We start from the raw sequence: 53584 nt of genomic DNA, 5'->3' as shown, positions 1-53584 counted from the left end.
TGGATGATCTGCGAGTGCGCGTTTATGCGCATCTGCAATCCCTGTCGCTGGGGTTCTTTGCCAGCACGCGCACCGGCGAGATCCAGTCGCGTATCGCCAGCGATATCGGCGGTCTGCAGGCACTTGTCACCAATACGGCCAATGAGCTGGCGCGCAGCCTCAGCACCGTTGTCATGACCGGTGCCGCCATGATGTTCCTGGACTGGAGACTGGGGCTCTTTTCCTTGGCAGCGGTGCCTCTGACAGTACTGATCAGCAACCGGGTCGCCAAGTTGCGCGAAACCATCACCTTCGAGCAGCAGCGGCGCATTGCCGACATGTCCTCGGCCATCCAGGAATCGCTCTCCGTTTCCGGTATCATCCTTGCCCGAACCATGGGCCGCAGCGAACATTTGATCCGTCTGTTCAAACGCACCTCCAGCGACGTTGCTGCATTGGAGGTACGCTCCCATACGGCAGGCGAATGGCAATGGTCATTGATCTATCTGACATTGTCGATCCTGCCGGCGCTCACGCTGCTTCTGGGCGGCTGGTTGATGAGCACGGGCGCCGCGGTCACCATCGGCACGCTCGTTGCCATGATCGCTTTGCAGGAACAGCTTCTCTGGCCGTTTGAGCAATTGCTTCAGACAGGGCGCGAGCTGCGAACGACAAGGGCCCTGTTTACGCGCATATTCGAGTATCTCGACAAACCTGTCGAAATCACCGAAGACCTTGATGCGGTTACCCTCGCCCGCGACCGCGTTCAAGGCACGGTGCGGTTGGAGAATGTCTCCTTCTCTTACGATAAGAGCAGGCCCACCGTTCAAGCCATCTCCATCGACATTCCGGCGGGAAGCCATGTGGCCATCGTCGGCGCTACCGGTTCGGGCAAGACCACACTCGGCTATCTCCTGGCCCGGCTTTACGATGTGGATTCGGGTTCCATTCGCTATGATGGCGTTGATGTCCGGCGTCTCAGCTTTCAGTCACTGACCGACATACTGGGCGTCGTCACGCAAGAACCTTATCTGCTGCATGCCTCCGTTGCCGAGAACCTGCGCTTTGCCAAGCCGGAAGCGAGCGATGAGGAATTGATCACGGCAGCAAAGGTCGCACAGATCCATGACATGATCTCGGCACTCCCCGATGGCTATGCCACACTGGTCGGCGAAAGGGGCTATCGGTTCTCCGGCGGCGAGAAGCAGCGTCTGGCGCTTGCCCGCACCATCCTGCGCGATCCGCCGGTTCTGCTCCTCGATGAGGCGACAAGTGCCCTGGACAACCGGACGGAGCGGGCCATGGCCAGAGCCCTTGCTACGCTTGCCAGAGACCGCACAACCATCACAATCGCGCACCGGCTTTCCACCGTGCGCCAGGCCGATCAGATCATCGTTCTGGACAAGGGCTGCATTGCCGAGCGCGGAACCCATGATGAACTGATGGCGTTGAACGGCGTCTATGCCAGGCTTATTCAGTCCGCCGGTTAGTGGGCCATGCCCGAAAAGGACAGCCATCGGCGACGGCCCCGCCAGGTCACGGGCTATGTCTGATCAACTCTTCCACTGGTTTCTCAGAAGCTTTCACCGTTCTTTGATCGCCGACAAGATCAATGAGCCTCTAGTTGAACGAAACTGGCCAGATATACTACGGATTGCTGCTACAATGACCGCCGGCATTATGCCACCAAGCCAAATCCTGAGAAAACTTGCCTCGTATCGCAGACAGAACGAGCTGGCCGTTGCTCTGCGGGAGGTCGGCCTAATCGAACGAACACTCTTCATGATCGACTGGATTATGGACACGAGCATGCAGCGCCGAGCGCGCGTCGGTTTGAACAAAGGGGAATCCCATCACGCCTTGAAACAAGCCATCAACTTTTACCGACGAGGTGAAATCCGTGATCGCACTACCGAAGACCAGCACTATACGATCGCGGGCCTGAATCTGCTTGTTGCTGTCATTATTTTTTGGAACATCTTGAAACTTGGCGAGGCTGTCAAAGATCGAAGCCAAGCCGGATTGCCAATTCCGCCGGAACTTCTCGCTCATGTGTCACCGCTTGGATGGGAACACATCAATCTATCGGTGAATACAAATGGCCAATCGCTTTGGGTGTCATTTCGCCCCCTCCCGCAAACAACCCCTATATCCTAGCTGCTTCCTTCTGAATAACGAATAGCACGCCGCCAACTACGTTACATCAATAATTTGTAACGGAACCTCTCGCCGCCGCCCAACAACGTGACAACGCCCGTGCATCTCATCAGTGGTTTGATTGACAGGCTCGATTGGTCGCCAAAAGCGTCGTCTGGAGATCACCTCTCATAGACCAACATCGAGACACAAGTATTTAACTTCAACGTAATCCTCGATCCCGTATTTGGAGCCCTCACGGCCTTGACCGGATTGTTTAATGCCGCCGAATGGCGCAACCTCCGTGGAAATCAGACCGGTATTGATACCCACCATGCCATATTCCAGCGCCTCAGCCACCCGGAACACGCGCGATAGGTCCTTGGCGTAGAAATAAGAAGCAAGCCCAAACTCGGTATCGTTGGCCATCTCGACGACATCATCTTCCGTTTCGAATCTGAAGAGCGGCGCGACGGGGCCGAACGTCTCTTCGCGAGCAATTTTCATGGCGGATGTCATACCGGTTAGGATAGTTGGCTGGAAAAACAGCCCGCCCCTCGCATCACGTTTACCGCCGATGGCAATAGCGGCGCCTTTTTCAAGCGCATCGGTGATATGCTCTTCAACCTTCGCAATTGCATTTTCGGTAATCAGCGGCCCGGCCACAACGCCGTCCTCAAACCCGTCGCCCACCTTCATCATTGATACTTTTGCCGCCAGCATCTCGGCAAACGCATCATAGACCCCGGCCTGCACATACAACCGGTTCGCGCAGACGCATGTCTGGCCGTTGTTGCGATATTTTGAGATCATCGCGCCTTCGACGGCAGCATCGAGATCGGCATCGTCGAACACGATGAAGGGCGCGTTGCCGCCGAGTTCGAGGCCGAGCTTCATGATCTGCTCTGCGCCCTGGCGCATAAGAATCTTGCCGACGCCGGTAGAGCCGGTGAAGGTGAGCTTGCGAACCTTGTCATTCTCCGTGAATTCAAGGCCGATATCGGCGGATTTTTTCGAGGTAACGACATTGAAGACGCCGGCTGGCAGCCCCGCACGTTCGGCCAGAACAGCAAAAGCCAGCGCCGATAGCGGCGTTTCGGCGGCCGGCTTGGACACCATGGTGCAGCCGGCTGCAACGGCTGGCGCAAACTTTCGTGCCAGCATGGCATTGGGGAAATTCCACGGTGTGATCGAGGCAACGACACCGATCGGCTGCTTCAGCACGATGATGCGCTTGTCCTGCTGGTGACCGGGTATGGTATCGCCATAAACGCGCTTGGCCTCTTCGCCGAACCATTCAACATAGGACGCACCATAGAGGATCTCACCCTTGGCTTCGGCCAACGGCTTGCCCATTTCCAGGGTGAGGATAGCCGCCAGATCATCGGCATTGGCAATCACCAAATCATAAAGCTTGCGGAGCACAGCAGCGCGGTCCTTACCGGTCTTTTTCGCCCAGAGCTTTTGTGCCGTGTGGGCGGCGTCGATGGCGCGCGCGGCGTCGGCACGCGCCATGTCTGGCAGGGTGGCAATCACCTCGCCAGTCGATGGATTCGTGACATCGAATGTCGCGCCGCCCTCACCTTGTCCCTGCCATTCGCCGGCGATCAAAGTCTTGTCGGTGGCAAGCGATGGGTCTTTCAGTTTGGCGAGGATTGTGTTGGACAGGGCCATGGCGCAGGCCTCCTTCGATAGGTTGATTGCTGCGGCAATGACCGACGCAAAACGTCATCGGCCACTGTAGGGTCAGACGAATGCGTGCGTCGATTTCGGTTCGAAGCTCAGCCAAGCCTGATCGCCGCGGCTGATGCCGGAAATCGCCTCGTGTCCGAACGGCAGGCGCACAGAGAGGATTTCACCATTACCGGTTTGGGTGCTGACCTCGATATTATTGCCGAGGAACGTAATGTCCTTGATCGTCACGGCAAGGCCGTTGTCGATCCGTGTGCTCGACAATGAAAGTCGTTCCGGCCGTAGCAGCAGCGAGGCAGAGGTCCCGCTCGCCTTGCCGGCATGCATCGGCACGCCATCGACGACCGTACCGCCAGGCAGCAACAGTCGCGCATTGCCATCGGTATTTGAAAGAACCTCGGCATTGATGAAATTGCTGTCGCCAATGAAACCCGCCACAAAATGTGTGGCTGGATCGGCATAGAGTTCCCGTCCGGTTCCGATCTGATCGATTTCGCCCTGACTGAAGACCGCGATACGGTCGGAAAGACGTAGGGCCTCTTCTTGATCATGGGTGACATAGAGAATGGTCACTCCGGTTTCTTGATGGATGCGTCGGATTTCGAACTGGATTTCCTCACGCAGCTTCTTGTCCAGCGCCGAAAGCGGCTCATCCATCAGAAGCACGGGTGGATTGTAGACCAGTGCGCGAGCAAGCGCGACGCGCTGCTGCTGGCCACCGGACATCAAGGCTGGCTTGCGCTCCTCAAGACCTTCGAGCCGGACGAGCTTCAGCGCCTTCTTCACCCGATCGGTTATTTCCGCCTGACCAACGCGGCGAACGCGCAGCGGGAAGGCTACGTTCTCGCCAACGGTCAGATGCGGGAACAGTGTGTAGCGCTGAAACACCATGCCGATATTGCGCTTGTGTGACGGGGTCGAAAGCAGGCTCTGACCTTTCAGCAGGATATCACCGTCTGTCGGGTCCTGAAATCCGGCAAGGATGTAGAGCGTCGTGGACTTGCCCGAACCGGATGGCCCAAGAAAGGTCATGAACTCACCCTCGGCAACATCCATGGTCACATTCTTAACGGCAGTGACCTGACCATATGTCTTGCGGATGCCACGAATGGAGAGAAATGACTGGGTCATACTTTGCGTCCCTTGCGGAAGAATGCCGCCAGAACCATCAGCAGGATGGTGAAGGCAATGAGAATGGTGGAGGCGGCGGCGATGACAGGCGTCAGATCCTGTCTGAGTGTCGCCCAGATCTTGACCGGTAGCGTCTGCAGCGTCGGGCTGGCCATGAAGATGGCAAGAACCACTTCATCCCACGACGCGAGGAAAGAGAAGATCGCGGCGGCAAAGATGCCATGGCTGACGGCGGGCACCGTTACCCGGATACGGGCTTCCCACGGGGTTGCGCCGCACAGGATCGCCGCATCCTCGATCGACTTGTCGAAACCGTCCAATGCATTTCCGATCGAGATGATTGAGAATGGCAGCGCGATCAGAAGATGCGCGATGATGAAAGCGATCGTGGTGCCCGCCAGTCCGAACTGCAGAAAAAGCGCATAGAGGGCGACGGCGAGCACTACGACGGGGAGGATCATCGGAGTGAGAAACAAGGCTCGCAGGGCTTCACGTCCAGTGAAGGAGCCCCGGTTCAAGCCGAGGGCAGCGAGAAAGCCAAGCACGACGGAAAAAACCGTGACAATGGCGGCGATCTTCAGACTGCTCAAGGCGGAATAAAGCCAGCGCGGATCGGTGAACAGTGCCTGATACCACTTGAACGTCCATGACGGCGGCGGAAAGATCAGCCATTGCGACGAGCCAAAGGACAAGGCGGCAATGAACAGGATCGGTAGGATCAGAAACAGACAGACCAGAACTGTCAGGCCGATCAGGAACGGTTTCAAACCACCAAGTTTCTCGAAATCGAGCAGCATAATTGTTACCTCGCCCGATTTGGGTTCACGAATTTGAGCTGGATGGTGTAGAGCACCAATGTCACCAGCAGGAGCACAAGTGCGGCAGCGCCGCCCATGCCCCAGTTGACCAGCGACTGCACGAATTGCGCTACGAGCTCGGCCAGCATCATGTTCGACGTGCCACCGAGCAGGGCCGGCGTAACGTAGTAACCAAGCGACATGACGAAGACCATCAGCGCACCTGAAGCGATGCCCGGCAACGACAGCGGTAGAAGAACGCGGGTAAAACACTGGCGCTTGTTGGCACCACAGAGGGCAGCGGCACGCAGGATCGCGGGATCGATCGACTTCAGAACGCCGATCAGCGGCAGGATGATGAAGGGCAGCATGATATAGGTCATGCCGATACTGACGCCGACGAGATTGTTGACCAGCGCCAGCGGCTTATCGATGATACCAAGACTCAGCAGAACCTTATTGACGACGCCAGTGCGCTGCAGAAGCACCATCCAGGCATAGGTTCGAGCAAGCAAATTGGTCCACATCGACAGGACAATGATTGCCAGCACCAGCCGCGACCAGCGCTCGGGCATGATAGCGAGCAGCCACGCGATCGGAAAGCCGATCAGTACGGAGACAATGGTCACAAGACCGGCAACGGTAAATGTATTGAGGAATACCCGCAGATAGGTCGTCGAACCTAAAAGCTCCCGATAATTCTGGAGACCGGGTGTGGGCTCAAGCACGCTGCGCATCAGCAGCATAATTACTGGGACGATGAAAAAGAAGGCGATCAGGAGCAGAGCCGGCACGACATAGCCGAAACTGCCATCTCGCCAAGGCGTTTTCCGTCCACCATCAGCCGTTACCGACAAACCCATTACCAACCTCCCGGCTACCTACGGAAATCACGGGCTGGCACCACCCGCCTATGGTCATTTGTTGCCTCAGATACCGGTTATTTCGCCTGCCAGGCGTACCAGCGTTTACCAATCTCGTCGCGATGGGTCGCCCAATAGGTCATATCAGCGTTGACCTGGGTCTCGGCCTGCATGTCCGGCAGCGTCTTGCGAAGGCCAGCATCCATCAGGCTGGGAGAATCGATACTGATTGGCGCGTATCCGGTGAGCGTTGCGAAGTCCGCCTGCGCCTTGCCGCTCGTGGCGTTGGCGATGAACTTCATCGCCGTTTCCTTGTTCTTCGTTCCCTTCGGAACGACCAGAGCGTCAGCGGCCGTGATATTGTTGGTCCAGGACATCTCGACCGGGATACCGGTCTGGGCAAGCGCCGTCAGACGGCCATTCCAGAAGGAACCGAACGGTGCTTCGGCCGATGCCAGCAACTGCTGCGACTGCGCACCACTATCCCACCAGACGATTTCGGACTTGATGGTGTCGAGTTTCTTGAAGGCGCGATCGAGATCAAGCGGATAGAGCTTGTCGGCCGGCACGCCATCGGCGAGCAAAGCCGCTTCGATCACGCCCGGAGCCGACCACTTGTAGAAGGTGCGCTTGCCGGGGAATTTTGCAGTATCGAACAGATCAGCCCAGCTCTTCGGGCAGGCATCAACAGCATCCTTGTTGCAGCCGATGACGAAGGAATAATAGAAACTGCCGACCGAATAATCGGTGACGAAGCGCGGATCTAGCTTGCTTTTATCGATAAGGGAGAAGTCGAGCTTTTCGAGAAGGCCGGCGTTGCCGGCCTGAACGGCGTAATCACCTTCGACGTCGACGACATCCCAAGCGACGTTCTTGGAGTCCACCATGGCCTTCAGCTTACCGTAGTCGGTTGGGCCATCCTGAGCGACGTTGACGCCGGCAGCGGCGCTGAACGTATCGGCCCAATGCTGCTTCTGCGCGTCCTGCGTAGTGCCGCCCCAGCTGGTAAACACCATGTCCGCTGCGTTCGCTTGGTCAGCAAATGTAACGGTGGCGGCCAGAAGAGTGATAATTACATGCTTTTTCATGTTTTCTCCTCCCTGAGAAAAACCGTGATCTGTGAATACGTTGGTTTGCCCTAGATCGGCACCATGCCGCCCAGAGGCGAGAATGCTGCGGGCGACATGATCTTGTTTTCGGCGGTCACGATCAGGTCGCGTATCTTCGGCAGGAAAGCCTGCCATTCCGGATCAACCGCCAGCTGGGCGCGCCGCGCCTGGCGGTCATCGAGGCTTTCGAAAGCCCAGATATGGACAATCTCGTTGATCGGCCCGATCTCCGAGGAGAAGTAGCCGATGAGATTGCCAAGATGCTTTTTCTGAATGGTGATGCCGATCTCGCCGACCACCTTCAGGTATTCGGGGATAGCGCCGTTCTTCAGCCGATAAGTTCTAATCTCGTAGAGCATGGTTCACCGCATCACGAAGGGATCAGGAAACGGATCGTCCGTTGTTCTCAACCAGACTGTCTTGGTACGGGTGAAATCGAGCGCAGCGGCAATTCCGCCTTCGCGGCCATGTCCCGACTGGCCGTAGCCGCCGAACGGCGCGATCGGCGAAACGGCGCGATAGGTATTGATCCAGACAATGCCGGCGCGGATGCGCTTCACCATGCGATGCGCCCGCGTCAAGTTCTGGGTGAACACGCCCGATGCGAGGCCGTACCGGGTGTCGTTGGCCAATGTGACCGCTTCATCCTCGCTGGTAAAGGACACGACAGACAACACCGGGCCAAAAAGTTCGGTTTCAGCCGACGGCGAATTGATACCGTCGCAATCGAGAATAGTCGGCAGGTAATAGAAACCGTCGCTCTCGCCTGCCCGGGCGCCGGTCACGACCGTGGCACCTGCATTAACGGAGGCAGACACGATCCGCTCGACATGATCGCGCTGGCGCTTGGTGCAGAGCGGGCCGAATTCGGTCGCCATGTCGAGCGGTGTGCCGATACGGATAGCCTCCGCCTTGGCTTTGACGAGTGCGACAAACCTGTCCTTCACCGAGCGCTCGACGATCAGACGCGAGCCGGCAACGCAGCTCTGGCCGGTCGCGGCAAAGATGCCGGCAACCTGTGCATTAGCAGCACTTTCCAGATCAGCGTCGGCAAACACGATGAAAGGCGATTTTCCACCGAGTTCGAGCGAGGTGCTGGCGAGGTTTTCCGCCGAATTGCGCACCACATGCGCCGCCGTTACTGCCCCACCGGTGAAGGCAATGTGGGCGACACCCGGATGGCGGGTGAGCGCATTGCCGCACGAAGGGCCAAAACCGGTGATAACGTTCAGCACACCTTTCGGAAAACCGGCTTCATGTACCAGGCGGGCAAATTCCAGCATCGGCGCCGGGCCATCTTCCGAAGCTTTGACCACCAGCGTGCAGCCGGCGGCCAGTGCCGGGCCGATCTTGACGGCCGAGAGAAAAAGTTGGCTGTTCCACGGCACGATGGCGGCCACGACACCGACCGGCTCGCGCCGGGTCCAGACATCCATTTCGGCCTTGTCGATCGCCAGCGTCGAGCCCTCGATCTTGTCGGCCAGCCCCGCGTAATACCGATAGTAGTCAGCGACATAAGTGATCTGCGCGGAGGTCTCGCGGATGATTTTGCCGGTGTCGCGGGTTTCGAGCTCGGCAAGGTGCTGCGCATTGGCCTGAACCAGATCCGCCAGCTTGTAGAGGAGTTTACCGCGTGCGGTGGCCGTCATCGCCGGCCACGCACCATTCCACAATGCCCGTTCGGCCGCGTTGACTGCGCGATCGACATCGGTTTCGCGCGCTTCCGGCATGGAAGCCCAGACCTTGGCCGTCGCCGGATCGATACTGTCGAATCGCGCGGAGCCGTTTTCAAAAACGCCATCTATATACTGTTGGAAGCTTTGCATTTCAGCCTCACCGGAATGCTGGCATCACGTCGGCGATAAAGCGCTCGAGCGACGCCTTCTTGCGCTCGAAGCTCATGCCGGTGTCTATCCAGAATGAATATTCGTCCCAACCCTGCTGCTCGTAAATCTTCAGGCGATCGATAACCGCCGCTGCGCTTCCAATCGGCATGTTGGTGACCATCTTGTCCGGTGACAGGTTCGGGTTCACCGTCAGTTCCTCTTCGTTCAACGTCTGGATCAGGCCCTGAGTGATCGGCCGCTCATTTTTGAACCAGGCGAAGAAGTAATTGTAATAGGTACTGATTTCCTTAGCAGCCTGGGCAACATCGGCTTCGTCGGACCCAACATAAGTATGCTGCAACAGCATGATCTTCGGGCGCGTCACATCCGGCGCCTTGTCGCAGGCCGCATTGAAGCGTTCCATCAAGCTGCTAATCTCGGCCTCGCCATTGGCGAGTGGCGTGCATTGCACGTTGCAGCCATTGGCAACAGCGAAATCATGGCTGTTCGGATCGCGTGCTGCCACCCAAATCGGAGGATGCGGCTGTTGTATCGGCTTTGGCGCCGAGGTCGTCGACGGAAACTTCCAGAACTCCCCGTCATGGACGTAGTCACCGGCCCAGATCCCTTTGATAGCCGGGATCAATTCACGCATGCGCAGACCGGCACCCCAGGCATCAAGGCCCGGCAACAGGCGTTCGTATTCAAAGCTATAGGCACCGCGGGCAATACCGAGATCAAGACGGCCGCCGCTGATGAGATCCGTCATCGCCGCTTCGCCGGCAAGCTTGATTGGATGCCAGAACGGGGCAATAATCGTACCGGTACCAAGGCGCACGTTTTTAAAGCGGCTTGCCAGATCGGCGAGATTGACAAACGGGTTCGGTGCGATGGTGAAGTCCATGCCATGGTGTTCGCCGGTCCAGATGGCATGCATGCCACCCTTGTCGGCAATCTCACACAGGTTGAGGAACTCTTCGTAGAGTTCCTCATGGTTCTGACTGGCATTGAGCCGTTCCATATGAACAAAAAGAGAGAACTTCATAAATCACCCTTTCCGGGCCACAGCGTGAACGCGGCCTTTTTCCTGGTTGCCGACATAGATCCCGAAATTGCCGAGCGTACTTTCCTGAGCGTAGCGCTTGACCGTCTCGCGGACGGCGGAATCGTGGATATTGTCGAGAGGCAGTTGCTGAAGCGGAAACATCTGACCGACCTTGGGCGTGCCATCGCCCAGCGCTGCGCGATAGACGAAGTTCTGGCGTCCGGCTTTGGTATCTTCGTAGATGGAGTAGAGCAGACCCGTCTGGATCGAGAGGCCGATCTCGGCAGTGAACTGCGGCTCTAGCGCTTCCATACCTTCGCTTTCGGCCTTGTCGACAAATGGCAATGTCCAGCCGCCATTGGTATCGCGCACCAGTAGAATCTCGCCGGTGCGTTCGGCGACGGCACCGACCGACAGGCTGCCTTCGACATTTGCGAGAAGACTCTTTTCGGTGAGCGCCGGGGTGAAATAGCCGCCGCGAGCATAACCCAGGCCTGTCTTGCCGGAGTTTTCGAAACCTTCGATCTTGCCGATCAGGATGACATGGTCTCCGGCATCAACGCGCTCGTACGCCGAACAATCGAACCAAGCGGCAACATCGGAGAAAACAGGCGAACCGAACGGACCCTTCTGCCAGTCGACCGCGGCAAAACGGTCCTCGACCGGACGGGCAAAGGTGTTGGACACATCCTTCTGGTCCTCCGAGAGGATGTTAACCGAAAACCCCTTGGCAGTCATCAGGGTCTGATAGTTACGCGAGGTCTTTGCCAGGCAGACCAGGAGCAGCGGCGGATCAAGCGAGACACTTGTAAAACTGTTGGCGGTGAAGCCGATCGGACCACCTTCGTCATTGAACGTAGCTACGACGGTCACACCTGTCAGGAATGCGCCAAACGCATCACGAAGCGCTCTGGGATCATTCATTGTCATTCCTCCTCACTGTGCAGTCTGCCATGTGAGCCAGTCGGCCAGTGCCTTACTTACCTCTTGCGGCGCCGTGAGATTGACCATATGCCGGTGACCTTTGATGACGACCGCCTGGCCTCGGGGTGCCGCCTTGGCCATCTCTTCGGCCATCTCAGCCGTTGAATTCTTGTCGCCATCGCCCGTCAGGAACATTGCAGGGGCTGTCACCGTCGGCCAGCTATCCAAATACACGGCATCGCCGGTCGCAAAGGCCCGATAGGCCGCAGCGTAACCGCTGGAATCGACTTGTTGCAGCAGTTCATGCACGAGGTGATAGGCTTCGCCATCCTTCTCGTCCGCCGAAAACCATCTCTCCAGCGGCGCCTCACGATCGAAGGCACCGGATAAGATTTGGTCGGCGCGAGCTTCTACCGCCTGCCGCGCCATCGGCGTCCGCTTGTAGACGCCGTTCAGCAGGGCGACCCGACGCAACTTCGATGGCTCCGTCGCGGCAAAACCGGCGGCAATCAGGGCGCCCATCGAATGGCCTGCAACATTGACCGCTTCGAGCCCCAGTTCATCGATCAGTCTTGCAAACCAGGCGACGAAATGGGGCATTTCCGGCAAAGCATCGAGCGGTGCGGAAAAACCGTGTCCCGGTAAATCGACCGCAATCACGCGGTGATCTTTCGAGAACCGCGCAATCTGGGGCCCCCAGGCTTCGATACGCATGCCCACCCCATGGATGAGAACAAGTGTCTCGCGCCCCTGCCCCTGGTCAATATAGGCAGCGCCGGAAGGCGTCTTAGACCGATGCAGGGTTTGCAACATCATGGCCAAGCTCCTTCAGGTCCTGATAGCGATCACCGATACGGTGATGCGGACGGCCACCGATCGAGGCACCGAGCGCGACGACGATCTCGTCAGCGGCCGGCGCGTCCGGAATGGCGCACTGGATCGTCAGGTAATGCGAGCGACGGCCTTCATCGTTCTTGTCCATCAGCGGGATCATGATCGGCGCATTGGCGGGGCCGCGGGTATTGCAGAAGGCGAGATAGGATTTTGCGCCGACAGCGGTGCGGTAGTGGTTGCCGAAACGCAGAGTGTGAATGAGCGCCGAGCCATGTTCGATCTCGCCATCCAGACCAACCACTGCAGACTTTCCGTAAGCTTCGACAGCTTCGCCGGAACCGACGGTATCGATGATCATCTTGGTTAACAGTTCGCCGAGTACCGGGGCGACCGCATGGATCTCCGGCTTCAGATCATCCACGAAGCCGCGACCGGTCCAGGGGTTCTTCACGACGGCCAGCGCTGCAATCAGCTTCAGCGGCGCCGCCGCTTCCTTGCCGCCTTCAACGAGAGTCGTCTCGATCTGCAGAAATGTCTTGCGGATCACCGGTACCATGGAATTCCTCCCTGCAATTTCATCTGATCATATGTTGGTATACCATAATACAAAATGTCAAGTACTTGCTGAAATGATTTTTTGAAGTTAGAAGGATGACATGAGTACCAACGACGACACTCTCGCCGCTTTGCGCATCGAAACCCCTCCAATAACGCTGCGCGAGATTGCGCTGCAACGAATGCGGAGGGCCATTATCAGCGGGCTCTTCGAACCCGGTACGCGCTTAGTGGAACGCACGCTTTGCGATCACCTTGGCGTATCGCGTTCGGTCATTCGCGAAGTTATTCGACACATGGAGGCCGAGGGGCTGGTAGAGATGCTCCCCAAGCACGGACCAATTGTTGCACCGCTGGAATGGGATGTAGCCCGCCAGATTTACGACATCAGGGCGGCTCTGGAAGCGACAGCCGTCGCGGATTGTGCTCGTGTTGCGAATGACGAAGTTAAGGCTGAACTCCGTAAGGCTCTGGATGAGCTTGATCAGACGTCTCGCCAGAACTCGCCGCTCAGAATATTGGACGCAACAACCGATTTCTACAGAGTGATCTTTCATACTGGCGGCCATACAATCGCTTGGGAAATAGTCGAGCGATTGAACAGTCGGATTTCCCGCTTGCGGGTAATGACGCTCTCCACAGCCAACCGGACCGTGTCTGGCCCTGCACAAATCCGCGAAATATTTACAGGCATTGAGAACAACAATCCGGAAGCAGCAGCAGCGGCTTGTCGCGCCCATATCGCTGCCGCTACCACTATCGCTGAGGGTATTTTAGCAAATAAATAGACAGTTCGGATTTTCAAACCCCTGCGACGGATCAATCCCTGTCGCGTAATAAATACTCTAATGCAGCAGGTGGCATGCCTTCTGGTACTTCGAACAGGCATATGGGCTGAGTGTCCTGTCACCTCAGGGGTCTCCACCGAATCCGAGGCATCTGCCGCAGACGTTGCCGGGTCATGTGTGAAATCCAGAAACGGCGGGCGGCTGCGGTTTTTGCTGAGAACATCGCCACGCCACCGGGCCGGCCGCATGAGAAGGCAGAGCAACCTGGATCACTTCTTGGGAGTAGGCCAGGAAAGTAGCGTTTCGATCCGCGCCCTGGTCCGGGCAACGCCCTCATCGATGTTACTACGCGGGATCGATGAATAGCCCATGCGAAAGAAGCTGCATGGGCCATTGGCGTCAGGAAAGAAGGGGGAGCCGGATTCGATCAGCACACCGTCCTGCCGAAGCTCGGCCATCAACAAATCAGCGTCAAGCCCTTCCGGTCCCTCCACCCAGAACGAGGTACCGCCGAAAGCCGATGATCCCGCTATGGTGAAGCCCTCGCGCTGGAGCGCCTTGGCCATGATGATGTGACGCTTGTGATACTCATCGCGCATGCGATGCAACGCGGCATCATGGTGGCCGAACGCCAGGAAATATGCCGCCGTACGCTGTAGGTGCCCCGGGGGATGGCGTAACATAAGGGCACGAAGCGCTCGGGCTTCGCGGATGAAGGGTGCTGGGGCTACCAGGTAACCTAGCCGCAGCCCGGGGAAGAGCGACTTGGAGAAGCTGCCGATATACAATACACGGCCTTTGCGGTCGAAGGCTTTCAACGCCGGCGACGGTGGTGCGAGAAAGCTCATTTCGAATTCATAATCATCCTCGATGATGATGAAGTCCTGTTCGTTTGCCGCGTCCAGCAGGCGGGCACGACGCTCGATTGGCATCGTTGCTCCCGTCGGCGAGTGATGGCTGGGGGTAACGAAGACGGCGTCCACGTCCGCTGGGATATTTATCGGCGGCAGCCCCTCTTTGTCGACACCTATCGCCGTCACCCGTGCCCCGCTCAGCAAAAGCGATGCGCTCATATCAGGGTGACAAGGGCTTTCACACACGGCGTGTGTCCCTTGCCTCAGCAAAAGCCTGGTGACGATCCAGAGCGCATTCTGCGCTCCCACGGTGACGAGGATCTCGTCGGTATTGGCCCGGATGCCGCGACTGGGTAGGGTGCGCGAGCATATATAGTTGACGAGCTGCACATCGTCGGCGGCAGCAAAGTCGCCTGCCATCAGCTCGAAATCTTCGCGGGCAAGTGCTCGCCTGGCACAATCGCGCCAGGCATTGAGGTCGAACAAGGACGGGTCCATTTGGCCATACAGAAACGGATAGGGATAGCGCCGCCAGTCCAACGGCTTGCTCATCTGCTTGGCGACGACAAAGCTCGTCCTGATCTTGGCCGGCCAGTCAATGGCGTTGTTCACAGCCGGCATCGCCTCCGTCGCCAGCAGTCCGATCGGTGGATTGTTTGAAATGCGATAAGCGCTGCGACGAGCCGTCTCGACATAGCCCTGCGATGCGAGCTCCTGATAGGCAAGCGTTACCGTGATGCGCGAGATGTTGAGATAGTCCGCAAGCTTGCGTGTCGACGGCAGTTGCGCGCCCGGCTGGATGCGGCCGGCGAGTACAGCGGACACAATCGTCTCACGGATTTGTACCTGCAAGCCCACCCGGCTGGCGGGGTCAAGGAAAAAAATCGTTTTGGAAACTGCTGAATGCGCCATGGCCGCCCGGACGTTAAACTGGAGTCATTCAACTTCCAATCTGGATATAAGGCAATTGGTATCTCTCATTTAAGTCTATCAACCAGAACCAAGACCGGCACCAAAGCCAGCAGGTTTCCGGACCAACCGGAAGCAATAAAAACAAAGAGGGTAACAATGACCGAATTCAAACATTTCAAGCATTTTGCCGGCGCCGTACTGTTAACGGCCGGTATATGCGCAACCAGTTTCGCGCATGCCGAGACGACCGTGGTCGTCGGCTATCAGCAGATCGTCGGACCGTTCGTCACGGCGATTGCCGACGGTCGTTTCAATGCGGCAGCGAAGGAAGCCGGCTACACCATTGACTGGCGTCAGTTCAGCTCGGGCGGCGATATCTCGACCGCACTTGCCTCCGGCAATGTGCCGATCGGCGTCATTGGTTCGACAGGTACCGCCGCCGCTGCTACCCGTGGTGTCGACCTTGAACTGTTCTGGATCCTCGACAATATCGGCAAATCGGAAGCGCTTGTTGTGCGCAACGGCTCCGGCATCGAGAAGCCGCAGGATCTGAAGGGTAAAAATGTTGGCGTTCCCTTCGTTTCGACCTCGCACTTCCATCTGCTGGTCGGCCTCGAACAGGTGTGGAAGGTCGATCCGCGCGAGGTTAACATCCTCAACATGAAGCCACCGCAGATCATTGCCGCCTGGCAGCGCGGCGACATCGATGCCGCCTATGTTTGGCCGCCGGCGCTGACAGAACTGCTCAAGAACGGCAAGACCATAGCCGACTCCGAGGCTATTGGAGCCGCTTCAGTGCCGACCTTCGACGGTCTTGTCGCGGACAAGAAATGGGCTGCCGACAACCCGAAGTTCATGGCTGCCTTCACCAAGGTGCTGGCCCAGTCCTACACGGATTACAACAGAAACAAGGCAAGCTGGACTGCGGACTCGCCACAGGTCCGGGGTATCGTCAAGCTGATCGGCGGCGACGGTGCCGGTGCTGTCGAGGCGCTCAACCTCCTGTCGTTTCCCAACGCTGACGAGCAGGCCTCCGAAACTTGGTTGGGCGGTGGCGCCACCAAGGCACTGAACGAAAGCGCCAGGTTCCTCGTCGCGCAGAAGCAGATCGACAGGGCGCTAGACGACTACAGGCCTTTCGTCAACAGCAACTATGCCAAGGAGGCATCCAAGTAATCGAGATGCGTTGCCGGCTCGTCCGCGAGCCGGTGGCTGCCTTCCCTCCTCTGAAATCAGCGAAAGGCACGGCACGATGAAAACCTTCAATGTCAGCAATGTCAGCCTGACCTACCCAGGCCTCTATACCGATCAGGCGATCATTGCGCTCAAGGGCGTGAACCTGGAGATCAAGAGCGGCGATTTCGTCGTCGCGCTCGGCGCTTCAGGCTGCGGCAAGACCACACTGCTCAATCTCATGGCCGGTTTCATGGCGCCTACCGATGGCGACATTACGCTCGGCGGACAACAGGTTATCGGTCCCAGCGCTGACCGTGGTGTCGTGTTCCAGAAACACGCTCTGCTGCCTTGGCTCAACGTCATTGACAACACAGAATTCGGTCTCAAGCTGCAGGGTGTCAACAGGCAGACGCGCCGCGAGATCGCCACGAAGAACCTGGCGCTGGTTGGCCTGCAGGAGTTCCACCGGCACATGATCTACCATCTGTCAGGTGGCATGCAGCAACGTGTCGGCATTGCCCGGGCGCTTACCTGCGATCCGGCCATGCTCCTGATGGACGAGCCGATGGCGGCACTCGATGCATTGACCCGCGAGACCATTCAGGAGCTTCTGCTCAAGGTCTGGCAGCTCACCAGCAAGATGTTCTTCTTCATCACCCACAGCGTGGAGGAGGCATTGTTCCTCGGCTCCCGGCTGATTGTCATGTCACCGCGGCCCGGCCGCATCACCCACACCTACGAACTCGATTTCAATCGACGTTTCCTTGAGGAGGGCAACGCCCGTGCAATCAAATCCAGTCGTGATTTCATCGACATGCGCGAACAAATCCTCAGCATCATCTACGGCGACGAGCGCCAGTCCGACAACCCGGAGCTCCTCCATGTTTGATCTGGTATCGAAGGCCAAACCCGTCCGCCCCGGTAAGATCTATGGCGCGCCCGGCGACGGCATGAGCAGTCACATCAGCCTGATCACCGCACTCCTTATCTTCGCATTGTGGCTCCTCGTCACCGAAATGGGCTGGGTCAAACCGCTGTTCTTGCCGTCGCCGCTCGCCGTCTGGGACAAGTTCATGGTGGCCATGACTGAAGGCGTCTCCAATTCGACCCTGACCCAGCACACCCTGGCAAGCCTGGGCCGGGTGCTCGGTGCCTTCCTGCTGGCCCTGGTTAGCGCGGTGCCGGTCGGCATTCTGATGGGCGTCAACCGCATCATGCGCGGCCTGTTCGATCCGATCATCGAGTTCTACCGGCCCTTGCCGCCGCTTGCCTATCTGCCGTTGATTATCATTTGGCTGGGAATTGGCGAGTTCCCAAAGGTCTTCCTCATTTATCTCGCTATCTTTGCGCCGATGGCAATCGCCGCGCGCGCTGGCGTGCGCTCGGTGTCGACGGAGCAAATCCATGCCGCCTATGCAATGGGTGCGACCCGTACCCAGGTCATCAGCCAAGTAATCCTCAAGGCCGCCATGCCTGAAATCTTCACCGGCATGCGCATCGGCATTGGCGTCGGATGGACGACACTCGTCGCCGCTGAGATGGTGGCGGCCCATAGGGGGCTTGGCTTCATGGTGCTCAACGCCGCCGAATATCTCGCCAGCGATACCGTGATCATGGGTATCATAGTCATCGGCATCTTTGCCTTCGCCTTCGATCTGCTGCTGCGTTACCTCGAGAAGATCCTGATCCCGTGGAAGGGCAAGGTCTGATGACAACAGCCAATCACCAACTGCCGCCGCCGCCATAGGCGGCTTGGTAACCGCATCCCATGACCGTTCAACCGGCCGGCTTGCCCGGCAACGGCGGAGCCATGTCCGGCCTCGCCCCCGAAATATGAGGACCATGCCATGGCGTTAACCGCCGACGATTTAGCCAGACTGTTCGACGCCTTCAACCGGCACGATATTGACGCCGTGATGTGTTACTTCGCCAAGAACTGCATCTTCAATGCGGTTGGTGGTCCCGAGGTCCATGGCGTCCGCTTCGAGGGCACCGAGGCCATCGCCAATGCTTTCAGCAGCGTATGGAAGACCATGCCCGACGCGCACTGGGCCCATTATGATCATTTCGTCCAAGGCGACCGTGCCGTTTCCGAATGGACGTTTACAGGCACCAATGCCGATGGCAGCCGAATTGAAGCGGAGGGTTGCGACCTGTTCACGCTCAGCAGCGGCAAGATCGTGCGCAAACAGGCCTTTCGCAAAAGCCGTCCGCTCATTGCGGCAGGTGCATGAGCGGCTTCGGGAGGACCACACAATGGAACAGAAACTTATCCGGCCGGCGGCAAAGCGCAAGCCGTTCGATCCCGTCTATGATCCGGTGCATGCCTGCAGCCCCGGTGACGGCAAGGATTACGCGCCGACCTATTGGATCGCCACCGCCGGACCCGAACCCGAAGACGACGGACCGGTGCTACACGACATCGATGTCGATATAGCCATTGTCGGGTCCGGCTATACTGGCCTTTCCTGTGCGATCCATCTGGCACGCGAGCATGGCGTCCGGGCGACGGTACTCGAGGCCAATGGCGTCGCCTGGGGTTGCTCGACCCGCAATGGCGGTCAGGCGCAGATTTCCGCCGGCCGTCTCAAGCGTTCGCAATGGATTGAACGGTGGGGCGTCGATGTCGCCAGAAAACTGCACAGCGAAATCGCCGAAGCATTCGACCTGTTCCGCAGTCTGATCCGCGAGCCGGAGATCGATTGCGACCCGCAGGACGGTGGCCACCTCTACATCGCCCATCGTACTAAGGTGCTGCCGGCTCTGGAAAAGGAAACGCGCCTGCTCAATGCAGTTTTTGGCTACCCCGCGCGTATGATGGGTCGCGACGAGGTGCACAGCGATTTCGTCCGTGACGCTGAAGCGGAAGGTGCAATGTACGAGCCTGACGGTATGGGCATTCATGCAGCCAAGCTTGCCTTCGGCTATCTCAAGCTTGCCCGCAAACTGGGTGTGAAGGTGTACACCTCGAGCCCCGTGCTCGGCAGCGAGCTTAAAGGCGGCGTCCACCACTTGCGCACGCCGGGCGGCGTCGTCAGGGCGCGCGCGATCTGTATCGCCACGGCCGGCTATACCTCGTCCGGCATGCATAAATCGACCCGTCACCGGCTGATGCCAATCCTGTCCAACTCGATTGTCACCCGCCCGCTGACGCCAGGTGAACGGGAAGCGCTCAATTTCAGGGCGCTGGTTCCGCTCACCGATACCCGCACGCTGCGCCATTACTACCGCATGCTGCCTGATGGCCGCGTGCAAATCGGCAGCCGCAGCGCCATCACGGGGCGCGACGCGGTCAACCCCAGGCATTTCGACCGGCTGGTTGAGGGACTGCACCGCAAATTTCCAATCCTGCGCGGAATCGAGGTCGATTACTCCTGGTGGGGTTGGGTCGATGTCAGCCATGACATGATGCCACGCATCTTTCAGCCCGACCCGAAGCAGCAGCTGTTCTATGCCATGGGTTATGGTGGCAACGGCGTCATGTATTCGGCCCAGGCCGGTCGCCGTATGGCTCAGATGGCGGTCGGCAAGGGTGGTACGCTCGACCTGCCTATCTTCACCTCGCCTCTGCCCAGCCACGGCATGCTGACGCCGTTCCGGCGCCTCGGCCAGTGGGGAATGTACCGCTGGTATTACCTCAAAGACGAAATCCTCTAGCCCTTCGAGGCCGTATCCGCTCTATTGAAAGGAATTAGAAAATGAAAATGACCACCGAAGAAGCATTCATCAAAGTCCTGCAGATGCACGGCATCGAGCACGCCTTCGGCATCATTGGTTCGGCGATGATGCCAGTGTCGGACCTGTTTCCCAAGGCCGGTATCAAGTTCTGGGACTGCGCCCATGAAACCAACGCCGGCATGATGGCCGATGGATTCAGCCGTGCCACCGGTACAATGTCCATGGCTATTGGGCAGAATGGCCCAGGTGTTACCGGCTTCATCACCGCTATGAAGACCGCCTACTGGAATCATACCCCGCTGCTCATGGTCACACCACAGGCAGCAAACAAGACCATCGGTCAGGGCGGCTTTCAGGAAGTCGACCAGATGGCAATGTTCGAGGAGATGGTCTGCTATCAGGAGGAAGTGCGCGATCCCTCTCGTATTCCCGAGGTACTGAACCGTGTCATCGAGAAAGCCTGGCGCGGCTGCGCTCCGGCGCAAATCAACATTCCGCGTGACTTCTGGACGCATGTCATCGATGTCGATCTGCCGTCCCTCGTCCGTTTCGAGCGGCCGGCCGGCGGGCCTCAGGCCATCACCGAGGCGGCGCGGTTGCTTTCTGAAGCGAAGTTTCCTGTCATCCTCAACGGTGCAGGTGTGGTCATCAGCAATGCGATTCAGGAATCGATGGCACTCGCCGAGCGACTGGATGCACCGGTCTGCTGCGGTTATCAGCACAACGATGCCTTTCCCGGCAGCCATCGCCTGGCTGTCGGTCCGCTGGGCTACAATGGTTCCAAGGCGGCGATGGAGCTCATCGCAAAGGCTGACGTTGTGCTGGCGTTGGGTACACGCCTCAACCCGTTTTCCACGCTGCCGGGCTATGGCATTGACTACTGGCCCAGGAATGCCGCCATCATTCAGGTCGACATCAACGCCGATCGCATCGGCCTGACCAAAAGGGTTGCCGTCGGTATCTGCGGCGACGCCAGACAGGTTGCCCGCCAGATACTGGAACAACTGACGCCATCGGCAGGCAATGCGGGGCGCGAGCAACGCAAGGCAGCGATCCACCAGATCCATTCCGCCTGGCTTCAGCAATTGTCGTCAATGGATCATGAGGAGGACGACGACGGCACCGAGTGGAACGCGACAGCCCGGCAGCGGGAGGCCGACCGCATGTCGCCGCGACAGGCTTGGCGTGCGATCCAGGCTGCCCTGCCCAAGGAAGCGATCATCTCCACTGACATCGGCAACAACTGCGCTATCGGCAACGCCTATCCAAGCTTCGAACAAGGCCGGAAATATCTCGCACCGGGTATGTTCGGCCCTTGCGGTTACGGCTTTCCATCAATCGTTGGTGCCAAGATCGGCTGCCCCGACGTACCGGTTGTAGGCTTTGCCGGCGACGGCGCTTTCGGTATCTCAATGAACGAAATGGGGGCGATTGGCCGCGAAGGTTGGCCGGCGATTACCATGGTGATTTTCCGCAATTACCAGTGGGGCGCGGAAAAGCGCAATACGACGCTGTGGTATGCCAACAACTTCGTTGGCACCGAGCTCAATCCAAACCTCAGTTACGCCAAGGTTGCAGAGGGTTGCGGATTGAACGGCGTCGTCGTTGACACCACGGTCAAGCTTACCGAGGCATTGCTAAAAGCCATCGATGATCAGGCGAAGGGCACCACCACTTTCATTGAAGTCATCCTCAACCAGGAATTGGGCGAGCCCTTCCGCCGTGATGCGATGAAGAAACCCGTGCCGCTAGCCGGCATTGATCCTGCCGATATGCGGCCGCAACAGCGCGCCTAATCTTGCTCCATTACTGCCGGTCCGCCCTGCCGGGGCGGCAGAAATCCCAAGCTTAGCAATACGGAAATCAACGGATGAATACCGCTTCCGCAATCCAACGCTTCCATGGCTTGTCTTCGATGACACAGACCTATTGGCCCGGCCTGGCCGTCACCGGTGCGGTGGCGATTGCGGCCCAATTCCTCTCCGATCACTATGGCGCGCCGGCGATGCTGATGGCACTCTTGCTCGGCATCGCCTTCAACTTCCTGTCTGAGGAGGGCCGTTGCGTTGCCGGCATCAACTTCAGTGCAAAAAAGGTGTTGCGGATTGGCGTCGCCCTGCTTGGTATGCGCATCAGTATCGATCTGCTTGTCGGGCTGGGCGGCGGTACAATCCTGCTCTTGGTCTTAGCCATTGCCGCAACGATCCTGTTCGGCCTTGCCGCCGCAAAGCTGCTTGGCCGCGGCTGGCGCCTTGCATTGATTACCAGCGGCTCGGTTGCCATCTGCGGAGCATCGGCCGCCATGGCAATCGCGGCCGTACTGCCCAAGAACGAATTCTCCGAGCGCAACCTCATCTTCACCGTCCTTTCGGTAACGGTACTCTCGACGCTCGCCATGATTGGTTATCCGATGATCGCAGACGCCATCGGCCTTGATGCGCGGGCTACCGGAATCTTTTTTGGCGGCACCATTCACGACGTTGCGCAGGTGGTCGGTGCGGGATTTTCCGTGTCCCCCGAGGCGGGTGAGACGGCGACGCTGGTCAAGCTCATCCGTGTCACCATGCTGGCGCCGGTGGTGTTGGTCTTTTCGCTCGCAACGCGAAACGTCGCGTCAGTTGGTGAGACCGGCAAGCGGCCGCCGCTGCTGCCGGGCTTCGTCATAGCTTTCCTGATCCTCGCCGCCGTCAACTCCTTTGGTCTTGTTCCCGGACTGGTGTCGAAAATTGGCATGGAGACGTCCCGCTGGGCATTGCTCGCCGGCATCGTTGCCGTCGGCATGAAGACTTCGTTGCGCCGGGTACTCGATGTCGGCGGCGACGCGGTCGCCCTCATCGTCGTCGAGACAATCTTCATCGGTCTCTTCATTCTTACCGGCATCTATTATCTGGGACACGCCTGATGAAACCGCTTGAGCGTATCCTGCTTGCCGCCAAAACAGCGCCTCGCCACATCGTGCTCTCCGAGGGAGAGGATCCGCGTGTCATCGAGGCGGCCCTACGCTCGGTTCGCGAAAACGTTGCCGAGGTAACGCTTGTTGGCCGACGCGCAATCATCAAGCAGACACTCACCGCCATGGGAGCACCGGACGAAACGGTTCGCATCGAGGATCCCCGGACATCGGCGCTCTCATCACGTCTTGCTGCAGCCTATCATCAATTACGCAGGACCAAGGGTGTTGACGCAACTGCGGCGGCTGCGGCTGTGCGATTACCGCTCGTCTTTGCTGCGATGATGGTGCGCACCGGCGAAGCCGACGGCACGGTGGGCGGCGCTGTTGCCACTACTGCCGATACGGTACGGGCCGCATTGCAGTGTATCGGGCGCGCTCCAGGTATAGGGCTCGTCTCCAGCTTCTTCCTGATGATGCTGTGCCAACCGCATCATGTGAAGAAGGGCGCTTTCGTCTTTGCCGACTGCGGCTTGGTGGTCGACCCCGATGCAGCAGCTCTCGCCGATATTGCCCGAATGTCTGCTTATTCCTACGAAGCACTCGCGGGTTGTGCGGCGAAAGTGGCGATGCTGTCGTTCTCCACCAATGGGAGTGCCGCCCACGAACGTGTGTCGAAGGTGATCGAGGCGACCCGCCTGGCACACGCCGCCGACCCCGATCTCGTCATCGATGGGGAGTTACAATTTGACACAGCCTTCGTCGAGGCCGTGAGTGTTGCCAAAGCGCCGAACTCGGCACTGCATGGCGAAGCCAATGTCTTCGTTTTCCCCAATCTCGACGCCGCCAATATCGGCTACAAGATTGCTCAGCGCATCGGCGGAGCGGAAGCCATCGGACCTATCCTGCAGGGCTTGGCCAAACCGGCAAACGACTTGTCCCGCGGCTGCACTGCAGAGGATATCTTCCATATGATCGCCGTGACGGTGGTTCAAGCGGGCCAAGCATCGGTATAAAATTGTGCGGTCCGCGCCTGCAAATGGATAAAACAACAATGCAAGTCGTAATGAGCAGTTGCACAGGGCGATCTAGCGCTGCCGCCCAGTAGCTCGTCATTCCTATAAGTTGGCATCGCAGGTTCGAATCCCTCCTGCGCTACCAAATTGGCTTTGGCTCAATTTGCGGCGGGAACCGGGCAGTCCAGATCACCCTCAGGGCACTTCAAATAACCCTGTAGATCTTTAATTCGGGTCTGGGTCATTCCGTCGAGACAACTACTGGAGATGAACGGATATACAGAGCCGCCGACCACGCCAGAACTGGAAAACTTACATTCAGCATCGCGGAATGATATCCACGCTTTCTGTGTCGCAACCAGCAGTTTCGTTTTGCCGGCGTCATCCTTAACGCGTGTCTGGATTTGCTTATACAACTTGTTCAACTTGGCATCGGATATTTGATAGGCCTTTCCAGCACATATGTTCATATCCGATTGCGTGGTGAGGTCGGCACAATTTTGATCCGCAAATGCGAAAGTAGATGTTGCCAATACAAGCGCGGCAGACAGCAATAAGACTTTCATCGAACATCCTTTCCGACAGCCACAGCGTTGAAGCTAATCTTACAACTTGTACGTGTTATGTGAACGGTGACAACCTCTATTTGTAGCTTCTTGGTAAATTGAGCGGTGCCCGGATCGATGATGTTACGCGGGATACTCAATACAATACCAAGCAAAGCCCATGGAACACTAAGGCTGAAACATTCGGATGGCTTGGTCTTTTATCAAGGACGGACGGGGAAAACCTTAGCATGGTTGGACGCCCTGGCAGGGATCGCGCAAGCGGTTAAATCGGTATAGCCGACAGTCGAAAGACTGTATTCCTGAGAACTGGAGGCAGCGCACGGGGTGCCGCGCCGCCCTGATTATCCCCCGCACATCCTAGTGCGCTTGCGGTGGCACCGAGGTCAAGCTGGTGAGACGATGGCCAGAATGACGGCTATAGCTATCAGCAGCGGTCCCATCCATTTAAATTGGGCTACTAGCCTTACGAGCCATGTAATTTGGTTGCCTTGATTTGAAGTTTGAAAGGGTAGGTAACCGTAGCCGACAGCGGTCATCCACAGTCCGGCGCAGAACATAATGAATTCGTCAATGTAGTTTGCGATCATGACGTTTTTCTCAACCTTGTAGCTCGATAAGCTAGTCCGACAGCATCCCTATCAGGAAAGCAATAGAGAGAACGCTCGTCGCGAGTTTGGGATCAGTTTCACGGTTTCCCGTCCTGGGTCCCTATTCACAAAGTTCTGACAAAAACGACAACACCGCAAGTTCCGGCCGCCAGCTCGAATCTGGCTCCTGCGACCATTACCTTCAACAATTCGGGAACGATCAACCGTTCCACGAGTTGGGTTAGTACTCAACCAAAAGGGAGTATCATTGTGAAGACACTCGCAGAACTGTTCGAACATACACTCAAGGATGTCTATTACGCTGAGAATGCCATCGTGAAGGCGTTGCCGAAGGTGTCGGCCACGGTGAAAAGCGCCGATCTCAAAAAAGCGCTGGATCATCACCTCGAGGAAACCAAAGGTCAGATAGCAATCCTGGACAAGGTGTTCAAAACCATAGGGGTGAAGCCTGCAGGCGAAAAGTGCGATGCAACGGAAGGGCTCATCAAAGAGACAGACGGCATCGTGTCAGAAGCATCCGGTGTTGCGCTTGAAGCGGGTGCGCTGGCGGCTTGCCAGGCGGTAGAGCACTATGAAATCGCCCGCTACGGCTCGCTGCGTGAATGGGCAAAGGTGCTCGGCAATGAGGAGGCTCATGTTCTTCTCAGTGAAATCCTCGATCAGGAAAAGGCAGCAAACAACAAGCTGACCAATCTGGCGGTTACTTCGATCAACAGATAACACATTGATATCAGAGAGAAATCAGCGAGCGCATTCTCGCTGATTTTGCTCCGCTCCTATTCTTCATCCTCACGGAGGCAGTGATCCAGCGGAGCCTTGAGTTCCCAGATGCGTTGTCCATCCTCACGTGTGAACACCGAAGTTCCATCGAGTGCAGATGGCGCTACCCGAAACAGGACAACGCTGCCGAACCCGGTCCTCTGCTTTTTGTCATCGGTCGGATCACTAGGCGCGTTGTCTGTTTCGCTCCATGTGAGCAACAGATATTTCTGGTCTTCTCGAAGAATCCTCCAAGTAACGGCAATCGTACCCTCGGACGTGGCGAACTCGCCGTATTTGATTGAGTGATGCCCCCTCGCCGTGTTCTGTCCGATGCCGTTGCAGTTGCCGAGAAACATAGGATTGGCAAACGAGCATTGAACAATTTTGATTGTTTTCACTATGCTTACCGATGGCCGAACGAAGCAGTTCGTTCCGCTATTCCAGATACGGCGCGAGTACATCTTCGATCCATTTCATGAATGTGCGGACCCGGCGCGATAGATTGCTCCGATGTGCCACGACCAAGGATACGGCGAGCGCCCGGCGACGAAAATCGGGTATGATCTCCACAAGCGTTCCACTCTCTAAATATCGGTCAATCCCCAAGAGCGGCGCCTGAATCAGGCCAAGACCGGCGAGGGCAGCCGCTTCGTAGGTCTGCGCGCTGTTGACATGTAGCGCACCTGGCAACTGAAGCGTCGCATAGCTGTCGCCGTCCGGATATTCCCATCCATAGGGTTTTGCGCCCAGTACCGTCGAAAAGTGAATTGTCCGATGTTCCTGACTCTGGAGATCTTCTAGTGATCGCGGGATGCCATAACGCGCCAGATAAGCGGGACTAGCAGCGTTGACCATGCGCAACAGGCCCAGTGGGCGGGCAATCAGCGTCTCGTCCCTGATGGGTCCAAGGCGCAATACACAGTCGAACCCTTCTTGAACCAGATCGACTTGCCGATCCGTGCTCGACATCTCCAGCTCCAACTCGGGATGAGCCGCCATGAAATCAGGCAAGGCCGGCACGATCGTTGTGCGCGCCACCTCAGTCGGCAGATCGACGCGCAGACGCCCGCGAAGTGCCACGCGATCGCTTGCGAACATCGAGTGAAGATCGTCAACTTCAGCAAGCAGATCACGGGCACGGGCATGAAATGCGCGCCCGTCCTCCGTCAACTGCACGCTGCGCGTGGTCCGGTGAAGCAGCCTGACACCGACTTCTTCTTCCAGCTTCCGGACCGCTGTTGAGGCTCTCCCCTTTTGGATGCCCAAGCTATCGGCTGCGCGGGTGAAGCTCCCCATGTCCGCCACCGTTATGAAAATGAGAATGGGTTCGAGATTCTGCATTTTTTGTGCCCGATATTGTTCTATTTAAGGAGAACAGTGAGTTCTATTCTTCAGCATTTATCACACCCAAGAGACACAGTAACCTTTGAATATGGGATCCGCCCATTGAAGAATGACAAATGACCGAAACCATGGATCTACATCAGATGCCTAAAGCTATTACCGCGCAGCGCGCCCTGCAGGCCGGCCGTATAATGAGCGCGATTGTCGTTATCGCTCTGGCGGCAGACGGCGCTATTCAGCTTTTCGCACCTGCACAGATCGCGAACATGTTGCAGGAAACCGGGTTCCCGATGGACCTGACCCGTCTCGTGGGTCCGATCATACTCGCCTGCACCATCCTTTACGCCATCCCGGCCACCGCCGTCCTCGGCGCAATTCTGGCGACGGGCTTTCTGGGAGGCGCCATCTGCGCCCATGTCCGCATCGGTGAGTTGGGGTCGCCGCCGGAAATCATTTCCCTGCTTTTGGGCGCGATGATGTGGGGCGGCCTCTATCTGCGCGATCCCCGCGTCCGGGCCATTTTGCCGCTCATCCATTGAACCAACAGGGCATTGTTCCGCCCCTAAAAATCAGGAGAAAACGCATGTTTTTAGTAATGGGAATTACCGGAAAAGTCGGTGGTGCAACGGCACAACATCTGTCGGCACAAGGCAAGAAAGTACGCGCGCTGGTCCGCAATCGCGAGAAGGCGGCAAGTTGGGCGAACCGGGGCGTGGAACTGGTTGACGGCGATTGGAATGATTCAGCAGCGATCGAGCAGGCGCTCAAAGGGGTCGATGGCGCGTTTGTCATGTTGCCGGCCGTCTGGACACCTTCGCCCGATTACAAAGAAGCCAAAGGCGTGATTGCGAACTATGTCGAAGCCCTCACCAAGGCAACGCCACCGCGGGTGGTTGCGCTTTCGTCGATGGGTGCGGACAGAACCAGCGGGCTCGGAATGATCACGGCGCTGTCGCTTCTGGAGCAAGGTTTTCGGGGCCTGATATCGCCAATCACATTTGTGCGCGCAGGCGGATTCTTCGAAAACTTCCTCTACGGCTTGCAGGTAGCCCAGGGTGGAACCCTACCAGTCTACTACAATCCGACAAACCGGAAATCGACCATGGTTGCGACGAATGACATCGGCGTGGAGGTCGCAACTCTTTTGACCGGGCCAGCATGGTCAGGGCAGCGCTTTGTCGAACTTGGTTCGATGGTCAGCGCCGATGAAGTCGCGAAGCAATTGGGTGAAGTCCTCAATCTCAATGTGAAGGCCTTTGCGGTCCCGCGTGCAGGGTGGGCGGAAGCGTTCGAGCAGTTCGGCATCCCGAAGGGCCGCACCGGACCCGCCGAAGAAATGTATGAGGCCGTGAATGCCGGATGGATGGACCTCGGCGTCGAGGGTACGGAGCACGCAGCGGGTACGACGTCCGCACGCGATGTCTTCGCGGCCGCATGGAACGCCGCCAAAGCGTGAGCCCGGAACGGGCCAGGCACGAGGCGAAGACTACCCGCTTCTGTGTCGGATGCCGGGCAGCATCGCGCGTAGCAAGCGTATTCGTCGGATGCAGATTGATATGGCCGTATCGATCTGGCCCCAAGTTTGGGTCGCTCAGATAATATCGGAAGTCGATAGAAAATGATTGATTGTTCGTGCTGCGAAAGGCTCATAAGTCTATCGCACCGGATAGCCCCTGAATCGCCAGGTTTGCAATTTTCTTAAATAAAAAACGAGACCGCGTCAGCCTCACAATGCTGCTGCAATGTCTGTTCCGGATTCTAGCCTCCCGCCCCACCGCAAGAGCGTACAACCACGTCACCGGGAGTAAGAAGATGAATATAAATTCGAAGAGCTCGGCGGAGCTTTGGCGTCGAAACGGCGACCTCTCGCCGAAAAACTCGCGCTAGTACCCTGAACAAAAAGGCAAGAATGACATGAAAACGATACTCGCTGCCGTAGTAGTCCTGACGGCCTTCACCGCATTCCCAGCCCTCGCACAGGAAAAACCCGCCGACAAAGAAAAAGTCGACAAGACCTTCGACAGAATAGACACAAACAAAGACGGTTCTATCGATCGTGCCGAGATGAGCGTGTATCTTCTTGCCGTGGTCGACAAGCAACGCTCCGATTTCGAGTTGGGCTTTCTGGAAATGGACGTGAACAAAGACGGCAAGATCGACAGAGAAGAGGCGAAAGCCAACGCCGTCCTATTGTCTTACTTCGATCCGCTCGATTCAGACAAGGACGGTTTCCTTTCCAAGGCAGAACTGGACGCGGCGATGGATGCTGCGGCGAAGATACAGAACTGAGGGCGCTGCCACCTTGTTCGGAGGACGGACGCATTAAGGGTCCGATACTAACAGTTTCAGACAATCCAATCGACGGCGTTCCACTGAGCCACAGGTTGCAGTCTGTGCTCACGAACTTGGATAGCCAATGGCTTTCATGGCCTCGAACGAAGAGTTTGCCAAGCTTTAGAGCTCAAATTCTGGGGCAATATTGCAGCATGTAAATGCTTAAGCTTTGCCCTCAGCCAAAATGGAGATTTCATTGATTACAACATTTTTTCGCTCAATCGGTTTTGCCGTCGCGGGTAACCTGATTATCACCGTGACGCCTGCGGGTGCAATCGAACGCGCTCCGTTGGGGAGTTTTCAACGTGTCCAATGGGACGGTGATCGGGGAGATTGCCGTGACTATGATGGTTGGGATCGCGAGCGCTGCTTTAGAGACGTAGACAGGTATGACGATCGTCGGCGTGAAGAGAGATGGCGTGAAAAACAGCGCAAAAAGAAAGAAGCTGATGCCGCGATCGCCGCTGGTGTCATTGGTCTTGCGATTGGAGCCATAGCAATAGGGGCAGCCAGCGAGGCCGAAAAAAACCGCCGTGAACATTGTACATTTATCGGTCGCGATGGCCAACGTTACCGCTGCAGATGAATTAGCGTCCTCACTATGAGATCACGTTATGTGTGACTTACTGGAGGAGTTACCGACTCAATGCTATGTAGTGCTTCTTGGGAGTATCCCGCCCGATTTTCTTGGCCATAAGCCATTGAATTTGTTGCCATACGATTTTGTCTTAGTGAGTAGAAGGCAGTATCACCCGTTAAGTCGACAACGCCGTTCAACGTGTTGTCTACATATGTGTTTCACTGACTTCTCATCATCTCTGGGCAGCAATCCCCCACTGAACATCATGTACTAGGAGAACGAAGGTAGGCGCAATAATGATCGCCTATCTCCTCTTAGCAAATCAAGCCAGTACACGTGTCAGATCAACATTTGCGTAAAGATTAGAGACCGGATCTGGATTTCGGAGAGATAACCTAATGGAACATCGAAGCTATCGGAATAGCAATCGCGAGATCGATACATCGGCTGCATCAGCGATTGGCAAATTCGATTCCAACACAGAACTAACTGGGCTAATTATCCCGCTGACATCACCCCAACGTGAAATCTGGTTTGATCAGATAGTTCACAACGATGTGCCGCTCTACAATTACGGGGGGTATGTCCAGATTCTCGGTACTGTTGATCCAGAGCGGTTCGAGCGTGCAGTCAATCTTTTGGTACAGAAACACGATTGTATGCGAACGATCTTGGTCGAGGGCGTGGGTGAGGATGGCTTGCCAGGACAGATTTTCGTTGATGCTCTCGAAGTCGAAGTCCCTTTCCAAGATTTCTCTAATTATGAGCACCCGCATGTTGCAGCTCTCGAATGGATGCAGCAGCAAATGGATAGGCCTTTTGCGCTTTACAGCGAAAAACTGTTTCGCTATGAGCTACTTAAGATTGGCCCCAACTGCTTTTATTATCTGTGTGTATTTCACCACATAATCATCGATGGCTGGGGTATTGCTTCGCTGCTCAATCCTTCACTAGGTTCCATCTATACCGCGCTTGAATCTGGTGACAGGCCAGATTTGACAGCTCCTTTATATCTGGATTTCATTCAGAATGAGCACACGTACACTAAGGGAGCTGCTTTCCAGCGTCAGCGGGCCTATTGGACCGAAAAATATCAAACTCTTCCCAACCCGCTATTCCCGCCTATGTATCGTCATCGCCTTACTCATGCATGCACCATAAACGGATGCCAGCAGCTGTATTTAAACAGAAGTCTTTATGATCGTTTCGCAACCTTTGCAAAGGAGAACGGCGTCAGCACATTTCAAGCAATATTAGGTGTGTTGTACGTCTATTTGGCGCGCACCTGTCAACAGGACGATATTGCAATTGGCGTGCCGGTGCTGAATCGTTCTACAGCTGCATTTAAGGCGACGGCCGGAATGTTTGTTGGTGTTAGTCCGGTACGTATTTCAAGCAACACAAATCAAAGCTTTGTGGAATTGCTACAAGAAATTAATGGAGTTATCAGACGAGATTATCGCCATCAACGGTTTCCCATCAGCGAGGTCACCCGTGCAACGAGGCCCCTCGCCGATCATCGAAATCTCTTTGACGTCCAGATTTCTAGCGGGCCGCCTCAAGTCCAATCCAGGTTCGGGTCGGCCGTTGCTCGAGATTTCATGCTGCACAACAGTTATTCCCAACTTCCCTTGAGTCTTTGGGTCAGGGAACCTTGTGACGATAGCGATGTCCTAATCGAATTTGTTTACAACAAGGCCTATTTCGATGATGCTGAAATGCATGCCTTGCGGGATAGATTGGCTGTTATATTTCAGTACGTGTTGAATAACGCTTCCTTTCCGATCAAGTCTATTCCCATTCTTCCGGATGCAGAACGTACTTTGCTGCTCGAAACCTTTAACAGGACGGGTGAGGCATATCCTCAGGATCGCTGCATACATGAACTATTCGAAGAACAGGCAGCAGTTCGGCCGAATGCAATTGCCCTCGTTCATCAGGGCGAGACACTGACCTATGAAGAGCTCAATGGACGCGCCAACCGGTTGGCGCATCACTTGATAGAGCTTGGCGTTGTGCCTGACAGTCGGGTTGCGCTCTGCGTGGAACGTTCCTTCGACATGATGGTCGGGCTTCTTGCGATCCTGAAGGCAGGCGGGGCCTATGTGCCGCTTGATCCAGCTTATCCACGGGAGCGGCTGGCCTTCATGCTCAAGGATAGTATGCCGGTTGCGGTGCTCACACATGGTGCGGTGGATGCCGGTGTGCGGGATATGTTAGCCGCCGCTTGTAAAGGACAGATAGCGGGAGATGATTGCACGACGGACAGCACCCACAGCGGTTCGGTTCAAAAGACGGTCATTCCGCTGATCGATCTGACGATTGACGCCTGCAAGTGGGCCCAGAATAATGCCATCAATCAGCGCATTGCTAACCTTAGTCCGGAGAACCTTGCCTATATCATTTATACATCGGGCTCTACCGGCATCCCAAAAGGCGTCATGGTCGAACACAGGAATGTGCATCGCCTGTTCAGCGCCACAAGCCCTTGGTTTAGCTTCAACCATGACGATGTGTGGGCACTATACCATTCGTTTGCATTTGATTTTTCGGTCTGGGAGATGTGGGGTGCCTTGGCCCATGGTGGCCGTCTGATCATTGTTCCGCAATTGACGAGCATATCCCCCACCGAGTTTTACCAGTTGCTGTGTGATGAAAGCGTCACCATCCTTAACCAAACACCTAGCGCTTTCAGGCAATTGATTGCCGTTCAAGGAGAAGAGGCACAGTCGCACCGACTGCGTCATGTGATCTTCGGCGGCGAAGCACTCGAAGTAGCGATACTCAAGCCATGGTATCAACGCCGGCAGAATCAGCAGACCCAACTTATCAACATGTACGGTATCACCGAGACGACAGTTCATGTTACATACCGGCCACTGGTGCCAGCCGACGCCGACAAGCGGGGAGCCAGTCCAATTGGTTGCCGCATTCCAGATCTAAAGGTCTACCTGCTTGATGATCATGGAGAGCTTGTGCCGAGAGGGTCTGTTGGCGAGCTTTATATCGGGGGCGCAGGCGTTGCGCGCAGCTATCTGAACCGGGAAGAACTGACTGCGGAGCGGTTCCTGCCGGATCCATTCTCAACTGTGGCCGGAGCACGCATGTACCGCACAGGAGACCTTGCCCGGTACCTGCCCGATGGCAATATCGAATTCCTGGGTCGCAATGACTTCCAGGTGAAGATTCGCGGCTTCCGCATCGAGCTTGGCGAGATCGAGGCAAAGCTCGGAGAACATGCCGCCGTGCGTGACACAGTCGTGGTGGCGCAGGATGATGCAGCCGGTGCCAAACGGCTTGTGGCTTATTACACACCGGCCCGGGTGCCGGGTGGAGATGCCGGGATCGGCGAAGTGCCACACGCCAGGCCGGCAATGGCCGAGACACTGAGGACGTATCTCGCCGCGCTGCTGCCTGACTACATGATCCCGGCTGCCTACGTCTGTCTGGATGCCCTGCCGCTGACACCCAATGGCAAACTGGATCGCAAGGCACTGCCAATGCCGGATGGCAATGCTTATGCGATACGGGCCTATGAGCCGCCCGTCGGCGAGATCGAGACGGTGCTGGCCAACATCTGGGCTGAACTGCTGCAGGTCGAACGGGTGGGACGAAGCGACAACTTCTTCGAACTCGGCGGGCATTCATTGCTGGCCGTCAAACTGGTAGGGCTTCTTAAACGGGCGGGCATCTCAATCACTATAACTCAGTTGTTCAAGAACCCCACGATAGAGCTGCTTACAGAATCCATGTCTCTGAAACTCAACGAATCCACCATGCCAGAGGCCATCCCCGTAAGGACAACTGGGGCGAAGCGACCGTTGTTCCTGCTTCACGAGTTTGTGGGACTGGATTTATATTTTCCTGTGTTGGCAGCGCATATTGACCGCGACATTCCTATTTATGGTTTGCCAGGTATTCCACTCGATAAGCCCCAATTACAAACAATGGAAAGTCTTGCAACGCGTCTGGTTCGTATTATTCGTATGGTCCAACCTTCTGGTGCTTACCGTCTTGCCGGCTGGTCCTTCGGTGGCATGTTGGCCTATGAAGTAGCCAAGCAACTTATTGAACAAGGACAGAGCGTCGAGTTTTTGGGCCTCCTTGACACATATGTTCCTGAAAGGAAGATGTATGAAGAGACATTTGGGGCAAACTCTGAAACTGATTATCTGATTGATTTTGTGAGGATGATATCTGTCTCAACCGACGATGATGGCGATTTTTCTGGTTTGGAGAAATTGGCTAAAAGATTGGGCTACGAAGAGCTTTTTCACAAGTTCCGTGAATCTGGCGTTTCAATTTTTCAAGAGTATTCGAACAGTGAAGTCAAGAAATATACAAATCGCATGGCGGCGCATCTGCACGCGACAATGAACTATAGATTGCATTCCCTACCCATTCCAATCCATCTTTTTGCTGCCGAAGATCAACCATCCAATGCGGAGCCACAGGGTAGAGATCTATTGGAAATCTGGAAACGAGCCGTACCAGATCAGCAATTCCAATACATTGTCGTTCCCGGCAATCACTATACAATGATGACCTCACCACACCTGACTATCGTTGGAAAATTGATATCAGACGCAATAACCGCTAGCTTCTAGGGTGTATATGACCACTGATACTTCAGAATGGAATTGGGATACGGAGGCAACGGCTATGAGTTGTGTCGCATGAACGTATCTGCGAGAAAACTGTGATCCCAGACCGTTATGCAGAAATTACGCCGCTGCCTGCGAACACTTTCATTGCAAGAGCGGCTGCAACGTTGATGGTAGACGGCTTATTTCAGGTACGTAACATCGCCGTAATTTTGTGTTCCTATCTTGATGACTGAAACATTCTCGACCTTGTGCCAAAGCTGTTGATGCCGACAGTTGCTTTGTCGGCTTCAACAGCGACGCCAATACATGTTGATACGGCTCAAAACCAAGAACCTGTATAGGAATTTCATTGATGAAAGACAGCTGCCCCGTTCTTACGCCGGCTGAGAGACAATACCTGGAAATACAGGATAGAGTCCAACAAGCCATGTTGGTCACGATCTACAAAGCCATCGATGATGCCACCGCACAGGCCGCGGCGGAGTTGAAATCGACAGAATGGCAGCAGGAACCACCGCCGAGGGACTATTTTGCTGCCATAGCACACCAGCGTCTGTTCGTCCTGCTATGCGGTGGGGATACTGAGACTTATGAGGGAGGCAATCCGCAATTAGCGGCCCACATTCTCCAAAACGGGCAGAATATATCCGATCACTACTGGGGCAAGCGTAACGTGGGTAATCCTCAATCATGTATCAAAAGGGGGGCGCTTTGAAATTTGAGGCGAGCCGATCATTGTCGTCGATATTGACGCATTTCCCGTTCTAATCTTATGGACGCTTATTCTTGTCGCCCGCCGAGATTCCGGGAATGCGCTCATGTTTCGCCAGGCAAAAATCTGGCTGCGATGCACTATAGGACATGAAGAGGCGTCAATATTCCCTCAATGAGCGCATGTTAAAAAGCTCAAGAAGCTTCCTTTAACAAATACCCTATTCCACGTATTCCATGAATTTGTATATTGGCTTTTGAAGCCATGAGCCGTTTTCGAAGCCGCGATACGTGACTATCGAGTGAGTTCGATTGAATCTCGTCACCATATCCATAGACAGCTTCCTCGATCGTTTGACGCAGGACTGTCTTTCCGGCCCGCGCAAGCAGGCTTTTCAGTACCAATGTTTCACGTCGTGGAAATGGCATGACACGACCATCAATGATTACGTCAAGATTGCCGAGGTCTAATTTGACATTTCCCGCAGATATGACGTTCGATGAATAGAAGTTTGATCGTCGTATTGCGGCACGAATCCGCGCCATCAATTCCTCTGAAAGGAACGGCTTACCGATGTAATCATCCGCGCCATAATCAAGGCCGGTAATTCGATCGAGAGGCCCATTGAAGGCACTGAGTACGATCACCGGGGTGGTGACGCCAATGTTGCGCATAGATCGAAGAAGTGTAACCCCATCTCCATCGGGGAGATTGCGGTCTAATAGAATTACGTCATGAACGTTGGATCGAAGTGCCTCTTCACCCATCGCAATCGTGGTAACGTGATCCATGATGCAGCCTTGTTGTGCAAACATCTTCATCAAAGCCAGCGCCATAGCCTCTTCATCCTCGACAAGAAGTATTCGCATCGGACTCCCAATCTGTTCGCTCTGTCTTCGATATTTCCATTGTTCCACTCGATGAGGATGCCATAGTCGTGGATGATTGCAGTCAAGGTTAGGGACACTAAATCGGGCGGATGGTTTATTTGCCCGTCCGAGATGGACTCTATTTGCGATCCAATAGGATCATAAAGTTTTATTGGTACAAGGTCTCTCCTGCTTTGCAGGTAAGGATGAGGCTTCAGAATTACGGCAATGTTACAATGGTAAACACCATACAAGACATGGCATTTATCTGGGGGAAGACTCGCTGGTAGCTTTGCGGCCCGCTTGGGCGATCTTCATGCGTGCGATTTGCTTCTAGATATCATTGCCGTCTGAAATGGCTTGCAATGACGGTTTGAAACCTAGCTGCTGGAAACTGATAGATTTGGGCCGCAAGATGGTGAACAGCGGGAATATTTGAAGTGTGTCCTGTCGGTTTCGATGCGATCTTGCTGCCTTCCTGCACCCCCTATCACCGGATAGGTTGGCAATTCCGTCCCTGGCCTTCGTGGTTCCGCTAAAAATCTTGTGATGTAACATTGCCGTAATTCAGAAGCCTCATCCTTACCGGCGAAACAGGAGAGGCCGTTTCTTGAAAACGATTGAATCTCGCTGATCTTGTTTCAAATCACCCCAGTGAAGCGTCGTGAGATCGACGCAACGCGCATCACCAAGTCCTGCTACCACAAAACCATCAATCTGGTGTGTAGGTCGGCGTGTCTGCCTGCCATAACGCACGAAATACTGGCTAGGTGGGAGCACGTTTCATCAAAGAAAAAGCCAAGTCATTTTAGGACTGACCCATGCAAACAAAGACATTACCAGCAATCATGCTCGTCGCCGCTGCCTTGTTATCAGGTTGCCAATCATCCCAAGACTCCATGAATAGCGCTTACATAACCTGTGATAACACTGGCTTACGTCCGGGAAGCTGGCGGCATGAGCGTTGTACTCGCAATGTGTATGCAGAAAATCGGCGAAAGTCGGATCAGGCAGCGAGTGCAGTCGCCGTGGGCGTGGCTGCAGGGGCAATAGGCGCATATGCAATCTCCGAAGCCTCAAAAGACAAGCAGCCAAGACGCCGGTATTATGAAGAATGGTAAGTCGAGTGCGATCGACAAGTGAGCCTTCCATCCAAGGGACAAAATGTTGTTTGTGCCGTGCCCGTGGGGTGCCTATGGCGCTGCGATAAGGGTCGCCGGAGAAGAAAAACGGCTTTTTACCTGATGCGCAAATTACGAAAATGCAAAGATATCGGGTGAGATGGCGACGACGTGGCGGCTTTGTGGGTTGGCACACAAACAAAACGCGCGCTGGCCAAAATCTGCCCGGCTGAAGGTTCAAATATGCTCCCCCCTAATCCTCAAGCGACCGGTCATATCGTGGCTTATCAGTGAGGTACAGGCTCGAGTTGGCAAAGGGGAATTAGGTGGAGCTTATTTGCGTGGCGGCAATGATTGGAAAGGTTTTACTTTCCATCTTATTGCTGCATTATTGATGAACACGAAATTATCAGCGTAATACTAATGTAATTCGCGTTGAAGCCTATCTGTATTTAAAAGCCTCATCAGAGTGGGACCGCTAATGAAACTCTTGCTCATCGAAGATGATCTGGAAATGGCTGACGCGTTGCGTACGGCCCTATCGCAGCATGGTGTTGTGCTTGATTCCGTTGCTGATCTCGCAACGGCCCGCGAGGCAATCGCCATGGCAGATTACGATATTGTTCTCATCGACCGGCAATTGCCGGATGGGGATGGCAGCGCTCTGCTCGCGGAGATGCGCCGCTCGGGGAAGTCCGTCCGCTCGATCATCGTTTCTGCACTTGGTTCGGCCAACGATAGAATTTCAGGATTGAATGATGGGGCTGATGACTACCTGCCCAAACCATTTGAGATAGATGAATTGGTCGCCAGGATGAGCGCAGTACTAAGACGCGCTGTAGACAAGGCGTCTCCAATTCTCGTAATCGGAAACGTCACTTACGATCATACGTCGCGAGACGTGTATGTAAAGGGAATCAGACTTCTTCTCGCCAGACGCGAGCTCCTGATTTTCGAGACTTTTTTGAGAAACCGGGGGCGTACCGTCTTGAGATCGTTGCTGGAAGAACGAGTCTACTCGTTCAACGACGAAATCCAGTCTAATTCGCTGGAGGTGAACTTGTCCCGACTGCGCCGCAAGCTTGCTGATGCCCACGCTAATCTTGTCATCAAAAATGTGCGCGGCATCGGTTACTTTCTTCACGAGCTAGACTGAGATGAATATTTACTCACTTCGCTGGCGCTTCACGATCGGTTTCATTTTACTGCAACTCTGCGCCATAGCAGCATCGCTTGTGCTTGTTTTCTATGCTGCGTCCGGGGCCAGACCTGATAGCGCCATCCCTTCCATTTGGCTTTCGGATGCGATAGCAGAATCGATCAAGGTAGGTGTCGATGGAAAGGCAATAATCGTTCCCTCGCGCCAATTGTCGGGCATGATTGAGAAGTGGCCAAGCCTATGGTTCGTCGTTGAACTACCCAAAGGTGACCTGATCACCCACGGTGATATTCCCGAAAAGGTCGCTGGAAATATATCGTTTTTGCGGACGTTTCGCAACGCCGAACTTCATGGATACGTCGATGATCCTACAAACGTTGTACGGCTCCAAAGAATGGAGACCATAGCTGGAGAAGCGGCCATTTTCACGGGTGGGATGTCCATGTCGCAATATAGCCTGATTTTGTTGCTCGGCAATATTGCGATAGGCGTGCCGTCGATCATTCTGGCCACGATCACAGTTTTAGGCGTTCCTTTGGTTACCCGATGGGCGCTTCGCTCTTTCAATGACCTCACTGATCGCTTGGATAAGATCGATTTCGAAGCGCGGGGCGGCGTCGTTGATGATCGCGCCATGCCTAACGAAGTACTTCGCGTCCTCAATGGCATCAACATGGCCCTGCGGCGATTGGATAGCGGATTCGAAACGACAGAGCGGTTCTTCGTCAATGCGGCACACGAACTGCGCACACCGATTGCAATCCTTCAGCTGCGTATAGATACCTTGGCACCTAGTCAGGATAAGTCTCATCTGCAGACCGGCATAAAGCGGCTCACAGCCATTACCAATCAGCTTCTCGATATCGAGAAATATCGGCAGAAGCCACCTCGCAAAACCAGGGTGGAACTCAATAGTATCGTGTCGAAAATAGTGGCCGATTTCGCTCCTTTGGCAATCGCTGAAGGTTATGAGATGTCCTTCGAGTCTAGGGCAAAATGCGCCTTTGTACTTGGTGAACCCGATGCGTTAGAGCGCGCCCTCGCCAATCTGATCCGTAACGCAATTCAATACGGTGGTAAAACAGGAGAGATTTCTGTCGGCATCGAGGCGGATGGTAGCATTCTCGTAACGGATCAGGGCCCTGGCATTGCGGATGACATGCAAGTACGAATCTTCGAACCGTTTTACCGTATCAATCCTCATGGGACTGGCGCAGGCCTGGGCCTCAGTATGGTCAACGATATTGTCACCAGCCATGGGGGTTACGTTGAAGTTGTATCGTCCCCTGGAGCCGGCAGCAGTTTTGCAGTGAGATGGCGCGGAGCGCGCGTTGATTTTCACTGAGAACTGACCCTACGTGTTTTCAACGTCGCTTAGTCTTCTGGAGCCGCTGCGCAAGCTTGACCCTTTTACGGACCTTTGAACAACATCGCCAGTAGCCAAAAAATGATTGGTTATTCATGCTGCGAAAGACTCGCAAATCTTCCTTTGAAAATGCCGATAATAGGCGGATTTTCACCAATTGTGATTGTAGCGCAGATGTCTACAATACCTGTTAAGTATTGTATTGAAATGATTATTCACTGACCGCACCATACTGAATAGTGGACTGCGTTGCCAGAACGTCTGACGAAACTCGCGCCACATCTTAGCATTTTTGTACAAACTGTCCCAGCATATCGAAGGCGCAAACTTGGCCGCCACATCTCGAGAAGGTTAGTCGGGCGGGGCAGGCGTCAGCAACGCGGAGCTCATTCGGGAATAAGCTTCTTGACCTCACCCTCGGCGGTAATGGGCATGTTCTCAGCCTCGTAATTCCGCACATTCTTGACGATTTCCTTGGCGCGGTTAATCCGGTCGTTGCGCCATTGGGTGGCTTGGTTGGGCGTCATCATGTCAAATACCTGGAAGAGGTAGTCGCGCTGTGTGGTGCACCAGAGGTAATTCAGGCTGATGATCCACTTCTCCAACAGGAATGAATCAAAGACGTAGCCGGCCCGCGCGTTCCAGTATTTGACTAGGCGGATCGTCGGCTTGATCATGTAAAGGTTAGCGCCGTTTGCTTGCTCAAGGGATCCGTTGAAATCATTGGGGTTGGTATATTGCCAGTCGTTTGGACCGTTGGCGATCTGGTAGGTCGTCCCCCAAGAAAACAGTGCCGGAACCAGCTCAAACTTGATGTGGTTCAGTTGAAGCACCACGGTAGGGCTGGATTGGTAGAGTTCCGAAGTAGAATAGCGAGATTCCGCAAAGGTGCGGAGCCGGTCCAAATAAGTCTGTGGCTTAAAACCGCCTTTCTCGAACACGACCATGTAATCGATATCGGAGTGGACGTCCATTTTCCGCGGAAGGATGGTGCCGCGAGTGAAGGACCCAAACTTGAAGTGGCTCGAAAGCCCGTCTCCGGTCTTCGTAAAATACCCATTCAGTCGAGAACCTAGCGTGCTGACCGAGGTATTGATTGACGTTTTTTCGTCCGCCGAGAGAACCGCTGCGGAGGCGCGGCTGGTGAGGTAGCTGTTGACGGTCAATGGTTTGCTCCCTTGTCCACCGCGTGAACCGCCTGACCGGCATCAATGCCCTTCTTGGCCTTCTGGAAATCACCGTCGGATGCCGGTGGGCTAGCTTGGTTGAGCTCGTCACGCCGGGTCGTCAGCCCCTTCAGGGCGGTTAGGATTGTTTCTCGGTCATCAGCCTGTCTGAGTTCGATTTCCCGGAACACCCGCGAATTGTTGCGAAGCGCCAAATATTGGTCGCCAGCGCTCTTATGGCCGGCCGCTTTTTCCCCTGGTTTGAGGAAGGTCATCAAAGACGTCAGCACAGCGACACACAGCGCCATGCTACCGGCGAGCACGGGAAAGTCTTTGAAAAATGTCGCGCCAGCAGCCGTACTCAAAATGACGGATGGAATGCCAAAAATATAGTTCCACCGCGCCCAGCGTACACCGGCATTAAAGTGGGCCTTGCCTGAATGGATGCAATCTTCTTCCATCCGCTTCAGCTCTTTTTCGACCCGTTCCCTAAGTTCGTCCATTGAACCTTTTCCGCCACCTATGTTCACGATTTGTCTTTTATCCTATTGGTGCGTTTATAACAATTGTTAGAGTGGTTTATCTAGGCTATTCACAGGTGACCTTCGGCAGTTCGCCGCACTGCGTCATATCGCTCGGCGAGTTCCGAGCGAACTTGGTCGACCAAGATAGCGTCACGCCCATCGCCGCTAGAGTGACATGTTCCGCACAACAATTTCTTTGCATCCGCCAAAACGCCCTGTGTCAAACGGTATGGCTGCTATTGGGCTACGACACATAGACTCCCGACCCCATTCGGTCATTCAAGGGCAACTAGCTCCGTGATTGTTAAAAGGCCGCGATGCTGGTCTCAAATTCCTTTAAACGCCTTGAAGGGATACGAACCTACGACCCGCAATTCGGGCGAGCGCCGCGGAAATCCGTCGTCCCCGATTAATCATGGGTCGTTTCCGTCAGCTAGGTTTCTAAATTCGTTGCGAAACCCAATTATCGCGCCAAGACGACTTTCGTTGCTTTCTGTAACGGGCTAAAGCAAAAGAGTAAAAAGATACGCAGAAAGACCTTCATGCCCGGTAAGTATGACAACCTCACGAAAACGCAGCTTGTCGAGCTTCTCGAAAAGCGGGACCGTACAAAGAAGCTGGGTCTTGTGTGGGAACGAGACGAGTTGGAAGCAGACGCTGCCGTCGATGAGAATTTCATCGTGTGCGATCTCGTTCCGGAACTTTCCGATAAGCCGGCTCCATGGAAAAATTTGGTCATTGAAGGAGATAATTACGACGCCTTGCGTTGGCTGCGGATGACGCATTCGGGGAAGGTCAAGTGCATCTACATCGACCCTCCTTACAACACTGGCAACAAGGATTGGGTCTATAACGATCGCTACATGGATGCAGACAACCGCTTCCGCCAATCAACATGGCTGGAGTTTCTGTATCGCCGGCTAACCCTCGCCCGCGACTTGCTCTCTGAGGATGGTGTGATCCTCGTATCGATTAATGACGACCAGCGCGCATTACTGGAACTGCTCATGGATGAAGCCTTTCCCGGGATGCGAGTCGGCTCGCTTGTCTGGCGGACTAGAGTTGGCGGCAACGAAGGCGGCGAGCGATTTTTCACATCCAATCACGAACACATATTGGTATTCGCGAAAAGTGAGTTCCGCTTTTCTGGTAGCCAGAAAACCTTCGACATGTACCGCTATTTTGACGAGACGCGCGATGACCATTATCGTGTCAGCGACCTAACGGTAGCGGTGTCGTACGATAATCCCCGCGCCGGCAAAGCTTACTTCCCCCTATACGACCCGGAAACGGAGATTTGGTATCCATGCAACCCCAACAGGGTGTGGGGTTATGTCTCCAGAGAACGGAGTGGTGACAAGACCAAAATCAAAACAAAATTTATGGAGGACTGGATCGCCGAGGGGCAAATCCGTTTTCCCGAAAGCCCGCGCGTCGCAACTTGGAATACGATTGAAGAACTGAGAGACGCCGTTTCCAAGGGTGAGGTGCCCAAAAGCGGCGGAACGCTCATGATTAGAGAAGATTTGCCGGGCTTCTCTGAATGGGTCGGCCGGAAAGTCGGATTTGGGACGCCGGGTTTCAAACGATACAAGTCAGATCTGCGAAATCCAACTCAACCGCTTTCCAGTTGGATTGTGACCAACAGTGAAAGTGACCCCTTCAACGCCGCCGAAAATCACATCGTTTCTGGCACCAATGACGAAGGCGCCAAACAAGTCAGAAACATATTTGGCGAGAAGGCTTTCAACTATGCCAAACCAGTCTCGTTGATTCGCGAGCTCATACGTCAGGCTAGCGGCCCGGGCGACTTGATAATGGATTTTTTCGCCGGATCTGCAACCACGGCCCACGCAGTAATGGAGCTGAACGCCGAAGACAGTGGTGACAGAAGATTTATCGTCGTTTCCTCTACAGAAAAGACAGTGGAAGAGCCACAGAAGAACCTCTGCCGCGACGTGACTGCCGAACGCATTCGGAGATTGAACGCTAGTACCGACCAGAAATATTTGGGCCTCTCAGCGGACTTTGCTTACTTGCGTGTAAAGGAAATGTTGTTTGAGGATATCGATTACGACCTCGCGCCTGCCCAAGCCTGGACCGCTCTCGAAGCCCTCCACGACCTACCCATAACAACCTATGGGCCGGGTCTGCCCTATAATGTTCATGAGGGCGATGAAGTCGCCCTCGTTTTGGTCGACCGATTCGATGAAACTCTACTGGCTTGGCTGAAAGGTCGGGAACGCCGCAATATCTTTATTTACGCCTGGGCTCCAGGTCAGATAGCCCAACACCTCGACAGCGAGGCCTTTGAGATTCGCTCGGTGCGCGACACCTTGGTAAAAGGCTTTCAACAATGAGCGAAACTCGCCATTCGCTTGCCGAATTTCAGCTGAAGGCCGTCGACGGTATAAAGGCCGTCGTGCAACGCGTGGCGACCATGCATGACCGCATGCCCAACAATCGCGGCCAAATCGCGTTGAAAAGCGGCGTGACATTGCTACAAAGCCCCACAGGTTCCGGGAAAACGCTGATGCTCGGACGCGTCCTAGAGGGCGTGCGCGGATCGCTTTCGCGGCCAACAGTATGGTTCTGGTTCGCTCCGTATTCAGGATTGGTTGCTCAAACGCGAGACGCTCTGACAGAGCAATGCAGTTCGCTACGGGTGCGCGATCTTACTCGGGATCGGGAGTCTATCGGTAGCCGTGACGGCGACGTGTTCATACAGACGTGGGCGACTGTGGCTGCTAGCAACAAGGACGCGCGCAAGGTGCGACGCACCTCCGAGTCATCGCTCTCGTTTGACGACATGCTTGCAAATCTTCGTAGCGGCGGCTTTTTTATCGGAGCTGTAATCGACGAGGCCCATCTAAACTTCGGCGCCTCGGCGGCAGTCGCCGCAGACTACTTTCTCGAACACATTCAGCCCGACTTTACGATCTTGGCGACCGCAACTCCGAACGACGACAAATTGGAGGCATTCGAAAAGAAGGCAGGAATCGAGGTCGCCAGCCGATACACCGTCGCCCGCAACGATGTCGTTGACGCAGGCCTAAACAAAGTGGGTTTGAAGCTGGGCGTTATTCGCTTCAGCCAGGGCGACGAAAGGTTGATCGACCACGAGCAGGCAACATTGCAGGCTGCCTGGACCCAGCACATGAGGGTTAAGGCTCGCCTTATTGAGCGCGAGATTGCGGTTTCGCCGCTGATGTTGGTGCAGGTTGAGGATCAGGACAAAGGTGGTGACGATCCTGTAAAGCGCGTCCGTGACAAACTCATTGAGATCGGTGTCGCGGAAGAAGCTATCGCTACACACACGTCGGGCGAGCCGGATCCTGATTTCCACACATTGGCTTACGACCCCGACAAGCATATTTTGATTTTTAAGGTAGCGGTTGCAACAGGTTTCGACGCTCCCCGCGCTTGGACCCTGGTTTCTGTGCGACCCAATCGTGGCAAAGAGTTCGGCCTTCAGATTGTTGGCCGCATCATGCGCGTTCATCCAATGGTGCGCCCTATCCACGGCAGTGATCCTGTTCTCGACAATGGCTACGTGTTGCTTACTGACCCCAGTATGCAGCTGGGATTGGAAGCCGCCGTGGAGGAATTGAAGGCAGTGCGGTCTAGTATCGAAATGCTGACCGACAAGCTGGATATTTACGAGGTTGATGGCGTTCCTTCGACATCGGTAATGCAAGGCGATGATCGACTGAAGGCCGTGCGCGCGCCGCTGACCAGCGAAGAACGCAACGACCGCCTGACGCTGCTGATCGACCACGGTATTGTGCGTAGCAGCGTGCGAGAAATGTCAGATAGCGAGCAACAAGACGCCATCGTCAGAGGCGAGGTCTGGCAGGCGATAGTGCAGACCCCCCTGTTTGGAGATCTTCCGGAAATAGCGCGACCAGCCGGACAGATGGTCCCGGCGCCCAAAACGGCGACTGGCCGTTACCCACTCCGGAAGGAACTTGGCCTTCCTTCAGCGCTTAGCCGGGAATTGCCGCCGGATCCCGCTCGTCTAAACGACCTTGTCCAGGATATTGCAAAAGACTTCTGCCGCTCAACGGACATCATTGGAATGTTGCAGCGGAAGCTGACAAAAGCGCAGATGGATTTGAAGAGCCTTTTCGCCGCTGAAAATCTCGAAACGATAGATCTGCGCCTGCGACTGTCGAACGCCCGTATCGCCGAGCAGGCGCAGCTCGCTTTCAAGTTCAACGATAGCATTGACCCCCGGTATCTCAAGCCAGCCCTCGTCGATGAGTTGCGGCGCATCGTCGACGATCGCGGCATGGAGGTTCCGAATGAACGGGATTTACGCCGGGCCGTCGACCTTGCTGTTATGATGGAACCAGAAGCGCTTAAGGGCGCGATCAAAACAGCCCAAGCTCGCCATGTGCGCATCGGGCCCAGTGATCCCATTCCCGAAGATTATTTTGGACCGGAAGGTTTGGCGCGAGCGACGAAGGGTGCTTATGGCGTTTTTCCCGACCGACTAAATAAGGAAGAGGGGGACTTCGCGCGTTTCCTTGATGCCGATGAAACGGGCACGGTGAAATGGTGGTTGAGAAACCCGGAAAACACGCGTTGGGCGACCCAGCTTCTGCTACCTTCGGGTCATCGATTCTTCCCGGACTTCGTCGTCGGCGTGCGAGGCCGGACGACTCCCGATGGGATCGCACTGATCGAGATCAAGGATGACGGCGAGACCGGCCGCCTAAACTCTGACAATAACGTCGAGAAAGCGCGCGTTCAGCACCGTGATTACAGAAACGTTTTCTGGACGTTCCGCTCCGATGGAACTTGGGTTCGCGGCCGCTACTCCGACAGCTTGCACAAGATCGTTGAACAAGATCGCTTTGAGATCAAGGAACTTGTATTCTTGGCGTGAACGCAGCCCGCCTTCCGCATTCGCAGTTAATCCGAGTGGCATGTTCACCAGCATTTCCTAAGGAGTGACATTGATCGCCGCGGAGTGACGCCTAGGGAAACGAGCCAAGCGCGATGCAATCGATAGGTTTGAGCACCGCATCGTCAGTAACGGAGTCGTTGCTGAGAAGGTGATATTGCACTGTGCAACCATTCGGGCACCTGCACAATGCGAACTACCGCTCCAGTCTCACCCTCAAACGTCGGGCGCGTTCCTTAAATGCCTCTTCGCCTCCTTCAAGGATGTCGCAAACTTGCTGTCGCATATCGGCATCCTCCATGCCGCCAGAGAAATAGGTGATTGGAGGCAACTCGCCAGGGCCATGCGGGCCAGCGTTCGCAACGATGATCTGGTCCGCATCCGTATTGATCACAAGATTGACGTTGTGAGTCACCATAATGACCTGCCGCTTGGCCTTAGCCGTGACGAACAGGAGACCATAACGTTTTGTGGGGCAGACCGCATTATGCTTCATTTCGTCGATCTCTTGCTTAACCTAAATCGACCTGACTCAAGCCCGTTTTCCAGGCTGCCCCACTATTCCTCATGGTCTCCTATAAGCCATGCTTTCTCGCAGCCATGTGACGAGCAGAACCAGCGACCCAAGGCGAGAGCGAAGGGTCTGCATCAGCCGTTGCAGGCGGCGCTCAGTACCGCCTTGATCGAAGCCGTAGCGACGTCATCATCGATGCCGACTCCGAAAATCTTGCGGCCGTCACAGGCGCGGCATTCCAGATAGGCAACGGCCTGGGAATACACGCCGCGTTTCAACGCGTGTTCGTGATAGTCGGCAACCTCCAACAAAAGGCTGAAGCTTTCTTCCAGGGCCGCGACAGCGCTGGAAATCAGTCCATTGCCACGACCGGAAATCGAGACTTCGCGACCTTTGTGACGGATGCGCCCGGCGAAGATACGTTGGCCACCGGCATTGCACGAAATTCCATCCTGATAGCTGACCAGCTCGAATTCCTGCGGGCCGGTCAGATGATAGGCCTGTTCGAAGATCGACCAGATCATCCCCGCAGTGATTTCCTTGCCGGTGCCGTCGGCGAATTCCTGCACACGCTGGCTAAGATCGATCTGCAATTCGCGCGGTAGTTTCAGGCCCCTGTCCTGCTCGATTACCCAGGCGACGCCGCCCTTGCCGGACTGGCTGTTGACGCGGATCACGGCCTCGTAGGTTTCACCGATATCTGCCGGATCAACAGGCAAATAGGGCATTTCCCAAATGCCGTCATTGCGCTGCCCATGAGCGGTGAAACCCTTCTTGATCGCGTCCTGATGCGAGCCGGAAAATGCGGTGTGCACTAGTTCCCCAGCATAGGGATGACGGGGATGCACGGACAGTCCATTGCAATGTTCAACGGTCTTCACGACCTCACGGATCGCCGGAAAATAAAGTTTCGGATCGATCCCCTGCGTGTAGAAGTTCAATGCGAGCGTCACCAGATCGACATTGCCAGTCCGCTCGCCATTGCCGAACAAGCAGCCTTCAATACGATCGGCTCCCGCAAGCAATGCTTGCTCGGCCGCCGCCACCGCCGTTCCACGGTCATTATGTGGATGGACGCTGATAACCACGGCGTCGCGACGCGAGATATTGCGGCAAAACCATTCGATCTGGTCTGCATACACGTTGGGCGTCGCCACTTCGACTGTCGCTGGCAGGTTAAGGATCGCCGGGCGTTCGGGTGTCGGTTGCCAGACATCGAGTACCTGCTCACAGATTTCCAGCGCAAATTCCGGCTCGGTGAAACAGAAGGTTTCCGGCGAATATTCAAAGATCCAGTCCGTGTCAGGCCGCTTCAGGCTTTCCTCCAGCATTGCGGTGACGCCGGTAACGGCCAGATCAACGATCTGGTGTCGTTCCATTCCAAAGACGACGCGGCGAAACAGAGGAGCCGTTGCGTTATAGAGATGGACAATCGCTCGCCGCGTGCCCTCGAGCGATTCAAAGGTGCGGTCGATCAGGTCCTTACGTGATTGGGTCAGCACCTGGATCGTCACATCGACGGGAATGCGGTCTTCCTCGATGAGTGCGCGCACGAAGTCGAACTCAGTCTGGGAAGCCGACGGGAAAGCGACTTCAATTTCCTTGAAGCCAATGGCAAGCAGCATGTCGTAGAAGCGCAACTTGCGCTCCACATCCATCGGATCGGCGAGTGCCTGATTGCCGTCGCGCAGGTCCGTCGACAGCCAGCGGGGCGCTTTCGTGAGCCGGTTGGACGGCCATTTGCGATCATGCAATTCGATAGAGGAAACAAATGGGCGATATTTGATTTCAGGATTGGTCAACATGGGGTGATCCGTTGCGATGTGGTGTAAGAAAGAATTCGACACAGCTGACTACGGTCGCCGGGCAGCCGTCAGCCCCGACGACCGCCAGTAAGTCGCAGCGCAACGGAAAGCGCCGGGCAGGAAAGCGGATGTGGTGCGCCCGTGCACGCAACGACCACGCCAAATGCTGCGGAAAGCGGCATATCGGTTGGGTCAATGATGCGGATAAGGACAGACACCTGGCTAGAACTTCCTGCTGTTGGATAGTTCTACCTTAGTCACTCCAAACCTGATATTCTCTCGCAGGGAGCTCAATGATCGTCGCAAAAGGATCAATATTGAAGAACGGCATAAGCATTACCGACGAGATCGCCGTAATTGCCCATGACAGCCATCGCTTTTCGGGACCAAAACATTGTCACGAAGAGGCTCAGCTTCTCTATGCGGTGAGTGGAGTTGTATCCATAACAACGGATAATGGAACCTGGATCGTACCGCCAAGCCGGGCGGTTTGGTTGCCGCCCAAGCTGGAGCATGAAACATCCAGCCACCGGGGCGTTCAGTTCCGTTCGCTCCTGATCGATACGAGCGGAATCCACGGCCTTCCCGACGAATGCATGGTCGTGGAGATCACACCGCTCCTGCGAGAGCTCATCCTCAAGCTAGCCAGCCTCGCCGAAAGGCCAAGCGGACTGGACAGGACAGATGCCGTGCTCCGGCTATTCCTTATGGAATTGTCATTCCAGCAAGCCCAGCCACTTAACTTGCCGACACCTGAGCACCCCGAACTCGCGCAGTTGTGTACGCAAATCCGCGAGGATTTAGCGGTAGCCATTTCCGTCGAGAACGCAGCCGCCCTGCTCCATATGAGCAGGGCGACCTTTATGCGGCTGTTCAAGCGTGAAACCGGCATGAGCTTCGGTCATTGGCGACAGCAGGCGCGGATACTCGATGCATTGACACTGCTGGCCGAAGGCCGAAGCATCCTCGATGTGTCACTCGAATGTGGCTACAACAGCCCGAGCGCTTTTTCTGCCATGTTTCGCCGATCTCTCGGACGGGCCCCAAGCGCCTATTTTTGAGCCGAAATCCATATTTGGGAGGAGACCATGAGGAATTGTGGGGCAGTTCAGGCGGTTCTGTTGCAAACGTCATCAAGGGTTGTCGGCTTGAACCGATCGCATTTTATGAAGCGAGGATTTCGAATTGCTCTGCGATAGACGGCGTGGGATTGAAGGCAAACCTCGCCTGTTGCTTTCGCATCATATGAATCATCTCGATGCCGGATAAAGTGACGCTCGCTGATGCCATGGATTTGAAGCCGAGCATCGGCCGAACACGCCTTTTGATCGCTCGGTGATCCTGCTCAATCCGATTGTTCAAATACTGACTTTGGCGAATTGTGACCGGCTTTATAGAATATTTCGCGTTGGTTTGAAGGCGATGGGTAGTGTCGCATGAGACGATCGCCTCATGATTGGTTTGGCTACCGTCAATGACAACACGGTCCGGTCGGCCGTGGTGTTCCAGTGCTCGTCGGAAGAACCGTTTCGCTGCCAGCAAGTCGCGATGTTCGCTGAACCTGAATTCCACCGTGTCGCCGGCACTATCGATGGCGCGGTAAAGGTACATCCATTGCCCGCGAACTTTTATGTAGGTCTCATCCATGTGCCATTTTCCTGTCACCTTACGCTTGCGCAAGTTGTAACGTTTCAGTAGCCATGGCGAGAAATGGACAACCCAGCGATGGATGGTGGAATGATCAACACTGATGCCGCGCTCTGCCACCATCTCCTTCACATTTCGCAGGCTCAGCCCATAAGCCAGATACCAGCGCACGCAAAGCAGGATCACCGACCGATCGAAATGGCGACCTTTGAACATCTGAACCTCTGAACTTCCGTCAGACCTTCAATGTCACACAAACATTAACCCAAAAGTTTGCAACAGAACCCATGCCGAACGTCTTCTGCAAAAGCTGATGCCAGGAACCGCAAAAGAGGAGCGGTCGCTCACCATGGTCCGCGATTTCGTCTGGCGTTTCTACAAGGCGCTGAAAGCCTACAAGCAGAACCCCTCCCCGCCGGCCGTTCCGGCCTTCCAACGACGGTTCGACCGAATCTTCAGCCTGCGCACCGGTTATGAGGCACTCGACAAGCTGCTTGAGCGGCTGCTTCGAAGGAAGACCGAGCTGCTGAAGGTGCTCGATCATCCCGAGATTCCACTACACACCAATGCATCCGAAAATGATCTGCGGAGTTTTGTCACGAAGCGAAAGATTTCCGGCGGCACGATGAGCCGCGATGGCCGTGTTGCGCGCGACGTCATGCTTGGTCTTATGAAGACCTGCCAAAAGCTTGGGCTGTCCTTTTACCACTATCTCGGTGACCGGCTTGGTATCGGCAACGTCGGCCAACTGGTTCCGCCCCTGTCGGCGATCATTCTCGCTCGGGCTTGAACAACCGGGACCGCTTTGGCTCGGCTGCGCCACCATCGTTGCCCAATGAACCGGCACCGCCACCAAATCTGCCCCACATACCCCAATCCGAAACGAGCTCTAACGCCAAATCCAGATCAGTTAGTGTTGTTTTCATTATATTAATTGCCTTATTCCGCAATTATAACGATGCTAACTTCCTCATTACGGACTAAGAATATTGCTCAACGATGTGACGCTTGCTTTCTGAGCTGCCTTATAAGAGCGATTGCGCACTGTGGCCGTCCATCTACCGATTTATCACAATATTCGTAGTTCTGCTCGATCCTACAGCATTGGTTTTGAAGGGTTTTCCGGTGTCCCCTGCCCTCTCGACTCTGTCCTGGCGCCTGCGTATTCGCCGGTGTTTTGCTCTTATCGGCGTTTATAACTGTTCGTTTTCTTGTGTCTTGCGAGTTTGTACAAACCCACTCCGTCATGCGATTGCCTAAGTCGATTTCGGTAGTTCCTTTAATGGATTCCACCATTTTACACCCATCGGCCGAAAATGCCTTTCGTTGGCAGTCAACACTGTCAGACCGTTAGCATCTGCCGTAGCGGCAATGGCTATGTCAGCGAAACCAGGCTCATGCGCGCGAGCACGATCAAGGATCGCACCGGCTGCGTAGGCTTCTTTGTTGCCAAAAGACAGAATCCTGTTTCCGTACAGGTTCTCAATCAAAATCACCCAGTTACGGAGCCGGCGCGCCTTGGCAACGGCTTCAAGCCGCTCGGCACGATGGATACCATGCCAGATTTCGGCAATGGTAACAGACGACAGATAGATGTCAGACCCGTGAAGTTCGAGCCAGCTCAGAAATGGCGGACGCGTGTTTTGAGCCGCCGCCAGAGGCGAGGTTGCGGATACGACATTGGTATCAAGCAAGAACAAGCTCAAAACTCCGAACTATACGATCGAGATGGCTTCTGACTGCGTTCCGGAATGTCGTCGGCTTCGCCTGGGAATGCGGCAAGGAGCTCACCAAAGGTTGGAACCTTGGATAGCCGCTCGTATTCCTCGAAGGAAAGAACTACAGCTTCTTTGCGACCGTGACGCGTTACAACCGTCGGTTCCCCAGCGATCGCTTGATCGACGACCGCGGAAAACGTTGCTTTCACGTCTTTCAATTGTGCTTCTTTCATTGGTGTAACTCCGATATGACTACAAATAGTCATATTATGGTTGATATCGTTTTCTGCAAGAGATTTCCGCGTCGTTGCGGCAGTTTTGAGTAGCTATGTCCAGTCGGGCCTCAATCGTCCGCCTCCGTTTCATTCCATCTGTCCCTTGACCAGCCTGACATGGGAGCCGTTGGCCCTGAGCTGGGCCAGCAGCATCGGCCAGACGGAGAATTCGCCCTTGGCCGCCTTGTCGGTGAGGGAGCGCAGATACCCGCCGGCCGAATTGATCTGCCCGGCCCTTTGCAGGATGCAGGCCACGGCAATGGCGGCGTTTTCCTGGCCAAGCACCGAACAGGCCTCCTCATAGGCGGAGGGGCTGACCCCGAGCATGGAGCGCACGACAATGGCCGCCCCCATCAGTTCGGACCAGCTGGCCAGGCCGTTTTTGGCATAGGCTGCAATATCCGGACAGGCCTGGCGCACCAGCCCGAGCGGAACCGGCTTTGCCTCGAAGCCATCAGCACCCAGCCCGGAAAGATCAACGCTGCGGCCGGACATATCTGCCGGCAGCCCGGCGGCCTCCCTCATCCCCGGGTCCAGGGTCCGGTCCGGGTTTTCCGCTGCCCTGTCTTGCCCCTGCTGCGGTTCGCTCAAACCTTCCCCGTCGGGATTGTGTGTGTGGTTCTGGCCTTGGTCTTTCCTAAAGCCAGGTTCAAGATCAGAATTGGATTTGGTATTTGAATTTTGTTTGTGGCGCTCAGAATGAGACTCTTTGGCGCTCGTTTGTGTTAAATTCAGCTTATCCTGCAACAACTTGGAGATTTCCAGCTGGATGCATTCCAGCCCGTCCACA

General features: G+C 55.5%; 46 protein-coding genes and 3 pseudogenes. 24 read left to right on the top strand and 25 right to left on the bottom strand.

Going from position 1 to position 53584, the window contains the following annotated elements; translation table 11 throughout:
* A partial coding sequence (locus ACTJJ7_RS26100) for an ABC transporter ATP-binding protein (protein ID WP_440969301.1) occupies nucleotides 1-1469 on the top strand: 1469 nt, incomplete at its 5' end.
* 97 nt (nucleotides 1470-1566) lie between these two features.
* Nucleotides 1567-2150: pseudogene (locus ACTJJ7_RS26095) on the top strand (Tn3 family transposase); the annotation flags it as partial.
* A 154-nt stretch (nucleotides 2151-2304) separates the two neighbouring features.
* Here the strand turns inward: ACTJJ7_RS26095 and ACTJJ7_RS26090 are convergent.
* From ACTJJ7_RS26090 to ACTJJ7_RS26040, 11 genes are all read right to left on the bottom strand, one after another.
* The gene (locus ACTJJ7_RS26090) at nucleotides 2305-3789 is read right to left on the bottom strand and encodes an NAD-dependent succinate-semialdehyde dehydrogenase (RefSeq protein ID WP_440969300.1); all 1485 of its coding nucleotides are present in this window, start codon (nucleotides 3787-3789) and stop codon (nucleotides 2305-2307) included.
* A 72-nt stretch (nucleotides 3790-3861) separates the two neighbouring features.
* Nucleotides 3862-4938: an ABC transporter ATP-binding protein gene (locus ACTJJ7_RS26085; protein WP_130272589.1), complete on the bottom strand. Its 1077-nt coding sequence runs from the start codon at nucleotides 4936-4938 to the stop codon at nucleotides 3862-3864.
* Entirely contained in the window at nucleotides 4935-5735 is an 801-nt protein-coding gene (locus ACTJJ7_RS26080; RefSeq protein WP_105733819.1) for an ABC transporter permease, read from the bottom strand. The genes ACTJJ7_RS26085 and ACTJJ7_RS26080 overlap by 4 nt, the downstream gene beginning before the upstream one ends.
* 5 nt (nucleotides 5736-5740) lie before the next feature.
* Nucleotides 5741-6598 (bottom strand): ABC transporter permease, encoded by an 858-nt coding sequence (locus tag ACTJJ7_RS26075; RefSeq protein ID WP_440969299.1) that lies wholly within the window; start codon nucleotides 6596-6598, stop codon nucleotides 5741-5743.
* Nucleotides 6599-6675: 77 nt separating this feature from the next.
* Complete coding sequence (locus tag ACTJJ7_RS26070; RefSeq protein ID WP_440969298.1) at nucleotides 6676-7686, bottom strand: ABC transporter substrate-binding protein; 1011 nt, start codon at nucleotides 7684-7686, stop codon at nucleotides 6676-6678.
* Nucleotides 7687-7736: 50 nt separating this feature from the next.
* Nucleotides 7737-8066, bottom strand: coding sequence for an NIPSNAP family protein (locus ACTJJ7_RS26065; protein ID WP_440969297.1), 330 nt, complete (start codon nucleotides 8064-8066; stop codon nucleotides 7737-7739).
* 3 nt (nucleotides 8067-8069) lie between these two features.
* Nucleotides 8070-9533, bottom strand: a complete 1464-nt coding sequence (locus ACTJJ7_RS26060) for an aldehyde dehydrogenase (protein ID WP_440969296.1) — start codon at nucleotides 9531-9533, stop codon at nucleotides 8070-8072.
* Between the two features lie 7 nt (nucleotides 9534-9540).
* Entirely contained in the window at nucleotides 9541-10578 is a 1038-nt protein-coding gene (locus ACTJJ7_RS26055; protein ID WP_440969295.1) for an LLM class flavin-dependent oxidoreductase, read from the bottom strand.
* Between the two features lie 3 nt (nucleotides 10579-10581).
* Nucleotides 10582-11502 carry a flavin reductase family protein gene (locus ACTJJ7_RS26050; RefSeq protein ID WP_130272594.1) on the bottom strand — a complete coding sequence of 307 codons (921 nt, stop codon included), beginning with the start codon at nucleotides 11500-11502 and terminating at the stop codon, nucleotides 10582-10584.
* Nucleotides 11503-11514: 12 nt separating this feature from the next.
* Nucleotides 11515-12315, bottom strand: a complete 801-nt coding sequence (locus ACTJJ7_RS26045) for an alpha/beta fold hydrolase (protein WP_105733900.1) — start codon at nucleotides 12313-12315, stop codon at nucleotides 11515-11517.
* Entirely contained in the window at nucleotides 12290-12892 is a 603-nt protein-coding gene (locus tag ACTJJ7_RS26040) for an amino acid synthesis family protein (RefSeq protein ID WP_105733812.1), read from the bottom strand. Before ACTJJ7_RS26040 ends, ACTJJ7_RS26045 begins: the two co-directional genes overlap by 26 nt.
* 100 nt (nucleotides 12893-12992) lie before the next feature.
* On the opposite strand from ACTJJ7_RS26040, the gene ACTJJ7_RS26035 reads away from it, so the two are divergent.
* Nucleotides 12993-13679, top strand: a complete 687-nt coding sequence (locus tag ACTJJ7_RS26035) for a GntR family transcriptional regulator (protein WP_440969294.1) — start codon at nucleotides 12993-12995, stop codon at nucleotides 13677-13679.
* Between the two features lie 269 nt (nucleotides 13680-13948).
* Here ACTJJ7_RS26035 and pdxR read toward each other — a convergent pair whose 3' ends face one another.
* Nucleotides 13949-15445, bottom strand: a complete 1497-nt coding sequence (gene pdxR / locus ACTJJ7_RS26030; protein WP_440969293.1) for a MocR-like pyridoxine biosynthesis transcription factor PdxR — start codon at nucleotides 15443-15445, stop codon at nucleotides 13949-13951.
* Between the two features lie 156 nt (nucleotides 15446-15601).
* Here pdxR and tauA point away from each other — a divergent pair, with 156 nt between their 5' ends.
* The 8 genes from tauA to pta all read left to right on the top strand — a co-directional run bounded on the left by tauA (nucleotide 15602) and on the right by pta (nucleotide 24205).
* Complete coding sequence (tauA, locus tag ACTJJ7_RS26025) at nucleotides 15602-16621, top strand: taurine ABC transporter substrate-binding protein (RefSeq protein ID WP_440969292.1); 1020 nt, start codon at nucleotides 15602-15604, stop codon at nucleotides 16619-16621.
* 76 nt (nucleotides 16622-16697) lie between these two features.
* On the top strand, nucleotides 16698-17510 hold the full coding sequence (locus ACTJJ7_RS26020; protein ID WP_440969291.1) for a taurine ABC transporter ATP-binding protein: 813 nt from the start codon (nucleotides 16698-16700) through the stop codon (nucleotides 17508-17510).
* Nucleotides 17503-18330 carry an ABC transporter permease subunit gene (locus ACTJJ7_RS26015; protein WP_130272599.1) on the top strand — a complete coding sequence of 276 codons (828 nt, stop codon included), beginning with the start codon at nucleotides 17503-17505 and terminating at the stop codon, nucleotides 18328-18330. The genes ACTJJ7_RS26020 and ACTJJ7_RS26015 overlap by 8 nt, the downstream gene beginning before the upstream one ends.
* Nucleotides 18331-18468: 138 nt before the next feature.
* Entirely contained in the window at nucleotides 18469-18855 is a 387-nt protein-coding gene (locus ACTJJ7_RS26010; protein ID WP_440969290.1) for a nuclear transport factor 2 family protein, read from the top strand.
* A gap of 22 nt (nucleotides 18856-18877) precedes the next feature.
* Nucleotides 18878-20278, top strand: a complete 1401-nt coding sequence (locus tag ACTJJ7_RS26005; RefSeq protein ID WP_440969289.1) for an NAD(P)/FAD-dependent oxidoreductase — start codon at nucleotides 18878-18880, stop codon at nucleotides 20276-20278.
* A gap of 41 nt (nucleotides 20279-20319) precedes the next feature.
* The gene (xsc, locus tag ACTJJ7_RS26000; RefSeq protein ID WP_440969288.1) at nucleotides 20320-22095 is read left to right on the top strand and encodes a sulfoacetaldehyde acetyltransferase; all 1776 of its coding nucleotides are present in this window, start codon (nucleotides 20320-20322) and stop codon (nucleotides 22093-22095) included.
* Between the two features lie 119 nt (nucleotides 22096-22214).
* Entirely contained in the window at nucleotides 22215-23201 is a 987-nt protein-coding gene (locus tag ACTJJ7_RS25995) for a YeiH family protein (RefSeq protein WP_440969287.1), read from the top strand.
* Nucleotides 23201-24205, top strand: a complete 1005-nt coding sequence (pta, locus tag ACTJJ7_RS25990) for a phosphate acetyltransferase (RefSeq protein ID WP_440969286.1) — start codon at nucleotides 23201-23203, stop codon at nucleotides 24203-24205. Before ACTJJ7_RS25995 ends, pta begins: the two co-directional genes overlap by 1 nt.
* A gap of 158 nt (nucleotides 24206-24363) precedes the next feature.
* On the opposite strand, the gene ACTJJ7_RS25985 is transcribed toward pta, so the two are convergent.
* Both ACTJJ7_RS25985 and ACTJJ7_RS25980 read right to left on the bottom strand, forming a co-directional pair.
* Nucleotides 24364-24771 carry a lysozyme inhibitor LprI family protein gene (locus tag ACTJJ7_RS25985; protein ID WP_440969285.1) on the bottom strand — a complete coding sequence of 136 codons (408 nt, stop codon included), beginning with the start codon at nucleotides 24769-24771 and terminating at the stop codon, nucleotides 24364-24366.
* A 386-nt stretch (nucleotides 24772-25157) separates the two neighbouring features.
* Nucleotides 25158-25361, bottom strand: coding sequence for a hypothetical protein (locus ACTJJ7_RS25980; RefSeq protein ID WP_440969284.1), 204 nt, complete (start codon nucleotides 25359-25361; stop codon nucleotides 25158-25160).
* A 270-nt stretch (nucleotides 25362-25631) separates the two neighbouring features.
* Between ACTJJ7_RS25980 and ACTJJ7_RS25975 the strand changes: the two genes are divergently transcribed.
* On the top strand, nucleotides 25632-26102 hold the full coding sequence (locus ACTJJ7_RS25975; protein WP_440969283.1) for a YciE/YciF ferroxidase family protein: 471 nt from the start codon (nucleotides 25632-25634) through the stop codon (nucleotides 26100-26102).
* 56 nt (nucleotides 26103-26158) lie between these two features.
* Here ACTJJ7_RS25975 and ACTJJ7_RS25970 read toward each other — a convergent pair whose 3' ends face one another.
* On the bottom strand, nucleotides 26159-26542 hold the full coding sequence (locus ACTJJ7_RS25970; protein ID WP_440969282.1) for a hypothetical protein: 384 nt from the start codon (nucleotides 26540-26542) through the stop codon (nucleotides 26159-26161).
* A 37-nt stretch (nucleotides 26543-26579) separates the two neighbouring features.
* Nucleotides 26580-27485 (bottom strand): LysR family transcriptional regulator, encoded by a 906-nt coding sequence (locus ACTJJ7_RS25965; RefSeq protein WP_440969281.1) that lies wholly within the window; start codon nucleotides 27483-27485, stop codon nucleotides 26580-26582.
* 119 nt (nucleotides 27486-27604) lie between these two features.
* On the opposite strand from ACTJJ7_RS25965, the gene ACTJJ7_RS25960 reads away from it, so the two are divergent.
* The 6 genes from ACTJJ7_RS25960 (at nucleotide 27605) to ACTJJ7_RS25935 (ending at nucleotide 35724) form a co-directional block, all read left to right on the top strand.
* Nucleotides 27605-28027 carry a DoxX family protein gene (locus ACTJJ7_RS25960; protein ID WP_440969280.1) on the top strand — a complete coding sequence of 141 codons (423 nt, stop codon included), beginning with the start codon at nucleotides 27605-27607 and terminating at the stop codon, nucleotides 28025-28027.
* Between the two features lie 56 nt (nucleotides 28028-28083).
* Nucleotides 28084-28944: an NmrA family NAD(P)-binding protein gene (locus tag ACTJJ7_RS25955; RefSeq protein ID WP_440969279.1), complete on the top strand. Its 861-nt coding sequence runs from the start codon at nucleotides 28084-28086 to the stop codon at nucleotides 28942-28944.
* A gap of 458 nt (nucleotides 28945-29402) precedes the next feature.
* Complete coding sequence (locus ACTJJ7_RS25950) at nucleotides 29403-29777, top strand: EF-hand domain-containing protein (protein WP_440969278.1); 375 nt, start codon at nucleotides 29403-29405, stop codon at nucleotides 29775-29777.
* Nucleotides 29778-30018: 241 nt separating this feature from the next.
* Nucleotides 30019-30408 carry a hypothetical protein gene (locus ACTJJ7_RS25945; RefSeq protein WP_440969277.1) on the top strand — a complete coding sequence of 130 codons (390 nt, stop codon included), beginning with the start codon at nucleotides 30019-30021 and terminating at the stop codon, nucleotides 30406-30408.
* A 392-nt stretch (nucleotides 30409-30800) separates the two neighbouring features.
* Nucleotides 30801-35009 carry a non-ribosomal peptide synthetase gene (locus tag ACTJJ7_RS25940; protein ID WP_440969276.1) on the top strand — a complete coding sequence of 1403 codons (4209 nt, stop codon included), beginning with the start codon at nucleotides 30801-30803 and terminating at the stop codon, nucleotides 35007-35009.
* Between the two features lie 352 nt (nucleotides 35010-35361).
* Nucleotides 35362-35724: a hypothetical protein gene (locus ACTJJ7_RS25935; protein ID WP_440969275.1), complete on the top strand. Its 363-nt coding sequence runs from the start codon at nucleotides 35362-35364 to the stop codon at nucleotides 35722-35724.
* A gap of 191 nt (nucleotides 35725-35915) precedes the next feature.
* Here the strand turns inward: ACTJJ7_RS25935 and ACTJJ7_RS25930 are convergent, their stop codons facing one another.
* Nucleotides 35916-36590 (bottom strand): response regulator, encoded by a 675-nt coding sequence (locus tag ACTJJ7_RS25930; protein ID WP_440969274.1) that lies wholly within the window; start codon nucleotides 36588-36590, stop codon nucleotides 35916-35918.
* Nucleotides 36591-38192: 1602 nt separating this feature from the next.
* Here ACTJJ7_RS25930 and ACTJJ7_RS25925 point away from each other — a divergent pair.
* A complete protein-coding gene (locus ACTJJ7_RS25925; protein ID WP_440969273.1) occupies nucleotides 38193-38867 on the top strand; it encodes a response regulator in 675 nt (224 codons plus the stop codon).
* Between the two features lies 1 nt (nucleotide 38868).
* On the top strand, nucleotides 38869-40215 hold the full coding sequence (locus ACTJJ7_RS25920) for a sensor histidine kinase (RefSeq protein WP_440969272.1): 1347 nt from the start codon (nucleotides 38869-38871) through the stop codon (nucleotides 40213-40215).
* 407 nt (nucleotides 40216-40622) lie between these two features.
* Here the strand turns inward: ACTJJ7_RS25920 and ACTJJ7_RS25915 are convergent, their stop codons facing one another.
* On the bottom strand, nucleotides 40623-41402 hold the full coding sequence (locus ACTJJ7_RS25915) for an SMODS domain-containing nucleotidyltransferase (protein WP_440969271.1): 780 nt from the start codon (nucleotides 41400-41402) through the stop codon (nucleotides 40623-40625).
* Nucleotides 41399-41905, bottom strand: a complete 507-nt coding sequence (locus ACTJJ7_RS25910) for an SLATT domain-containing protein (protein ID WP_440969270.1) — start codon at nucleotides 41903-41905, stop codon at nucleotides 41399-41401. Before ACTJJ7_RS25910 ends, ACTJJ7_RS25915 begins: the two co-directional genes overlap by 4 nt.
* Before the next feature lie 563 nt (nucleotides 41906-42468).
* Here ACTJJ7_RS25910 and ACTJJ7_RS25905 point away from each other — a divergent pair.
* Together ACTJJ7_RS25905 and ACTJJ7_RS25900 are read left to right on the top strand one after the other, a co-directional pair.
* On the top strand, nucleotides 42469-44286 hold the full coding sequence (locus ACTJJ7_RS25905) for a site-specific DNA-methyltransferase (protein ID WP_440969269.1): 1818 nt from the start codon (nucleotides 42469-42471) through the stop codon (nucleotides 44284-44286).
* Nucleotides 44283-46817, top strand: a complete 2535-nt coding sequence (locus tag ACTJJ7_RS25900) for a DEAD/DEAH box helicase family protein (RefSeq protein WP_440969268.1) — start codon at nucleotides 44283-44285, stop codon at nucleotides 46815-46817. The genes ACTJJ7_RS25905 and ACTJJ7_RS25900 overlap by 4 nt, the downstream gene beginning before the upstream one ends.
* A 214-nt stretch (nucleotides 46818-47031) precedes the next feature.
* On the opposite strand, the pseudogene ACTJJ7_RS25895 reads toward ACTJJ7_RS25900, so the two are convergent.
* Both ACTJJ7_RS25895 and leuA read right to left on the bottom strand, forming a co-directional pair.
* Nucleotides 47032-47289 (bottom strand): annotated as a pseudogene (locus ACTJJ7_RS25895) (AAA family ATPase); the annotation flags it as partial.
* A 194-nt stretch (nucleotides 47290-47483) separates the two neighbouring features.
* Nucleotides 47484-49154 carry a 2-isopropylmalate synthase gene (gene leuA, locus ACTJJ7_RS25890; protein ID WP_440969267.1) on the bottom strand — a complete coding sequence of 557 codons (1671 nt, stop codon included), beginning with the start codon at nucleotides 49152-49154 and terminating at the stop codon, nucleotides 47484-47486.
* A gap of 293 nt (nucleotides 49155-49447) precedes the next feature.
* Between leuA and ACTJJ7_RS25885 the strand changes: the two genes are divergently transcribed.
* Entirely contained in the window at nucleotides 49448-50215 is a 768-nt protein-coding gene (locus ACTJJ7_RS25885) for a helix-turn-helix domain-containing protein (protein ID WP_440969266.1), read from the top strand.
* A gap of 103 nt (nucleotides 50216-50318) precedes the next feature.
* On the opposite strand, the gene ACTJJ7_RS25880 is transcribed toward ACTJJ7_RS25885, so the two are convergent.
* Nucleotides 50319-51017: an IS6 family transposase gene (locus ACTJJ7_RS25880; RefSeq protein ID WP_440969265.1), complete on the bottom strand. Its 699-nt coding sequence runs from the start codon at nucleotides 51015-51017 to the stop codon at nucleotides 50319-50321.
* Between the two features lie 70 nt (nucleotides 51018-51087).
* On the opposite strand from ACTJJ7_RS25880, the pseudogene ACTJJ7_RS25875 reads away from it, so the two are divergent.
* Nucleotides 51088-51591: pseudogene (locus ACTJJ7_RS25875) on the top strand (IS66 family transposase); the annotation flags it as partial.
* A 466-nt stretch (nucleotides 51592-52057) separates the two neighbouring features.
* On the opposite strand, the gene ACTJJ7_RS25870 reads toward ACTJJ7_RS25875, so the two are convergent.
* The 3 genes from ACTJJ7_RS25870 to repC form a co-directional block, all read right to left on the bottom strand.
* Nucleotides 52058-52501: a PIN domain-containing protein gene (locus ACTJJ7_RS25870; protein ID WP_105737731.1), complete on the bottom strand. Its 444-nt coding sequence runs from the start codon at nucleotides 52499-52501 to the stop codon at nucleotides 52058-52060.
* Nucleotides 52502-52503: 2 nt separating this feature from the next.
* The gene (locus ACTJJ7_RS25865) at nucleotides 52504-52752 is read right to left on the bottom strand and encodes a type II toxin-antitoxin system Phd/YefM family antitoxin (RefSeq protein WP_105737733.1); all 249 of its coding nucleotides are present in this window, start codon (nucleotides 52750-52752) and stop codon (nucleotides 52504-52506) included.
* A 129-nt stretch (nucleotides 52753-52881) separates the two neighbouring features.
* Nucleotides 52882-53583, bottom strand: coding sequence for a plasmid replication protein RepC (gene repC, locus ACTJJ7_RS25860; protein ID WP_440969264.1), 702 nt, complete (start codon nucleotides 53581-53583; stop codon nucleotides 52882-52884).
* Between the last annotated feature and the right edge of the window lies 1 nt (nucleotide 53584).

The organism is Phyllobacterium sp. 22229, from assembly GCF_052056495.1.
Classification (GTDB): domain Bacteria; phylum Pseudomonadota; class Alphaproteobacteria; order Rhizobiales; family Rhizobiaceae; genus Phyllobacterium; species Phyllobacterium myrsinacearum.
This window is presented reverse-complemented; position numbering and strand designations above follow the sequence as displayed.

Excerpts from the sequence above, each read along its gene's own strand:
- ACTJJ7_RS25880 (WP_440969265.1), bottom strand. The coding sequence starts at position 51,017 with ATGTTCAAAGGTCGCCATTTCGATCGGTCGGTGATCCTGCTTTGCGTG.
- ACTJJ7_RS26075 (WP_440969299.1), bottom strand. The coding sequence starts at position 6,598 with ATGGGTTTGTCGGTAACGGCTGATGGTGGACGGAAAACGCCTTGGCGA.
- ACTJJ7_RS26020 (WP_440969291.1), top strand. The coding sequence starts at position 16,698 with ATGAAAACCTTCAATGTCAGCAATGTCAGCCTGACCTACCCAGGCCTC.
- ACTJJ7_RS25955 (WP_440969279.1), top strand. The coding sequence starts at position 28,084 with ATGGGAATTACCGGAAAAGTCGGTGGTGCAACGGCACAACATCTGTCG.
- ACTJJ7_RS26010 (WP_440969290.1), top strand. The coding sequence starts at position 18,469 with ATGGCGTTAACCGCCGACGATTTAGCCAGACTGTTCGACGCCTTCAAC.
- ACTJJ7_RS25930 (WP_440969274.1), bottom strand. The coding sequence starts at position 36,590 with ATGCGAATACTTCTTGTCGAGGATGAAGAGGCTATGGCGCTGGCTTTG.
- pdxR (WP_440969293.1), bottom strand. The coding sequence starts at position 15,445 with ATGGCGCATTCAGCAGTTTCCAAAACGATTTTTTTCCTTGACCCCGCC.
- xsc (WP_440969288.1), top strand. The coding sequence starts at position 20,320 with ATGAAAATGACCACCGAAGAAGCATTCATCAAAGTCCTGCAGATGCAC.
- tauA (WP_440969292.1), top strand. The coding sequence starts at position 15,602 with ATGACCGAATTCAAACATTTCAAGCATTTTGCCGGCGCCGTACTGTTA.
- ACTJJ7_RS25925 (WP_440969273.1), top strand. The coding sequence starts at position 38,193 with ATGAAACTCTTGCTCATCGAAGATGATCTGGAAATGGCTGACGCGTTG.
- leuA (WP_440969267.1), bottom strand. The coding sequence starts at position 49,154 with ATGTTGACCAATCCTGAAATCAAATATCGCCCATTTGTTTCCTCTATC.
- ACTJJ7_RS25980 (WP_440969284.1), bottom strand. The coding sequence starts at position 25,361 with ATGATCGCAAACTACATTGACGAATTCATTATGTTCTGCGCCGGACTG.
- ACTJJ7_RS26090 (WP_440969300.1), bottom strand. The coding sequence starts at position 3,789 with ATGGCCCTGTCCAACACAATCCTCGCCAAACTGAAAGACCCATCGCTT.
- ACTJJ7_RS25905 (WP_440969269.1), top strand. The coding sequence starts at position 42,469 with ATGCCCGGTAAGTATGACAACCTCACGAAAACGCAGCTTGTCGAGCTT.
- ACTJJ7_RS25885 (WP_440969266.1), top strand. The coding sequence starts at position 49,448 with ATGATCGTCGCAAAAGGATCAATATTGAAGAACGGCATAAGCATTACC.
- ACTJJ7_RS25910 (WP_440969270.1), bottom strand. The coding sequence starts at position 41,905 with ATGGACGAACTTAGGGAACGGGTCGAAAAAGAGCTGAAGCGGATGGAA.
- ACTJJ7_RS26040 (WP_105733812.1), bottom strand. The coding sequence starts at position 12,892 with ATGGTACCGGTGATCCGCAAGACATTTCTGCAGATCGAGACGACTCTC.
- ACTJJ7_RS26065 (WP_440969297.1), bottom strand. The coding sequence starts at position 8,066 with ATGCTCTACGAGATTAGAACTTATCGGCTGAAGAACGGCGCTATCCCC.
- ACTJJ7_RS25950 (WP_440969278.1), top strand. The coding sequence starts at position 29,403 with ATGAAAACGATACTCGCTGCCGTAGTAGTCCTGACGGCCTTCACCGCA.
- ACTJJ7_RS25965 (WP_440969281.1), bottom strand. The coding sequence starts at position 27,485 with ATGCAGAATCTCGAACCCATTCTCATTTTCATAACGGTGGCGGACATG.
- ACTJJ7_RS26045 (WP_105733900.1), bottom strand. The coding sequence starts at position 12,315 with ATGTTGCAAACCCTGCATCGGTCTAAGACGCCTTCCGGCGCTGCCTAT.
- ACTJJ7_RS26055 (WP_440969295.1), bottom strand. The coding sequence starts at position 10,578 with ATGAAGTTCTCTCTTTTTGTTCATATGGAACGGCTCAATGCCAGTCAG.
- ACTJJ7_RS26070 (WP_440969298.1), bottom strand. The coding sequence starts at position 7,686 with ATGAAAAAGCATGTAATTATCACTCTTCTGGCCGCCACCGTTACATTT.
- ACTJJ7_RS26050 (WP_130272594.1), bottom strand. The coding sequence starts at position 11,502 with ATGAATGATCCCAGAGCGCTTCGTGATGCGTTTGGCGCATTCCTGACA.
- ACTJJ7_RS26015 (WP_130272599.1), top strand. The coding sequence starts at position 17,503 with ATGTTTGATCTGGTATCGAAGGCCAAACCCGTCCGCCCCGGTAAGATC.
- ACTJJ7_RS26005 (WP_440969289.1), top strand. The coding sequence starts at position 18,878 with ATGGAACAGAAACTTATCCGGCCGGCGGCAAAGCGCAAGCCGTTCGAT.
- ACTJJ7_RS26035 (WP_440969294.1), top strand. The coding sequence starts at position 12,993 with ATGAGTACCAACGACGACACTCTCGCCGCTTTGCGCATCGAAACCCCT.
- ACTJJ7_RS25900 (WP_440969268.1), top strand. The coding sequence starts at position 44,283 with ATGAGCGAAACTCGCCATTCGCTTGCCGAATTTCAGCTGAAGGCCGTC.
- pta (WP_440969286.1), top strand. The coding sequence starts at position 23,201 with ATGAAACCGCTTGAGCGTATCCTGCTTGCCGCCAAAACAGCGCCTCGC.
- ACTJJ7_RS25995 (WP_440969287.1), top strand. The coding sequence starts at position 22,215 with ATGACACAGACCTATTGGCCCGGCCTGGCCGTCACCGGTGCGGTGGCG.
- ACTJJ7_RS25985 (WP_440969285.1), bottom strand. The coding sequence starts at position 24,771 with ATGAAAGTCTTATTGCTGTCTGCCGCGCTTGTATTGGCAACATCTACT.
- ACTJJ7_RS25940 (WP_440969276.1), top strand. The coding sequence starts at position 30,801 with ATGGAACATCGAAGCTATCGGAATAGCAATCGCGAGATCGATACATCG.
- ACTJJ7_RS25865 (WP_105737733.1), bottom strand. The coding sequence starts at position 52,752 with ATGAAAGAAGCACAATTGAAAGACGTGAAAGCAACGTTTTCCGCGGTC.
- ACTJJ7_RS25920 (WP_440969272.1), top strand. The coding sequence starts at position 38,869 with ATGAATATTTACTCACTTCGCTGGCGCTTCACGATCGGTTTCATTTTA.
- ACTJJ7_RS25935 (WP_440969275.1), top strand. The coding sequence starts at position 35,362 with ATGAAAGACAGCTGCCCCGTTCTTACGCCGGCTGAGAGACAATACCTG.
- ACTJJ7_RS26060 (WP_440969296.1), bottom strand. The coding sequence starts at position 9,533 with ATGCAAAGCTTCCAACAGTATATAGATGGCGTTTTTGAAAACGGCTCC.
- ACTJJ7_RS25960 (WP_440969280.1), top strand. The coding sequence starts at position 27,605 with ATGACCGAAACCATGGATCTACATCAGATGCCTAAAGCTATTACCGCG.
- ACTJJ7_RS26080 (WP_105733819.1), bottom strand. The coding sequence starts at position 5,735 with ATGCTGCTCGATTTCGAGAAACTTGGTGGTTTGAAACCGTTCCTGATC.
- ACTJJ7_RS26085 (WP_130272589.1), bottom strand. The coding sequence starts at position 4,938 with ATGACCCAGTCATTTCTCTCCATTCGTGGCATCCGCAAGACATATGGT.